Annotated in this window: 49 protein-coding genes (2 of these 49 only partly in view); 22 read left to right on the top strand and 27 right to left on the bottom strand. The window is 64.4% G+C overall.

The window, feature by feature from the left end; all coding sequences use genetic code 11:
- The 7 genes in view from CAP2UW1_RS01455 to tpx are tightly spaced (at most 52 nt apart) and all read right to left on the bottom strand, a layout consistent with a single transcriptional unit that may run on beyond the window.
- Positions 1-159 carry the 5' portion of an energy transducer TonB gene (locus CAP2UW1_RS01455; RefSeq protein ID WP_012807091.1) on the bottom strand. 726 nt of this gene lie to the left of the window's left edge, so the window shows 159 of its 885 coding nt (coding positions 1-159); its start codon is at positions 157-159; the stop codon falls past the left edge of the window.
- A 1-nt stretch (position 160) separates the two neighbouring features.
- Positions 161-2,077, bottom strand: a complete 1,917-nt coding sequence (locus tag CAP2UW1_RS01450; RefSeq protein WP_012807090.1) for a ribonuclease catalytic domain-containing protein — start codon at positions 2,075-2,077, stop codon at positions 161-163.
- A gap of 8 nt (positions 2,078-2,085) precedes the next feature.
- Positions 2,086-2,658, bottom strand: a complete 573-nt coding sequence (locus tag CAP2UW1_RS01445; RefSeq protein WP_012807089.1) for a YqiA/YcfP family alpha/beta fold hydrolase — start codon at positions 2,656-2,658, stop codon at positions 2,086-2,088.
- 1 nt (position 2,659) lies between these two features.
- Positions 2,660-3,484 (bottom strand): undecaprenyl-diphosphate phosphatase, encoded by an 825-nt coding sequence (locus tag CAP2UW1_RS01440; protein WP_012807088.1) that lies wholly within the window; start codon positions 3,482-3,484, stop codon positions 2,660-2,662.
- 33 nt (positions 3,485-3,517) lie between these two features.
- Complete coding sequence (locus CAP2UW1_RS25915) at positions 3,518-3,715, bottom strand: YkgJ family cysteine cluster protein (protein WP_291911131.1); 198 nt, start codon at positions 3,713-3,715, stop codon at positions 3,518-3,520.
- Positions 3,716-3,767: 52 nt separating this feature from the next.
- Positions 3,768-4,646: an IclR family transcriptional regulator gene (locus CAP2UW1_RS01430; protein WP_012807086.1), complete on the bottom strand. Its 879-nt coding sequence runs from the start codon at positions 4,644-4,646 to the stop codon at positions 3,768-3,770.
- Positions 4,647-4,698: 52 nt separating this feature from the next.
- Entirely contained in the window at positions 4,699-5,202 is a 504-nt protein-coding gene (tpx, locus tag CAP2UW1_RS01425; protein ID WP_012807085.1) for a thiol peroxidase, read from the bottom strand.
- 486 nt (positions 5,203-5,688) lie between these two features.
- On the opposite strand from tpx, the gene CAP2UW1_RS01420 reads away from it, so the two are divergent.
- From CAP2UW1_RS01420 to ilvN, 3 genes are all read left to right on the top strand, one after another.
- The gene (locus CAP2UW1_RS01420; RefSeq protein WP_012807084.1) at positions 5,689-6,408 is read left to right on the top strand and encodes a PEP-CTERM sorting domain-containing protein; all 720 of its coding nucleotides are present in this window, start codon (positions 5,689-5,691) and stop codon (positions 6,406-6,408) included.
- A 414-nt stretch (positions 6,409-6,822) separates the two neighbouring features.
- A complete protein-coding gene (ilvB, locus tag CAP2UW1_RS01415; protein ID WP_012807083.1) occupies positions 6,823-8,502 on the top strand; it encodes an acetolactate synthase large subunit in 1,680 nt (559 codons plus the stop codon).
- Between the two features lie 3 nt (positions 8,503-8,505).
- Positions 8,506-8,814 (top strand): acetolactate synthase small subunit, encoded by a 309-nt coding sequence (gene ilvN, locus CAP2UW1_RS01410; RefSeq protein WP_012807082.1) that lies wholly within the window; start codon positions 8,506-8,508, stop codon positions 8,812-8,814.
- A 19-nt stretch (positions 8,815-8,833) separates the two neighbouring features.
- On the opposite strand, the gene bioC is transcribed toward ilvN, so the two are convergent.
- Together bioC and bioB are read right to left on the bottom strand one after the other, a co-directional pair.
- Entirely contained in the window at positions 8,834-9,721 is an 888-nt protein-coding gene (gene bioC / locus CAP2UW1_RS01405; RefSeq protein WP_012807081.1) for a malonyl-ACP O-methyltransferase BioC, read from the bottom strand.
- Positions 9,722-9,727: 6 nt separating this feature from the next.
- Complete coding sequence (gene bioB / locus CAP2UW1_RS01400; RefSeq protein ID WP_012807080.1) at positions 9,728-10,717, bottom strand: biotin synthase BioB; 990 nt, start codon at positions 10,715-10,717, stop codon at positions 9,728-9,730.
- A gap of 66 nt (positions 10,718-10,783) precedes the next feature.
- Between bioB and CAP2UW1_RS01395 the strand changes: the two genes are divergently transcribed.
- Positions 10,784-11,491 carry a ComF family protein gene (locus CAP2UW1_RS01395; protein ID WP_012807079.1) on the top strand — a complete coding sequence of 236 codons (708 nt, stop codon included), beginning with the start codon at positions 10,784-10,786 and terminating at the stop codon, positions 11,489-11,491.
- A gap of 97 nt (positions 11,492-11,588) precedes the next feature.
- On the opposite strand, the gene CAP2UW1_RS01390 is transcribed toward CAP2UW1_RS01395, so the two are convergent.
- From CAP2UW1_RS01390 to CAP2UW1_RS01380, 3 genes are all read right to left on the bottom strand, one after another.
- The gene (locus CAP2UW1_RS01390; protein ID WP_012807078.1) at positions 11,589-12,479 is read right to left on the bottom strand and encodes an adenylate/guanylate cyclase domain-containing protein; all 891 of its coding nucleotides are present in this window, start codon (positions 12,477-12,479) and stop codon (positions 11,589-11,591) included.
- 70 nt (positions 12,480-12,549) lie between these two features.
- A complete protein-coding gene (ttcA, locus tag CAP2UW1_RS01385; protein WP_012807077.1) occupies positions 12,550-13,434 on the bottom strand; it encodes a tRNA 2-thiocytidine(32) synthetase TtcA in 885 nt (294 codons plus the stop codon).
- 26 nt (positions 13,435-13,460) lie between these two features.
- On the bottom strand, positions 13,461-14,198 hold the full coding sequence (locus tag CAP2UW1_RS01380; protein WP_012807076.1) for a pteridine reductase: 738 nt from the start codon (positions 14,196-14,198) through the stop codon (positions 13,461-13,463).
- 134 nt (positions 14,199-14,332) lie between these two features.
- On the opposite strand from CAP2UW1_RS01380, the gene CAP2UW1_RS01375 reads away from it, so the two are divergent.
- Positions 14,333-15,181, top strand: coding sequence for a hypothetical protein (locus CAP2UW1_RS01375; RefSeq protein WP_012807075.1), 849 nt, complete (start codon positions 14,333-14,335; stop codon positions 15,179-15,181).
- A gap of 60 nt (positions 15,182-15,241) precedes the next feature.
- Positions 15,242-16,426 (top strand): class I SAM-dependent methyltransferase, encoded by a 1,185-nt coding sequence (locus tag CAP2UW1_RS01370; RefSeq protein WP_012807074.1) that lies wholly within the window; start codon positions 15,242-15,244, stop codon positions 16,424-16,426.
- On the opposite strand, the gene CAP2UW1_RS01365 is transcribed toward CAP2UW1_RS01370, so the two are convergent.
- The 3 genes from CAP2UW1_RS01365 to CAP2UW1_RS01355 are packed head-to-tail and all read right to left on the bottom strand — an operon-like array spanning position 16,423 to position 20,658.
- Positions 16,423-17,670, bottom strand: a complete 1,248-nt coding sequence (locus CAP2UW1_RS01365) for a multifunctional CCA addition/repair protein (protein WP_012807073.1) — start codon at positions 17,668-17,670, stop codon at positions 16,423-16,425. The two genes, CAP2UW1_RS01370 and CAP2UW1_RS01365, sit on opposite strands and share 4 nt — an antisense overlap.
- A 38-nt stretch (positions 17,671-17,708) precedes the next feature.
- Positions 17,709-18,674 carry a complex I NDUFA9 subunit family protein gene (locus CAP2UW1_RS01360; protein ID WP_012807072.1) on the bottom strand — a complete coding sequence of 322 codons (966 nt, stop codon included), beginning with the start codon at positions 18,672-18,674 and terminating at the stop codon, positions 17,709-17,711.
- Between the two features lie 40 nt (positions 18,675-18,714).
- Positions 18,715-20,658 (bottom strand): lytic transglycosylase domain-containing protein, encoded by a 1,944-nt coding sequence (locus tag CAP2UW1_RS01355; RefSeq protein WP_012807071.1) that lies wholly within the window; start codon positions 20,656-20,658, stop codon positions 18,715-18,717.
- Between the two features lie 43 nt (positions 20,659-20,701).
- Here CAP2UW1_RS01355 and CAP2UW1_RS01350 point away from each other — a divergent pair, with 43 nt between their 5' ends.
- Positions 20,702-21,334, top strand: a complete 633-nt coding sequence (locus tag CAP2UW1_RS01350) for a 5-formyltetrahydrofolate cyclo-ligase (RefSeq protein WP_012807070.1) — start codon at positions 20,702-20,704, stop codon at positions 21,332-21,334.
- Between the two features lie 88 nt (positions 21,335-21,422).
- Here CAP2UW1_RS01350 and ilvA read toward each other — a convergent pair whose 3' ends face one another.
- From ilvA to mltA, 3 genes are all read right to left on the bottom strand, one after another.
- Positions 21,423-22,934, bottom strand: a complete 1,512-nt coding sequence (gene ilvA, locus CAP2UW1_RS01345) for a threonine ammonia-lyase, biosynthetic (RefSeq protein WP_012807069.1) — start codon at positions 22,932-22,934, stop codon at positions 21,423-21,425.
- Between the two features lie 105 nt (positions 22,935-23,039).
- Positions 23,040-24,242: an ammonium transporter gene (locus CAP2UW1_RS01340; RefSeq protein ID WP_012807068.1), complete on the bottom strand. Its 1,203-nt coding sequence runs from the start codon at positions 24,240-24,242 to the stop codon at positions 23,040-23,042.
- Between the two features lie 175 nt (positions 24,243-24,417).
- Entirely contained in the window at positions 24,418-25,668 is a 1,251-nt protein-coding gene (mltA, locus tag CAP2UW1_RS01335) for a murein transglycosylase A (protein ID WP_012807067.1), read from the bottom strand.
- A 49-nt stretch (positions 25,669-25,717) separates the two neighbouring features.
- On the opposite strand from mltA, the gene CAP2UW1_RS01330 reads away from it, so the two are divergent.
- Both CAP2UW1_RS01330 and CAP2UW1_RS01325 read left to right on the top strand, forming a co-directional pair.
- Positions 25,718-26,683: an ATP-binding protein gene (locus CAP2UW1_RS01330; protein ID WP_012807066.1), complete on the top strand. Its 966-nt coding sequence runs from the start codon at positions 25,718-25,720 to the stop codon at positions 26,681-26,683.
- 37 nt (positions 26,684-26,720) lie between these two features.
- Positions 26,721-27,689: a Nudix family hydrolase gene (locus CAP2UW1_RS01325; protein WP_012807065.1), complete on the top strand. Its 969-nt coding sequence runs from the start codon at positions 26,721-26,723 to the stop codon at positions 27,687-27,689.
- A 41-nt stretch (positions 27,690-27,730) separates the two neighbouring features.
- Here the strand turns inward: CAP2UW1_RS01325 and glgX are convergent, their stop codons facing one another.
- Genes glgX through glk form a run of 4 tightly spaced genes read right to left on the bottom strand, consistent with a single transcriptional unit; the run spans position 27,731 to position 35,370 of the window.
- Positions 27,731-29,746 (bottom strand): glycogen debranching protein GlgX, encoded by a 2,016-nt coding sequence (gene glgX / locus CAP2UW1_RS01320; RefSeq protein ID WP_012807064.1) that lies wholly within the window; start codon positions 29,744-29,746, stop codon positions 27,731-27,733.
- A complete protein-coding gene (glgB, locus tag CAP2UW1_RS01315) occupies positions 29,734-31,917 on the bottom strand; it encodes a 1,4-alpha-glucan branching protein GlgB (protein ID WP_012807063.1) in 2,184 nt (727 codons plus the stop codon). The genes glgX and glgB overlap by 13 nt, the downstream gene beginning before the upstream one ends.
- 11 nt (positions 31,918-31,928) lie before the next feature.
- The gene (locus CAP2UW1_RS01310; RefSeq protein WP_012807062.1) at positions 31,929-34,382 is read right to left on the bottom strand and encodes a glycogen/starch/alpha-glucan phosphorylase; all 2,454 of its coding nucleotides are present in this window, start codon (positions 34,380-34,382) and stop codon (positions 31,929-31,931) included.
- Positions 34,383-34,404: 22 nt separating this feature from the next.
- Positions 34,405-35,370 (bottom strand): glucokinase, encoded by a 966-nt coding sequence (gene glk, locus CAP2UW1_RS01305; RefSeq protein WP_012807061.1) that lies wholly within the window; start codon positions 35,368-35,370, stop codon positions 34,405-34,407.
- Between the two features lie 578 nt (positions 35,371-35,948).
- On the opposite strand from glk, the gene CAP2UW1_RS01300 reads away from it, so the two are divergent.
- On the top strand, positions 35,949-37,283 hold the full coding sequence (locus CAP2UW1_RS01300) for an FAD-binding oxidoreductase (protein WP_081444262.1): 1,335 nt from the start codon (positions 35,949-35,951) through the stop codon (positions 37,281-37,283).
- Positions 37,284-37,360: 77 nt separating this feature from the next.
- On the opposite strand, the gene hslO is transcribed toward CAP2UW1_RS01300, so the two are convergent.
- The 4 genes from hslO to CAP2UW1_RS01280 are packed head-to-tail and all read right to left on the bottom strand — an operon-like array spanning position 37,361 to position 40,844.
- Positions 37,361-38,230, bottom strand: a complete 870-nt coding sequence (hslO, locus tag CAP2UW1_RS01295; RefSeq protein WP_012807059.1) for an Hsp33 family molecular chaperone HslO — start codon at positions 38,228-38,230, stop codon at positions 37,361-37,363.
- A gap of 16 nt (positions 38,231-38,246) precedes the next feature.
- Complete coding sequence (locus CAP2UW1_RS01290) at positions 38,247-39,185, bottom strand: glycosyltransferase family 2 protein (RefSeq protein WP_012807058.1); 939 nt, start codon at positions 39,183-39,185, stop codon at positions 38,247-38,249.
- A 57-nt stretch (positions 39,186-39,242) separates the two neighbouring features.
- Positions 39,243-40,340 (bottom strand): quinolinate synthase NadA, encoded by a 1,098-nt coding sequence (gene nadA, locus CAP2UW1_RS01285; protein WP_012807057.1) that lies wholly within the window; start codon positions 40,338-40,340, stop codon positions 39,243-39,245.
- 54 nt (positions 40,341-40,394) lie between these two features.
- Positions 40,395-40,844 carry a rhodanese-like domain-containing protein gene (locus tag CAP2UW1_RS01280; RefSeq protein WP_012807056.1) on the bottom strand — a complete coding sequence of 150 codons (450 nt, stop codon included), beginning with the start codon at positions 40,842-40,844 and terminating at the stop codon, positions 40,395-40,397.
- A gap of 304 nt (positions 40,845-41,148) precedes the next feature.
- Between CAP2UW1_RS01280 and glnA the strand changes: the two genes are divergently transcribed.
- From glnA to CAP2UW1_RS01225, 12 genes are all read left to right on the top strand, one after another.
- Positions 41,149-42,564: a type I glutamate--ammonia ligase gene (gene glnA, locus CAP2UW1_RS01275; protein ID WP_012807055.1), complete on the top strand. Its 1,416-nt coding sequence runs from the start codon at positions 41,149-41,151 to the stop codon at positions 42,562-42,564.
- A 184-nt stretch (positions 42,565-42,748) separates the two neighbouring features.
- Positions 42,749-43,240 (top strand): DUF4124 domain-containing protein, encoded by a 492-nt coding sequence (locus tag CAP2UW1_RS01270; protein WP_012807054.1) that lies wholly within the window; start codon positions 42,749-42,751, stop codon positions 43,238-43,240.
- Entirely contained in the window at positions 43,240-44,346 is a 1,107-nt protein-coding gene (gene glnL, locus CAP2UW1_RS01265; RefSeq protein WP_012807053.1) for a nitrogen regulation protein NR(II), read from the top strand. The genes CAP2UW1_RS01270 and glnL overlap by 1 nt, the downstream gene beginning before the upstream one ends.
- A gap of 60 nt (positions 44,347-44,406) precedes the next feature.
- Positions 44,407-45,837, top strand: a complete 1,431-nt coding sequence (gene ntrC, locus CAP2UW1_RS01260) for a nitrogen regulation protein NR(I) (RefSeq protein ID WP_012807052.1) — start codon at positions 44,407-44,409, stop codon at positions 45,835-45,837.
- A gap of 38 nt (positions 45,838-45,875) precedes the next feature.
- The gene (locus CAP2UW1_RS01255; RefSeq protein WP_012807051.1) at positions 45,876-46,682 is read left to right on the top strand and encodes a biotin--[acetyl-CoA-carboxylase] ligase; all 807 of its coding nucleotides are present in this window, start codon (positions 45,876-45,878) and stop codon (positions 46,680-46,682) included.
- Positions 46,679-47,398 carry a type III pantothenate kinase gene (locus tag CAP2UW1_RS01250; protein ID WP_012807050.1) on the top strand — a complete coding sequence of 240 codons (720 nt, stop codon included), beginning with the start codon at positions 46,679-46,681 and terminating at the stop codon, positions 47,396-47,398. The genes CAP2UW1_RS01255 and CAP2UW1_RS01250 overlap by 4 nt, the downstream gene beginning before the upstream one ends.
- 34 nt (positions 47,399-47,432) lie before the next feature.
- Positions 47,433-47,837, top strand: a complete 405-nt coding sequence (locus tag CAP2UW1_RS01245; RefSeq protein WP_012807049.1) for a DUF350 domain-containing protein — start codon at positions 47,433-47,435, stop codon at positions 47,835-47,837.
- 70 nt (positions 47,838-47,907) lie between these two features.
- Positions 47,908-48,951 carry an SPFH domain-containing protein gene (locus CAP2UW1_RS01240; RefSeq protein ID WP_012807048.1) on the top strand — a complete coding sequence of 348 codons (1,044 nt, stop codon included), beginning with the start codon at positions 47,908-47,910 and terminating at the stop codon, positions 48,949-48,951.
- Positions 48,952-49,019: 68 nt separating this feature from the next.
- Positions 49,020-50,921 carry a DUF4178 domain-containing protein gene (locus CAP2UW1_RS01235; protein WP_012807047.1) on the top strand — a complete coding sequence of 634 codons (1,902 nt, stop codon included), beginning with the start codon at positions 49,020-49,022 and terminating at the stop codon, positions 50,919-50,921.
- 1 nt (position 50,922) lies between these two features.
- On the top strand, positions 50,923-51,069 hold the full coding sequence (locus CAP2UW1_RS25185; protein WP_012807046.1) for a hypothetical protein: 147 nt from the start codon (positions 50,923-50,925) through the stop codon (positions 51,067-51,069).
- A 377-nt stretch (positions 51,070-51,446) separates the two neighbouring features.
- Positions 51,447-53,654, top strand: coding sequence for a 3'-5' exonuclease (locus CAP2UW1_RS01230; RefSeq protein WP_012807045.1), 2,208 nt, complete (start codon positions 51,447-51,449; stop codon positions 53,652-53,654).
- A 180-nt stretch (positions 53,655-53,834) separates the two neighbouring features.
- Entirely contained in the window at positions 53,835-56,072 is a 2,238-nt protein-coding gene (locus CAP2UW1_RS01225; RefSeq protein WP_012807044.1) for a 6-phosphofructokinase, read from the top strand.
- A gap of 263 nt (positions 56,073-56,335) precedes the next feature.
- Here the strand turns inward: CAP2UW1_RS01225 and CAP2UW1_RS01220 are convergent, their stop codons facing one another.
- On the bottom strand, positions 56,336-56,939 hold the 3' portion of the coding sequence (locus CAP2UW1_RS01220; protein WP_012807043.1) for a nucleotidyl transferase AbiEii/AbiGii toxin family protein. Its footprint extends 320 nt past the window's final position; the window shows 604 of its 924 coding nt (coding positions 321-924); its start codon lies beyond the right edge, outside the window; it ends in the stop codon at positions 56,336-56,338.

The following is a 56,939-nucleotide window of genomic DNA, read 5'->3' as shown; positions in this document are numbered from 1 at the left end:
GATGTCGAGCGCACGATCCTGGAAAGCGCGCGCGGCATCCGGGAACGTGAAGTGCAGCGACAGCACGACGACGTGCAGCAGCAGCGAAACGCCGAGCGCCAGCCACAGGCGGCGACCGTCGGGAACGTGTGGCGACCCTTTGCGCGCGCCGGCATTCACTTCAATCGACTGCCTCCAGAACTTCGTCGTCAGCCGCTATTGCCGGGCTTCCCGCCACGGCGAGGGTCTCCACATAACGGCAAGCGAGTTCGAGTGTCAGGTAGTCGATCGACTCGATGCGCAGGCAGATTCTTTGGCCGGGTTTGAGCTCTGGCGCCGACGGTACACGCTGCACGAGAGGCAGATGATCGAGCCTCGCCAGGTTCTCGCGGCCGACGATCGTCGCCTCGATGGTCTCCAGCCCTTGCTGGCGCAGCCAGCGCAGACTCCAGTAACGTTCGATGCTGCGCTGGAAGTCGGCGTAGGCGCTGTAGGTGAGATCGAAATCGCGCATGGCGGCAAACAGCGCATCCGAGCGGGCCGCAAACGGCGGCGTATCACCGTTGAGACAGGCGACCAGTTGCCACTGATTGAGCAGATCGACGTAGCGGCGCAGCGGCGATGACGACCAGGCGTACTGCTTGACGCCAAGGCCTTCATGCGCCTGCGGTGCGGTGCTCATGCGCACCTTGCCGCCGGTCTGGACGCGATAGATCGCGGCCACGCCCTGCGCGGCGAGGAGCCCGCCCCAGGTGCTGTTGGCGACGATCATCAACTCGGCGACCAGCTTGTCGAGCGGACTGCCGCGCCGGCGCGCGGAAATCTCGACCCGGCACGCCTCGGCATCGGCAAGGTCACCGTCGATGCGGAAGTTGTAGTCGTGATTGCCCTGCATCGCTGACGGCTTGCCGCGCCTGCCTTCGCAGGCATTGGCCAGTTGCCAGAGGGTCAGCAACTCATCGCGAAAAGCGAAGTCAGTCAGCCCGGCGGCGATGGTCTGCTCGTTGAACAAGGGCTCGATGTCGTGATGGCGCAGGTTGGCGACGACCGGAACGATTTCGACGCGCGACTCGTGGGCCGTGACCTCGAAATCGGGTGTGACGGTCAGGTACAGTGAAACGGCTGGCGCCGCACGGCCACTGGAAAGGGTGAAGCGATCGACCGCCGCATCCGGCAGCATGGTGATCTTGGCGCCGGGCATATAGACCGTCGATAGCCGTTCGCGAGCGATGGCGTCGAGCGGCGATCCCGGCGCGATACCCAGCGACGGCGCCGCGATATGGATGCCGACCCGCCAGCCGAGACCGGGCAGCGTCTGCAGCGAGAAGGCATCGTCGATCTCGGTGGTGGCGGCGTCGTCGATCGAAAAGGCGCGAACGTCGGCGCGCGGGAGGTCTGACGGCAGCAGTGGCGTGGCCACGTCGGGAAAGTCGGTGCCACGCGGGAATTGCTCGAGGAGGAAGCGTTGCAGGTGGTAGTCGTACGCCGAGCGTATGGCCCCGCACCTGGCCAGCAGATGCGCCGCCGACAGACCGGTGTCGAGGCAAGCCGCCTCCAGCGCCTTGGTCTCGCCGCGGTTGCGGTCAGGTTTGTAGAGCAACTGGCCAAGCAGCGGTGAAAACTCGGCGGGCAGCGAGAACGCCTTCAGCTCGCCAATCATCCGCTCGATGCTCAGGGCCTGCTGGCGCTTTTTCTCGAGCCCGGCGAGAGCGGCCTGGAGGATGTCGGGCGGTGCCTTGCGGAAGCGCCCTTTGCCTTTGCGATGGAAGTAGATCGGCGCCGAATGCAGGGCCAGCAGGAGCGCAGAGGCCTCGACCGGCGTGGCGACGTGGCCGAAGTAATCATTGGCAAAATCAGAAAAAGAAAATTCGCCGTCACCCAGACACTCCCAGAGAAAGTCATGCTCGATGCTCCCGGCCAGCGCTTCGGCCTGCTCGAGCAGGGCCGCCGGCGCCGGTTCGCCGTAGCGCAACAGGACGCTCGTCGACTTGATCTTGCTGCGCTTGCCCGAGGCTGTCTCGACCTGCAACGAAGAGTCGTTGTCGGCAACAATGGTGGCCGTTCTGAAAGCCCCGTCTTCTTCGAATAGAACATGCATCGCGACGATTATAACCCACAGAATTCAATGATTTGCGGCATCAGTTCGGGGAAGTGCGTGAAGCTGTGATCGCCCCCCTCGATGACGATCTGGCGGCTCCCGGCATAGCGCTCGACGGCTCGGCGATAGTCGAGCACCGCATCCCCGGTCTCGACCAGCAACAGGTAGCGCGCCGGCGTGACGCTTGCGGCTTCCAGCGAGCGCAACTGCTCGACGTGCTCGGTCGTAAACTCGAATTTCTCGCCACTGTGGAAATTGGTCTGCGTTCCGACGAGTCCGCCGAGCAGGACCGGCGCCATCACGGCAGGGTTGATCAAGACCGCGCGCAGGTCGTGCTTCTCGGCCAGCCACGCCGCGTAATACCCGCCGAGCGAGCTGCCGACCAGCGTCGTCGGCCCATCGCCGCCGGCCAGCAGCGCTTCGGCGTCGGCGATCGCGGCAAAAGGTGCCGGTGGCAGCGTCGGGCAGACGAAACGATCGGCGAGACCAGCGGCCGCCAGATGATCGCCAAGCAGGCGCGCCTTCCACGATGCCGGCGACGAGCAGAATCCGTGCAGATAGAGGATGCGGGGGCCAGCCACCTCAGCCACTCGTCCACGCAACGATGTCGTAGTGCCAGGTCACCAGCACGACGACGCCAAAAGCGATGCGATACCAGGCAAAAGCCGAGAAGTCGTGCGTGCTGATGTAGCGTAACAGCCCGCGTACCGCCCAGAATGCGGAAACAAAGGCGGCGACGAAGCCGACGACCCACATCCCGAGGTCGTCAAACGAGAGCAGTGCGCGTTCCTTGTAGAGTTGGTAGATCGTCGCCCCGATCAAGGTGGGGATCGCCAGGAAGAAGGAAAACTCGGTTGCGGCGCGGCGTGACAGGCCGAAGAACAAGCCACCAATGATCGTCGCTCCCGAACGCGACGTGCCCGGGATCAGCGCCAGCGCCTGTGCCAGACCGAGCTTGAGAGCGTCGAGCAGCGTCAAGTCATCGATCGACTCGATGCGGATGCGGTGCTCGCGCCGCTCTGCCCAGAGGATGACCAAGCCACCGACGATGAACGCCGTGGCCACCACCGGCGCGTTGAAGAGCGATGCCTTGATCGCCTTGCCGAACAGCAGGCCGATGATCGCCAGCGGCAGGAAAGCAACCAGCACGTTGAGAGCAAAACGCTGCGCCGCCCGGTCGCTCGGCAGGCCCAGCAGGACCTGGACGATCTTCGCCCGAAACTCCCAGCAGACGGCGAGTATGGCACCCGACTGGATGACGATCTCGAACAGTTTGCCGCGGTCGTCATTGAAATTGAGGAGGTCGCCGGCGAGAATCAGGTGGCCGGTCGAGGATACCGGCAGAAACTCGGTGACGCCTTCGACGATTCCGAGAATCAGAGCTTTCAGCAGGAGCAGGAGGTCCACAGCGGGCTTTCGACAAAACCCGCATTCTACCACTCAGGGTCGACTTGCCAGTTCCAGCGCCGACAGCCAGGCGATCGCCTGATGGCGGTTGTCACCGCACATCTCAGCCGAAGGCTGCAGGCCGGCGCAAAAAGCCGGCCGCTCGGGGCGACCCCACAGAGCACAGCGCCAGTCAGCCGTCAGACTGAGGCAGGGTTCACCGGCTGGCTTGCCGCAGGGGTGGCCGGGCATCGGCGTGGTGATCGACGGCGCGATGCAACAGGCACCACAATCCGGGCGGCAGTCACGCACAGGCGCCGTCAGCCGTTCCCGGTCGCCCGGCCTGCTCCGCCGAACGCCTGTCGGCCACACCGTCATCGACGGTGCCATAGCCGAGTCGGCGCGAGAGCGTCGCCGCGGCGTCGCGCGTCGCCTGCGCCATGGGACTGTCCCAGTCCAGGTCGAAGTTGCCGATGATGCCCAAACAGGTGATCGCGGCGACCATGCGACCGCCATGACCGAAAACCGGAGCACTGAAGCCGTTGATTCCCGGTGTCACGCTGCCCGAAGCGCGCGCGATACCATGGCGGCGGATTTCGTCGAGTTGCACCGTCAATGCCGACAGCACAGCGGCCGGCGCTGCATGCCGAAGCTCGGCGGTGGCCTGCACCTCGGCGTCGAGCATCTTCCGGAGATACGGCGAGCGATAGAAAGCGGCGAAAGCCAGACCCGTGGCCGATGACGTCAGGGGCATGACGACGCCGGTGCGCAGCGTGACGGTTACCGGGCCACCGGCCTCGACCCAGCGCACGCACGTCGCACCATGGTTGCCCCACATGGCGAGAGCAACCGTTTCGCCAATGTGTTCGCAGAGGTCGTCGAGCACCGGCCCGGCAAGCCGCACCGGGTCGAGGCGCGCCAGACTGGCGAGCCCCAGTTCCAGGGCAAACTCGCCAAGATCGTAGCGCCCGGTATTCGCATCCTGTTCGACGAGCCCCATGCGCATGAAGCTGACCAGGTAGCGATGCGCCTTGGCCGGCGGCATGCCGGCGTGGCGTGCCACGTCGCGCAGCATCATTGCGCGCCCGTGGGCGGCGAGCGCACGCAACAGCCGCGTGCCCACCTCGATCGACTGGATGCCTTGCCGCTGCTTGACGGGCGGCGTGCTGCTGGTGTCGGACATGGGACTGTCTCTATCGAGCGCCGCGATGGCGGCCTGGCTGCTTCGCTTCGCCTCAGGCCAGAGACTTCAGCGCCGCGTCGTAATCGGGCTCATTCTTGATCTCGGCAACCAATTCGCTGTGCAGCACTTTGTCATCGCCATCGAGAACGACCACCGCGCGAGCGGCGAGGCCGGCCAGTGGGCCGTCACTCAACGCCACGCCGTAGGCTTCGAGGAACTCGCGGCCGCGCATCGTGGACAGCGTGACGACTCGCTCGAGTCCCTCGGCACCGCAGAAGCGCGCCTGCGCAAAGGGCAGATCGGCGGAAACGCAGAGCACCACCGTATTGCTCAGCCCACTCGCTTTCTCGTTGAACTTGCGCACCGACGTTGCGCAGGTCGGCGTGTCAATGCTCGGAAAGATGTTCAGAACCTTGCGCTGGCCTGCAAAACTGCTCAACGAGACGTTGGCGAGATCCTTGCCGACCAGTGTGAAGGCAGGTGCCGTCTGGCCTTTTTCCGGAAGAATGCCGCCAACCTGAAACGGCTTGCCGCCGAGAGTCACTGTACTTGCCATGTTGATTCCTTATGGAGATTGAGAGATGGAGAGAGAATATCTGAAGGACCGAAGGCGCGGGTAGGCCGAGCTTGGGCATCGTTTTTCGGCCAAAGTTCGCCGAATCGGCGGATCTCGATCGATGGGCAGAGTGGCGGGGGCGGCGATGCCATGCGGACGGGCCATCCTCGTGCTGGCCCAGTCCGTGACCCGCCCCTTGGTTCCCCTTTTCTCGTCCACGAGCCGCAAACGCCTGCCGAAGGTGTCGGGAAACTTTACAGATCATGGCTGATGACTGAGGTCAGGTGCTCGCCGCACCGGCCAAGTGTCGTAAATGCGCTGATTTAACGACTTGAAAACCTCGACTTGGATCTTGGCACGAATATCGCTTGGCATCTTGCATGGTGCCATCTGCGGGCGGTGGCGACGGTGAAGTCGTGCCTCGGCGCGACGCGGACGGGCGAGGAGCCCTTGTTGCAGGTCACGGAATCAGAGGGAGGCACGAGAATGAAGGCATTGAGAGGTGTTCTGGCGGGAATGTTACTGGCCATTGGCGGCGCAGCGCACGCCGTGCCTTACCACTTTGTGGACTGGACCGCCGCCAATCCAGGTGCGGGGACGGCGTCCGGCACCATTACGCTACCGGACCTTTCGACGGTGACGGTCAGCTTCTCGGTTACCCAGGTCACCGGGGCTGCAGGCAGTTTCAAGTTCGCACAAACCTTCGGTGGGACCAACTACTGGAGCCCCAGCGCACCCTACATCAGTAGCCAGGTCGACAATGCGCCACCCGATTCGGACATCATTTCGTTGATCGGTGGCAGCTCGACGACGACCTACAAGCTCACCCTGTCCGAAGCGATCAAGGATCCGATCATGGACATCGTCAGCCTGGGACAACCCGGCTTTAACGTGACCTACGACTTCGACCGTCCTTTCGACATCGTCAGCCAGGGTGTCGGCTTCTGGGGGGGAGGTCCCACGGCACTCCAGGAGTTGCCCGGAGACGTGCTGCAGGGCGCGGAGGGGCATGGCACGATTCAGTTCATTGGTACGTTTGACTCGTTCTCCTGGACCGCACCGACATCCGAGGATTGGCACGGGTTCCAGTTTGGCATACGGACCACCGAGAAACTGGATCCCAGCGTTCCGGAGCCGGCCTCCCTTGCCCTGCTGGCGATCGGCTTTGCCGGACTGGCTGCCGCTCGTCGCCGCCGGACACGCTAAAGCGGACCATGCCGTCCCGGGGAAGCCTGGCGTTCTCGGCGTCCATGTCGACGATCCAGACTCCTCCGACCATTGCACGATCCTTGCATTTTTATCTGCGCTCGGTTCTAATCCAGTCTTCGCTTTCGTGACTTCGATCTGACGACGATGCTCTGCTTCGACCACATCCACGCTGCCTCATTTGCTGCGGCTGATGCTTCAGCCAGCCGTGCGGCAGGCCTTTCGGTAGTCGGTGTAGTACGCGTCGTACGCGTACTGACGCGTGCGCCGTCGAGGGCAGGAAGCTAGATCGCAACGCAGAAAGCGACAGAAGATTCCAGAAACCCCCGCCGGCACACGCCGAGCGGGGGTTTTGCTTTTCCGGACCACCGCCTGGCGACGCCGAAATCGGCAGTTCTTTTGAAGGAGAAACCCTTGCCCAAGCAAACACCCGAAACACTCACCGGAGCACAGATTGTCGTCCGCCTGCTTGAACGCCAGGGCGTTCGCACCGTTGCCGGCATTCCCGGCGGCGCGATTCTGCCGATTTATGACGCGCTCTCGAAGTCGGAGATCCACCATGTGCTGGCTCGGCACGAACAAGGCGGCGGCTTCATGGCGCAGGGGATGGCGCGCGCCACCGGCGTGCCAGCGGTATGCATGGCATCTTCTGGGCCTGGCGCCACCAACCTGCTGACGGCCATCGCCGATGCCAAACTCGATTCGATTCCGCTGGTGGCAATCACCGGCCAGGTACCGAAGCCGATGATCGGCACCGACGCTTTTCAGGAAGTCGACACCTATGGTCTGAGTATTCCGATCACCAAGCACAACTTCCTGGTCGGGTCGGCCGACGATCTGCTGACGGTCATTCCGCGTGCCTTCCGCATCGCCGCGTCGGGCCGCCCCGGACCGGTCCTGGTCGATATTCCCAAGGACGTTCAGAATCAGCTTGTCGACGTCGACGAATGGCCCGCCCCCGGTTGTGCGGATGTGGTGCCGCCGCCGGACGGCGAACTGATCGAACGTGCGGCAGCGATGATCAATGCCGCCGCGAAACCGGTTCTCTACCTCGGCGGCGGCGTCGTGCATTCGGGTGCTGCCGAAGCCGCCGTGGCACTCGCCCAGAAGGCCCGGCTGCCGACCGTAATGACCCTGATGGCGCTCGGCGCGATGCCGGTCGATCACGTCCTGTCGCTCGGTATGCTCGGCATGCATGGTGCGCGCTGCACCAATCTGGCGCTCGACGAGTGCGATCTGCTGATCGCCGTCGGCGCGCGCTTCGACGACCGGGCGACGGGCAAGGTCGCCGGTTTCTGTCCGCAGGCGAAGATCATACACATCGACATCGATCCGTCGGAACTCGACAAGATCAAGACGGCGCATGTCGGCATCGCCGGCGACGTGCGTACGGTCCTTGAACTGCTGCAGCCGGTCATCGAGTCGCCACAGCGCCACGCCTGGCTAGCGCGCGTCGCCAGCCTGAAGGCCGACCACCCGCTGCGCATGCCGGGGATCGACGACCCGCGCACCCCGTACGGGCTGATCCGTGCCGTTGCCAACTGTCTCGACGATGAGGCGACGATTACCACCGACGTCGGTCAACACCAGATGTGGGTCGCCCAGGCCTATCCCTTGCGCCGCCCCAGGCAGTGGCTGACGTCGGGAGGGCTTGGCACGATGGGCTTCGGCATGCCGGCGGCAATCGGCGCGTCGCTTGCCGAGCCGGAACGGACGGTGGTCTGTTTCACGGGCGACGGCAGCATCCTGATGAACATCCAGGAACTCGTCACCGCGGCCGAAGAGGACGTCAACGTGAAGATCGTGCTGATGAACAACTCCTCGCTGGGCCTCGTCTTCCAGCAGCAGACGATGTTCTACGGCGAACGCATCTACGCCTCGAAGTTCAAGGGCATGCCGGACTTCATTCGCGTCGCCGAGGGTTTCGGCGTGCCGGCCGTCGATCTCGACAAGGCGAGCGATCCTCTTGCCGCGCTGGCAGCCGCCTTGGCAACACGCGGCCCGATGCTGATCCATGCCAGCATCGCCATGCACGAGCAGGTATTGCCGATGGTGCCACCGGGTGCCGCCAACAAGGAAATGATCGGAGGCTGAACGATGAACTCGCTTACACGCACGGAAAACCAGGCACTCGCACGCACGGTACTCGAACTCGACGTGAACAACCACGCCGGCGTCATGTCGCACGTCGTCGGCCTGTTTTCGCGGCGCGCCTACAACGTCGAAGGCATTCTGGTGATGCCGGTGGGCAGCGGCGCCACCAGCCGTATCTGGCTGCTGGTCAATGAGGACGAACGCCTCGACCAGATGGTCAAGCAGGTGGAGAAGCTCGAGGATGTGCTGGCAGTGCGCCGGCATGGCGCCGAACACGAGGTTTTCGTACGGCTCGAGGAATTCTTCGTCTAGCTGCCGAGTGGCTACCGCATCAGCGAAGTCGCTGGTGCGGATCGAAACGGACAATGGTTCGCCCGTCGGCCATCTTGCGTGGCTGGGATTTCCACGCGTGCCCGTAGATCACCTCGTAGGTCGCCGGCAGGCGACCCTCGCGAGCGCACTGCGCGTACGCAGCGCGCGTCGCGGCCCACGTCGAGCGCCCGGTCAGGCCGCGGCGGCGCGCCTGCATCGCGCACGCCGAACCACTCCGGCGCAGATCGGCGAGCAGGTCGTCAAGACGCGCGTAGGTCATCGTCAGCACCTCCGCATCCATCACCGGATCCGTGAATCCACATTCAACCAGCATGTCGCCATAATCATGCATGTCGGTGAAGCGCTGCGTATGAACATAGCCATCGCCGAAGCTCGCACGCAGTTCCTTGAGCGTATCGGGTCCGAATGTCGAGAACATCAGCAGGCCGCCAACTTCGAGCAGGCGATTTGCCTCGCGAAATGCCGGCAGCGGGTCGTCGAGCCAGTGCAGCATCAGGTTCGACCACAGCAGACCGATCGACTGCGCTGGCAGCGGCAGTGCGCTCGCTTCGGCAGCCAGTAGCGGCGACCGATGGCTCCTCAGGAAGGGCAGCAACCAGCGCAAGCGCGAGTGCTGGCGCTGGCCCACACGCAGCATCGGCAGGCAGGGGTCGGCGCCGATGACGAGGGCGCCGGGGTAGCGTTCGTGCAGGGCCGTGAGGCTGGCACCCGTTCCGCAACCGAGATCGAGCACCCGTTGCGGCTCGATGCGTACGTAATCGAGCCGCTCCAGCATGCGCTTGCCGATCTCGCGCTGCAGCACCGCTGCTTCGTCGTAGCTCGCTGCCGCGCGCGCAAAGTTGCGCCGCACCTGGCGCCGATCAACGAACTGCGCCGGTGCGTTCATCAGCAACTAGATCGGCCGCAGCCCAAGCTTCTCGAACAGCGCTTCATCGCGATCGGCTTCCGGATTACCGGTAGTCAACAGTTTGTCGCCGTAGAAGATCGAATTCGCACCGGCCAGAAAACAAAGCGCCTGCAGTTCTTCGGCCATCGCCTGACGACCGGCGGACAGGCGCACGAAGCTCGCCGGCATGGTGATGCGGGCGGCGGCAATGGTGCGCACGAACTCGAAGTTGTCGATCGGCGCGAGTGCAGCCATCGGCGTGCCCGGAATCGGCACCAGGTTGTTGATCGGGACCGATTCCGGTGGCGGATTGAGGTTGGCCAACTGGACGATCAGGGCCGCCCGGTTGCGCCGCGACTCGCCCATGCCGATGATTCCCCCCGAGCAGACCTTGAGGCCGGCCTCGCGTACCTGGCCGAGCGTGTCGATGCGGTCCGCATGCTTGTGGGTGGTGATCACCTGCCCGTAGAACGAGGCATCGGTATCGAGGTTGTGGTTGTAGTAGTCGAGCCCGGCCTCCTTGAGTTCGTCGGCCTGACCCTCCTTGAGCATGCCCAGGGTCACGCAGGTCTGCAGACCGAGCCCCTTGACTGCCCGGATCATCTCGGTGACCTTGGCGAGGTCCTTGTCCTTCGGACCACGCCAGGCGGCGCCCATGCAGAAGCGCGAGGCGCCCTTGTCCTTGGCTGCCTGAGCGGCAGCGATGACTTCGTCGAGCGGCAGCAGTGCCTCGCGCTCGGTCCCGGTGGTGTAACGTGCGGCTTGCGAGCAATAGCCGCAATCCTCGGAACAACCACCGGTCTTGACCGAAAGAAGCGTCGAACGCTGAATCGCGTTGGCGTCGAAGTTTTCACGATGAACCTGCTGGGCGCGGTAGATCAGATCCATCAGTGGAAGTTGGTACAGCGCCTCGACTTCCGCGACGGTCCAGCGGGCGCTGTGCGTTGTCGGGGAACAGTCTTGGGCGAGGGTGGCGGCTTGCGGAATGGCGTTCATGAACTAGACCTATGGGTGGGATAATGTAGAGCCCGTCGGCAGGGATGGTTTGCGAGCACTTCAAGGATGACAATCTTAACTCAAAGCGCTGAGCTGGTCCGCAGATCGTGCAAGCGACTTCTGCCGCAGGACTGCCTGTTGTGTGGTGCGGCCAGCGGCACGACCCTGCTCTGCCCGGCCTGTGCGACGGATCTGCCGCGGCTTCCGGCGACGCGCTGTCCGCTCTGTGCCTTGCCGACTCCGGGTGGCAGTGTCTGCGGCCGATGCCTGACGGCACCGCCGCACTACGATGCCACCCTCGCCGTCTACCGCTACGCTTTCCCGATCGACAAGCTGGTGCAGGCTTTCAAGTACGGCCATCGCCTGGCGCTCGGCGCCTGGTTCGGCAGTCGGCTTGCCGAGCTGGCAAAGGACTTCCACGCCGACCTGATCGTCCCCATGCCGCTGCATCGGCTGCGACTTCGCGAAAGGGGCTTCAATCAGGCGCTCGAACTGGCACGCGCAGTCAGCCGATGCAGCCGGATTCCGATCGACGCCCGAACCTGCACCCGCATCCGGCAAACGGCCACGCAAGCCGACCTGCCTTGGCGCGAACGCGCCGGGAACGTCCGCGGCGCCTTCCACTGTGCGACGGACCTGACCGGCAAGCGGCTGGTGCTTGTCGATGACGTGATGACCACCGGCGCCTCGCTGAACGAACTGGCGCGAACCGTGAAACTGCATGGTGCCGTGGAGGTCACTCTGCTGACACTCGCGCGCGCCCTGCCTTCATGAGGAGACCCCTGCGGGCACACGAACGTCCCTTGCCGGCGATTCGGACGCCACCTCCGACGCGATAGACCACGCTGGCCGAATTCGCCGCTGCGGCGGCTCAGAGATACTCGAACTCGGCGATGTCGGCCCCGGGACTGCTCGCCGAGGCGGCGAAGGAAATGATGCCGCTACCGCGAAGAACGAACTCCTCGCGCCGAACCAGCAACTCGGGCCCGCCGCTGATGGTCACGAAGGTGCCATTGGTGCTCAGATCACTGAGGACGAAGAAGTCGCCTCGTCGCTCGATTCTTGCGTGATGACGGGAAGCGCGCCGATCGCGGACGGTGACGTCGCAGCCGGAGTCGCGACCCATGAGCAACTTCGGCCGGATCCGGTCGAGCAGCTTGACCTGCCCCGCGTAGCGTAGACAAAGCCGCGGATCCCTCTCGCTCGGCGCCTCCGCTGCGGACTCGACGATCGCCCGATAGCCCGGGTTCCGGGGCTCCAGCCAGAGCACTTCAAAGACCCGCTGGTCGGTAAACTGCCCCTTGACCGACAAGGAGTCCAAACAGCGCGTCGACGACTGCAGCGGCACAGACAACAGGGCCTGCGTTTCCGCGGTGGCCAGGACCTGCCCTGGCTTGGCCAGTCCCGCCAGACACTCTGCCGTATTGACGCAACCGCCGACGCCCTCGCCGATCACCTCGCCGTGGTGAAAGCCGGCACGGATAGCCAGCTTGACGCCGGAAACCGGCGGCAAGTCGGCTATCCGTCTCTGCATGGCAATCGCCGCCTGGCAGGCATCGTCGGCATGCTCGAAGAGTGCCGTGATGTCATCGCGGGTAGTTCGCACGATTCGCCCGCGAAAGCCATCGACACCCCGCAAGACTCGCTTCATGCAACGGTCGACGGCGTGCAAGGCCTCGGCGCCGCCAAGTTTGTCGAACAGACGGGCACTCCCCGACACGCTGACGAACAGTGCCGACAGCATCCCTTCCTCACTGCTCATGAAGCCGACTCCCCGTGTTGCGTTTGCCGGTCGTGCCACCACCCATGACGCGTAGGCCCGAGCATTCTGCTCATGCTTTCGCCACCTGCAGCGGAAAAACGTGCGACGTGTGCGGCGGCGTGCCGAACCATGGCGCGTCGAAGAGTGCATCGGCGGCAGCCGGCACCGTTTCACCGCCGACGCGCAGGCCCTTGAAGTCGAACAGGGTCTGGTCGGCAAGGTGTGAGGGGACAACCTTCTGCAGCGCCGAAAACACGACATCCGTGCGTCCCGGATAACGCTGGTCCCAGTCGGCCATCATCTCGCGGATCTTCTGGCGCTGCAGATTGTCCTGCGAGCCGCAGAGGTTGCAGGGAATGATCGGATACTCCATGCCGCGCGCGAAGCGGGCGATGTCGCTCTCACGACAATAGGCGAGCGGCCGGATGACGACATGACAGCCGTCGTCGGTGCGCAGCTTGGGCGGCATCGCCTTGAGTTGCCCGCCGAAGAACAGATTCAGGAACAGGGTATGGACAATGTCATCGCGATGATGACCGAGTGCTATCTTGTTGGCGCCAAGCTCTTTCGCGGTACGGTAAATGACGCCGCGACGCAGCCGGGAACAGAGAGAGCACGTCGTCTTGCCCTCCGGAATCTTGTCCTTGACCACGGCGTACGTGTCCTGCTCGACGATGCGGTAGTCGACACCGATCTTCGCCAGATAGTCGGGCAACACCTCGGCCGGAAAACCTGGCTGCTTCTGGTCGAGATTCATCGCAATGACGCGAAAATTCACTGGGGCGCGCTCACGCAAGGCGATCAGCAGCGACAGCAGGGTGTGCGAATCTTTGCCGCCGGACACGCACACGAGGACGGTATCGCCGTCCTCGATCATCCCGTAGTCGGCGATCGCCTTGCCGACGTTGCTCTCAAGGCGCTTCTTCAGACGCAGCAGGGTGTTCGACAGTTGCACCGGGTTCCTCTCAAACGAATGACGGGTCAGAGATGCGCGGTGCGACCGCCATCGACGTTGATCACCTGGCCAGTCACGTAGACGGCATCGACAAGCAGGTAGCGGACCGCTCGGGCAATGTCCTGAGGGGAACCGGGACGCTGCAACAAGGTGTGCGCGACGATCTCCGCGCGCGCCGCACTATCGAAAGCGCCCGTCTCGGGCCACAGGATCGGCCCCGGGGCAACGGCGTTTACCCGCACTCGCGGCGCCAGTTCGATTGCCAGCGCACGCGTCAGTCCCAGCAGGGCGGCCTTGGCTGCGCAATACAGGGAATAGCCCGCGAGCGGTCGTTCCGCATGAATGTCGGTAATGTTGACCACGGCGCCGTGGGCGGCCAACAGGTGCGGAGCTGCCGCCTGGGTCAGAAACAACGGTGCCTTGAAGTTGGTACCCACGAGGTCATCCCAGGCTGCCGGATCAATGCTGCCGAAGCGCGTCGAAAAAAAACTCGAGGCATTGTTGACCAACGCATCGAGGCTACCGAAACGCGCGACGGTATCGGCCACCAGTTGCGGCAAGGTGTCGATGGCCAGCAGATCCGCTTGCACGCAAGCCGCCGAATCGGGCCTGAGCGCATTCAGTTCGGCCACCAGCGCCTCGGCTTCTCCGGAAGCCTTCCGGTAGTGCAGCATGACCCGCGCTCCGGCAGTGTGCATCTCGCGCGCGACCGCCGAGCCGAGCCGCCTGGCGGCGCCGGTCACCAATATCGTTTTCCCCTCCATCGCAAGTTCCAGGCCAGCACCAGCGCTGATTTTAACGGATTCCTGCCACCGACTCGGGGAAAAACAGTTCTTTCGGCCGCCAGCGCAGTAAACTGACAGGGGAATCGACAACAGCGACAACAGGGAGATCGTTCATGAGCAAGCCGGACCAGCCACTCGACGCCGACGAACTGATGGACCTGGCCGAACGCGCCGCGCAGCTTCCGGCAACCGAGGCCGAATGGGTAGGGCGCCTGTTTCAGGAAGTGTTGCGCGCACGCACGCACGAGACCGAATTGCAGGCGCAGCAAGTCAGCGCGCCGCGCGAGGCCCAGCCAAGCGGCGATGAACTCGACGACCGCCTGGTGCAGGTCGCCATCGACACCGCCGAGTGGCTGCGCACACTCTGGGATGTCGGCTACATGGGAGCCGGAAGCTTTCGCTCGCAGCCGCGCTCGGCCTTCCCGAGCATCGATCTGGAAGACATCCGAAAATCCTCACTGTTCGCCCGCATTCGCCAGGGCAAGCACGCCTTGCCTTTCCCACCGCCCACCCGCCAAGGCCTGCCGTGGCATGCGCTGCTCGACGACAACGGACAAACCCATGCGGTCACCGCCGAGGTAATTCGCGACGGGGTCGGCCCGCCACTCGGTGCGATCATCGAAGGCTGTGCCGAATGGGACGTCATCGAGGAGGTGGTGGACGGTCAGGAATACGTCGTCCAGCATCAAGGGAAGGGGCCGACCTACCGCCTCTGCGTAAGTGGTGCCGCGACTGCCGAGCTGTGTCGTGAGCCGCCGACGTCGACGCGCACGATCCACCTGGAGGGACGCAGCGGCTTCCACAGCTACACTCTCGAGTGGCCGGAGGCCGACGGCAGCCAGATCTTCGTGACCCTGCGCGCCGCGACCTGGGAGCGCGCGGAGTCCGAGGCCGAGCGTTGGCTGGCGAACACGCACCCCGAACTGTACGGACAGATCCGTTTTGAACGCTGCGAGGACTGACCGGCGATCGGCAACGCCGCCAAGCCGCCGCACCGGAAGTCAGGCTGCTTCGCCCGCGCCATGCTGAGCCACGCCAGCCAGGCCGCGCTATCGTTGCCCCTGCCGACAGCCGACGGACTCGCTTTCAGCCGCGCCCTCAGCCAGCACATCTCGACCGAGATCGCCGCTGGCGACGGCTGGATCGGTTTCGATCGGTTCATGAGTCTGGCTCTCTACGCACCAGGCATGGGCTACTATTCCGGCGGCGCGCACAAATTCGGCCCGGCGGGAGACTTCGTGACGGCCCCCGAGATCTGCCCGGCTTTTGCTCAGACGCTAGGGGCCCAGGCTGCACAGATCCTCGTACTCAGCGCGCCACGAATAATCGAGGTTGGAGCCGGAACCGGCGAGTTCGCGGCCGACCTTCTGCTCGAACTCGAACGGCGTGGCGCGCTACCCGACAGCTACGCCATTCTCGACCTGTCCGGCGAACTGCGGGCGAGACAACAGGCAACCCTCGCTCGCCGCACCCCGCACCTGCTGCCACGCGTGCGCTGGCTGGAGCGCCTGCCGGAACGCTTCGACGGCCTCGTGCTGGCCAATGAAGTCCTCGACGCCATGCCTGCGCACCTTGTGCTCTGGGGTCCGACGCACATCGCCGAACGTGGCGTCGGCGTTGACGAAGGGCGCTTCGTCTGGCGGGACCGCCCGGCAAGCGGCCCGCTGCTCGGGCGCGCCAAGGTACTGGCCGGCGAATGCGAGATTGCACCCGGCTACCTGAGTGAAATCTCGTTGACCGCGCCGGCCTGGATTACGGAGTGGGCAGGCATACTCGGACAAGGAGCGCTGCTCCTGATCGACTACGGTTTCCCACGGCACGAGTATTACCATCCGCAACGCAGCGCGGGAACCCTGATGTGCCATTACCGCCACCGTTCCCACACGGACCCGTTTTACCTACCCGGTCTGCAAGACATCACGACGCACGTCGACTTCACGGGAATCGTCGAGGCCGGCTGCCAGGCGGGCCTGGAGCTGCTCGGCTACACCACGCAGTCGAGCTTCCTCTTCAACTGCGGCTTGACCGAAATCCTGTCGCGCACGCCTGTTGGCGACGCGCTGCGCTACCTGCCTCTGGCCAACGCCGTACAGAAACTGGTCTCACCGGCCGAAATGGGAGAGATCTTCAAGGTAATCGCCCTCGGCAAGGGCATCAGCCAACCGCTGCTGGGCTTCGCTACCGGTGACCGCAGCGCCACGCTCTAGCGCAGACCCAACGCCCCAGCCGTTGCAAGGCCTGCCGACAAGCCCTGCCTGACGGCCGCCACTCGCGCCTCATGCAGGCGGGCAGGGATGCTCGCCGGATCGGTACAGCCGCGGACTATCGCCGCAGCATCGACGGCACCAGCCTGCGCCAGGGCCTGGCGCAGCAGTGCCGGCGCCGTATAGGCGATCTCCTGCCAACCGAGTCGACCATGGTAGTCGCAGGCACAGGCTTCGAGAAGCTGCTCGAAACGGCCCGGCCGGCGAACGGCGTCGGTCGCCTCGAGAAGCCTGACGATCGCGGCTGCACCCAGCTCCGCGGCCCGGTGGACCTTGCCGTGATGACGCGCGACGAGCACCGCCAGGTCGCGACATTCCACCGGCACCTTGAGGCGCACGCACACCTGGCCAACCAGTTCGACGCTGCGTTCTTCGTGGCCCGGATGACGCGGCAGATCGCCGTCGGGCGTTGTCCCCTTGCCAAGATCGTGTACCAGCACGGCAAAGCGCACCGGCAGCGCACAGCTCCTTTGTGCGGACTGATCGATTACCATCATCACATGGATGCCGGTATCCACTTCGGGATGGTAGTCGGCGCGCTGGGGGACGCCCCAGAGACGGTCGAGTTCCGGCAGCAGGCGCGCCAGGGCGCCGCATTCGCGCAGGATCTCGAACATGCGCGAAGGTCGGGTTTCCATCAGACCTCTCGCAACTTCCTGCCAGACGCGCTCGGCCACCAGATGATCGAGCTCGCCGCCGGCGACCATCAGGCGCATCAGCGCGACAGTCTCGGGCGCGACGACGAAGTCGCTGAAGCGGGCGGCGAAGCGGGCGATCCGGAGAACCCGCACGGGGTCCTCGACGAAAGCCGGGCCGACATGGCGGAGGACACGCCGAGACAGATCGTCGATGCCGTGGTAGGGGTCAAGCAGCGAACCATCGGCGGCGCGCGCTATGGCGTTGATGGTCAGGTCGCGACGCGCCAGGTCCTCGGCCAGGCTGACTTCGGGAGCAGCGCGAAAGGCAAATCCCCGGTAGCCAGGCCCGGTCTTGCGCTCGGTGCGCGCCAGCGCATACTCCTCGTGGGTGGACGGGTGCAGGAAGACCGGAAAGTCCTTGCCGACGGGCCGGAAGCCTCTGGCCAGCATCTCTTCGGGGGACGCCCCGACGACCACGTAGTCACGATCCTTGACCGGCAGGCCGAGCAGTTCGTCGCGAACCGCCCCACCGACGGTAAAGATCTGCATCGAGGAGCCTGGGAGCTTGCGGCGGCCCGAAACTTCGCTCAGCGACCGGCCCGATAACGATAACGGTCGAGGCGAAGCTGGATCATCTCGTCCGGCGACAGATAGCCTGGCGCCACCGCTTCGAGTGGCGTGGGCTGCCAGCCGGGATAGTCGTGCGAGCCATCGGTAACGCTATCAAGCTCCATCGAGCGCAGGTTGTCGGGCGACAGCGGCGGATTCGGCAGCAGCCACATCAGACCGGCCTGCAGGTAGGCCCAGCCGCCGGTACCGAGATCAATGACTCGACGCTGCTTGCCGACCAGATGCGCGGTGTAGTCGACCATCTCGCGCAGGGTATAGACCTTCGGCCCGCACAGCTCGTAGGTCTGACCGAAGGTGGCGCCATTGGTCAGCGAATCGGCAAAGGCTCGCGCCACGTCGCCGACATAGACCGGCTGGAAACGCGCCGAGCCGCCGCCGAGAGGCAGCACCGGAAAAAGGCGCAGCAGCTTGGCAAACATGTTGAGAAACGCGTCATCGGGTCCGAAAATCACCGATGGCCGGAACATGGTAACGTCCAATTCGTTCATGGCCGACCGGACGGCCGCTTCGCCGTCACCCTTCGAGCGCAGATACTCCGATGGCGCATTGATGCCTGCCCTGAGCGCGCTCATGTGCACCAGACGACGAACCCCGTTCTCGCGCATGGCGGCGATGATCTTTTTCGGCAGATCGACGTGCGCTGCCTGGAAACCCCTGCCATAGGGCAGGCGCGAATCCGTGTCATGGAGAACGCCGACCAGATTGATCACCGCGTCGTGGCCCTGCACCAGCTGCGCAAGGACTTGCGGATCATGAATGTTGGCCTCGACCATACTGACGGTCGGCAGCATGATCAGCTTCTTGGTGTTCTCGCGGCGGCGGGTCGGTATCGTCACCCGGACGCCGCGTTCGGAAAGGCAGCTGGCAATCCAGCCGCCGACAAAACCACTGCCGCCGATCAACAACACGTTCTCGAGTTCCATAGCGCCCTGCCGATTGAATGAGTGTCGGAAAACCGTCATTCTAAGGCAAATCCTCGCCCTTCGCCTCGCCGCCGGTGCGTGGTGCGATGACGCCGAGCCGGCTCTTGATGGTCTGCGGCTTGCCGTCGAACAAGGCGGCGTAGTAAACGGAGTTGCTCATCACTTTCTTCACGTAGTCGCGCGTTTCGTTGAAGGGAATGGTTTCGGCGTAGATCGCGCCCTCCATGGGCCGATCGGCCCGCCATCTGCGTGCGCGTCCCGGGCCGGCGTTGTACGCCGCCGACGCCAGCACCGGATGGTTGTCGAGACTCTCGAGAACCAGACGCATATAGGTGGTGCCGAGCAACACGTTGGTCTCCGTGTCATTGACCCGGCTCTGCTGGAAGTCCTTGAGCCCGATCTTGTTGGCCACCCACTTCGCGGTAGCCGGCATCAGCTGCATCAGACCGGAGGCGCCGACCGAGGAGCGCGCGCTGGTGACGAAGCGGCTTTCCTGACGCATCAGGCCATACACCCAGGCATCGTCGAGGACCTGATTGCGCGCTGCCGGGCGGACCTGATCGGCATACGGCGCCAGGTAGCGCAGCGAGTAGTCGTGTTCAGTGCGCGTGCGGTCGGCCGCGGCGATCGCACGGTCGTACATGCCGGCGCGCTGCGCGATATCGGATGCTGCCAGCAGTTCCCGATCGCTCATTCCGCGCAGGCTCCAGTTCCATTCCTTGACCCCTTCCGTACGCAGGTTGAGGCGAAAGAACGCCAGCGCTCGCTGCACGCCGGGATTGGCGGTGACCTGCAGCAGTTCTTCCCGGCTTGGCGGTGACGCCTTGGGCGGCGTCGTCGTCGTGCGGCCGAGTTCATCATTGGCCAGGTTACCGTAGAAATCGGGCTGTCCAGCGATCTTCGCGAACAGCGCATTGGCTTCGTCGAGCCTTCCGCCGGCGCGGTAGGCTCGACCCAGCCAATAGACCCACGCCGGCTGCGCGGCCAGGGCCGGCGGCATCTTCTCGATGGTGGCGCGGACGCTACCCCAGTCGTGCACACGCAGGGCAGCACGCACTTTCCACTGCGCCACTTCGTCGGAAAGCGGCGCCTCGCCGGCCTGACGGTACCATTCCATCGCCTCCGGCAGGTGCCGCTGCGCCGCCTGCCAACCGATCTGGCCCCACGCCCAAGCCTTTTCGCCGGCGTTCAGCGACGCTGAGATGCGGCTCAACTGATCCGCCGCCATGCGCGGATCGTTGCGCGCGACGCGCTGGATTGCCAGCACCGCCAGTTCGCGCTGCATACGACTGCCGGCAAGATCGCTCGGCAACCTGGTGAGCCAGGGCAGCGGCGCATCGGCCACCATCTGCGCCACTTTCTTGTCCGGTGTCTGGCTCGGCGGCAGGTAGTTCATGCTGTAGATGGCGGCGGCGATCTTGTTGGCCTCGAACTGACGCCGGATACGCGCCCAGACGGCATCGGCGAGCACGCGCTTCTCGACGATCAGCGCTTCGAGAAGCGGGTAGCAGGGCTCCGGTGGCTCGATGAGAGTGAGCCACAGCGGCAAGGCGTCGTCGAGCGCAGACGCGTCGCCCTGTGCCCGCCGGCTCTGCAGCGCATAGCAGGCGAGATCCTGGTCGGGCTGCGCCAGTCGCGGATACTCGACGTCAAACGCCGCCCACTGCTGCCTCTTGCCCTGTAGGCGCAGCCAGTCGACGCGCAGCCTTTCGCCGACGTAGGTGTTCTCGTGCCGGGCCAGGAAGGCGGCAACGCTCGTCGCATCGGTGTCCTTGAGATCGAGGAGTAGTCGCCAGTAGTCGACGTAGGCTTCGAGTTCGTAACCCGGCGGCGTCGATGCCAGGCGCTCGAGCCTGGCCTTGTCGCCAGCGCGGAACGCATCGCGCGCGGCCAGGAACTGCTCGTCGGCAGTCAGCGCAAGAGCAGCGAGGTGCACGCCAAGCAGGGAGATGAAGAGCCCAAAGACGGTGTAGCGATGCTTCATGGTAAGCTGGAATCTCCGAAAAAATCGATTTTGAGCATATCACATGGCCCCCGACTTGGCGCCTGGAATCCGTCCCGGAAGTTCCTCCGGCAGCGACCCTGGAGAGCGTCGCGCGCTGCGCCGGGCGCTGCTCGAGCGCCGACTGGCCCTGCCGACCGCCGACTGGGCGAGCTATTCGAGCCGCGTCTGCGCCCATCTGGAGGCTGGTTTTCCGCAACTCGCCACAATGGCAGTGGGTTTCTGCTGGCCGCAGAAGCAGGAGCCGGATCTCCGGCCGCTCATCGAAAGGTGGGCCGTCGCGGCCAGAAAGGGATTTCGCGCGCTGCTGCCGGTGGTGCTCGCGGAGAACCGGCCACTGGCCTTTCGCGCCTGGTCTCCAGACACCGTGATGCTCGCCGACCGCTATGGAATCCCGACGCCGGCTACCGGCGAGTTCCTGATCCCGGAGGCGCTTCTGCTGCCGGTGAATGGCTTCGACGCGGCCGGCTATCGCATCGGCTACGGCGGCGGCTACTTCGACCGCACGCTGGCTGCGCTCCACCCGCGCCCACTGGCCATCGGCGTCGGCTTCGAACTGGCGCGCCTCGATTCGATCGGCCCCGAGCCGCACGACCAGGTGCTCGACGCCATGGTCACCGAGGCGGGACTCTTTCGCCCCGCCCGCCCGACGACGTGAGGGTCGCCAGCGGCACAGCCTGCCGGCCTGGTGCGTCGGGCGGACACACGCATTTCGGGACGCTGATGCCCGCTGGCGAGTCGCGACGCTAGGCCAGGAACAGCCTGTAAGCGGGGTTGTCGGTTTCGTTCCAGTGCGCGTAGCCGAGAGTTTTCAGAAAGACCTCGAAGTCATCCAGTTCGTCCGGTGGCACCTGCATGCCGACGAGGACGCGGCCGTAGTCCGCTCCATGATTGCGATAGTGGAACAGGCTGATGTTCCAACCGGCGCTCATTCGGTTGAGGAAGTTCATCAATGCACCCGGGCGTTCGGGAAACTCGAAGCGGTAAACGATCTCGTTGGTGATCTGCGGCGAGCGTCCACCCACGAGGTGCCGAACGTGGCCCTTGGCCATTTCGTCGTCGGTCAGGTCGAGCGTCGGATAATCGTGCCGGCGCAGGTGATCGAGGAGTCTGACCGACTCGGCGCGCGAAGCCACCTGAACGCCGACGAAGATGTGTGCGGCACGCTGGTCGTTGTAGCGGTAATTGAACTCGGTGACGTTGCGCGCACCGATCAGCGACAGGAATTGCCGGTAGGCGCCAGGCTTCTCGGGCAAGGTAACGGCGAAAACCGCCTCCCGCTGCTCGCCGATCTCGGCGCGCTCGGCCACGAAGCGTAGACGATCGAAGTTGAGGTTGGCACCGGAAGCCGTGGCGACCAGTGTCCTGTCCTTGAGCCGGTGGCTGGCCGCGTAGGCCTTGGCGCCGGCGACGGCAAGCGCGCCGGCTGGTTCGAGCACTGCCCGCGTATCCTCGAAAACATCCTTGATCGCCGCGCAAATGGCGTCGGTGTCGACCAGAACCATTTCATCGACATACATCTGACAGAGGCGAAAGGTTTCCTCGCCGACGTACTTGACCGCCGCCCCATCGGCAAACAGCCCGACGTGCTCCAGTCTGACGCGCTTGCCGGCGTTCAACGAACGCGCCATGGCATCGGCGTCGGCAGCCTCGACACCGATGATCCTGGTTTCCGGCCGCAGACGCTTGATGTAGGCAGCGACGCCGGAAATCAGGCCGCCGCCGCCAACGCAACAGAAGACGGCATGAATCGGCTGCGCGTGCTGGCGCAGGATTTCCATGCCGATCGTACCCTGCCCGGCGATCACCTCCGGATCGTCGAAAGGATGCACGAAAGTCAGCTTCTCGGTTTTCTCGAGTTCGAGTGCGTGCGTGTAGGCGTCGTCGTAGGACTCGCCCGCCAGGATCACCTCGGCGCCTCGCGCCTGCACCGCCTGCACCTTGATCTGCGGCGTCGTCGTCGGCATCACGATCACCGCCCGGCAACCCACCTTGTTCGCGGCCAGGGCGACGCCCTGCGCATGATTCCCGGCGGACGCGCAGATTACCCCGCGCTTGAGCTTTTCTTTTGAGAGGTGAACGATCTTGTTGTAGGCGCCGCGCAGCTTGAACGAGAAGACCGGCTGCAGGTCCTCGCGTTTCAACAGGACGCGGTTACCGATCCGCGCGGAGAGGCCCGGCGCGAAGTCGAGAGGCGTTTCGATGGCGACGTCGTAAACCCGCGCGTTGAGTATTCTCTCGAGGTAATCCGTGTGCATGGTGGCGGACAGAGGGGGCTTCGGAGCCGGCGATTCTAGCAGCCTAGGCGACACCTGGCGTTCGTGAGTCGGGCCAGGCGACCCGCCTCACGACCATGCAGGAACCTACCAGTTGGTTTCCCGCTCGGGGGTAGCCGTGATCTTGTGGATCGACAGGTCAGCGCCGTTGTATTCCTGTTCCTGATCGAGCCGCAGTCCGACGGCACCTTTCAGCAGCCCGTAGACCAGGCAACTGCCGATCAGGGCAATGGCGATCGCCATGCCGGTCATCAACAGCTGCGGCATCAAGGCGACGCCACCGATGCCGCCAAGCGCCTTGCTGCCGAAGATCCCGGCGGCGATGCCGCCCCAGGCGCCACAGAGCCCATGCAGCGGCCAGACACCGAGCACATCGTCGATCTTCCAGCGGTTCTGAGTCAGCGTGAACATCATCACGAACATGCCGCCCGCGACACCCCCGACGATCAGCGCACCGATCGGGTGCATCACGTCGGAGCCGGCGCAGACCGCGACGAGACCGGCGAGCGGTCCGTTGTGCACGAAACCGGGGTCGTTCCTGCCGGCGACCATGGCGACCAGCGTGCCGCCGACCATGGCCATCAGCGAATTCATCGCCACCAGGCCGGAGATCTTGTCGATCGTCTGCGCACTCATGACGTTGAAACCGAACCAGCCGACGGTCAGAATCCAGGCGCCCAACGCCAGGAAGGGGATCGATGATGGCGGGTGTGCCGAAACCCGCCCTTCCTTCGTGTATCTCCCGTAGCGGGCGCCGAGTAGGACGACGGCGGGCAGGGCGATCCAGCCGCCCATCGCATGCACGACGACCGACCCGGCGAAGTCATGGAACTCCTCACCATAGTTGGCCTTTAGCCACGCCTGGACGCCAAACGCCTGATTCCAGGCAATTCCCTCGAAGAGCGGGTAGATGAAGCCGACGATCAGGAAGGTCGCCGCCAGTTGCGGGTAGAACCTGGCCCGCTCGGCGATGCCGCCCGAAACGATAGCCGGAATCGCCGCCGCGAAGGTCAGCAGAAAAAAGAACTTGGTCAGTTCGAAGCCATTCTTCTGCACCAGCGTCTCGGCACCGGCGAAGAAGTTGACACCGTAGGCGATGCTGTAGCCGACGAAGAAGTAGGCGATCGTCGATACCGAGAAGTCGGTGAGGATCTTCACCAGCGCATTGACCTGGCTCTTCTTGCGGACCGTGCCCAGTTCGAGGAAGGCAAAGCCCGAATGCATCGCCAGCACCATGATGCCACCGAGCAGGATGAAGAGAACGTCGCTACCAGACTTGAGTGCTTCCATGGCTCCCCCTGAAATTTTCGTCGAAGCCATCAAGCAATCTTCAGGCCAGCATTAGATGGTGCAGTGATTCAATGACTTGCGCTCCATCAAGGGGAATTTATGCACCACAACCGGGCATTTTCGCGCCGATTGCACCAGGACAGGGCCATACGCACCACTTTGTGCTGCGTTCAGGCTATTCTGGTGCAGCGCCGGGCGGCAGGAGCACCCACATCTGCCCTTGCTGTTTCATGCGCCCGGCCTGCATGCCGGCCTGCGCACCGAAGCCCCAGAACAGGTCGGCGCGTACGACGCCACGAATCGCGCCGCCGGTATCCTGGGCCAGAACCAGACGACGCAAGGGTGTCGTCGACGCCGGTAGGCTGGTCGACAGGAACACGGGGGCGCCCAGCGGCACGTGCCGAGGATCGACGGCGATGCTGCGCTCGGGAGTCAGCGGCACGCCGAGAGCTCCGCTCGGGCCTTCGGCAGCGCCATTCTGGCCGCTCTTGATCGCTTGTTCGCGGAAGAAGACGTAACTCGGGTTGGCGTTCAGCAGCTCACCGACGCGCGCCGGATTCGCCCGCGCCCACTGTTTGATCCCTTGCATCGACACCTGGTCGAGAGTCAGTTCGCCGCGGTCGACAAGCACGCGGCCGATCGACTGGTACGGGTGACCGTTCTGGTCGGCGTAGGCGAGGCGCGTCATGCTGCCGTCGGGGAGTTTGACTCGCCCCGAGCCCTGCACCTGCAGGAAGAAGAGTTCGACCGGATCATCGACCCATAGCAACGCGCGATCGGGGCTGTCCTTTTCCCGGCTGGTGATCTCGGCGCGCGAGTAGTAGGGGACGACCTTGTTGCCGTCGAGACGACCGCGCAGGCGCATGTTCTTGAGCTCGGGGAGGACCGCGCCCAGATCGATGGTCAGCAAGTCGGTGGGGACGCCGAGCACGGGCTGCAGGTAAGGCTTGCCGCGTGTCCGCGCGCCGCGCAGCAGCGGCTCGTAGTAGCCGGTGACCAGGCCACCCGTACTGCCATCCGAGTTGGTCAGCAACCAGGGCTGCAGACGCGCTTCCAGGAAGCGGCGGATGGTGGTGGTGGACGGACTCGTGAGACCCTTTGCCTCGTCGCAGGCGGTCTTCCATTGCGGCCACTGCGGTCGGCTGGCAAGCGCGCGGCACGATAGCAGGAAGGCAGGCCACGCGGCCGCCAGATCGTCGTCACCCCATCCCGGAAGTTCGCTCCAGCGGGCGGCCTGTAGCAGCCTCGCCGACGGCGGTGACGTTGTCGTCGCCGCCGGCTGCGCCTGTGTGCCGCATGGCGGGCAGGCCGGGCAGGCTGGACAGGCGGCGGGAACCTCGCGGGTGCCGTTGGTACCGCCGCAGGCGGTGAGCAGCGCGGTAAGCAGCGCGGTGGCGAGGAGGCGCCGTGATTGGCTTTTGGGCATGGTTTTGGCTAGAGTGTCGGGTTCGTCAACCCGCGAAGTATACTGTCCGATGAGCGACCCATTCCGGCAACTTGCGAGCTTTCTCGCCCGCGCCGAACAACTTCTCGAGCGTATCGAGCCCTTGCTGCCGCCCGCTTCGCCGCTTCCCGAGTGGCACCTGGCCAGCGCGTTCCGCTGGCGCACACGCCGCGGTGTGGGCTACCTGCAGCCGATCGCGAGATTGCCGGCGATCCGCCTCGCCGACCTGCAGGACATCGACGAGCAGAAGGCGCGGATCGACACCAACACGCGCCATTTTGTCGCCGGCCAGCCGGCGAACAACGTGCTGCTCACCGGCGCGCGTGGATCGGGCAAGTCGTCACTGATCAAGGCCCTGCTCAACGAATATGCGGCCAATGGCCTGCGCGTCATCGAGGTCGAGAAGGGCGACCTGACCGACCTGCCCGACATCGTCGAATTGACCGAAGGGCGCCCCGAGCGCTTCATCATTTTCTGCGACGACCTCTCGTTCGACGCCGGCGATGCGCGCTACAAGGCGCTGAAGGTCGTGCTCGACGGTTCGCTCGCGGCGCCGCCCGAGAATGTCCTGATCTACGCCACTTCCAACCGCCGACATCTGATGCCCGAGTACTTCGCCGAGAACCTGGAGAGCCGGCGCGTCGGCGAGGAGATCCATCCGGGAGAGGCGATCGAGGAGAAGATCTCGTTGTCGGAGCGCTTCGGGCTGTGGATTTCCTTCTATCCCTTCGACCAGGACGCGTATCTCAACATCGTCGCCCACTGGCTGAAAGCCTTCGGCTGTCGCCACGACGACATCGCGGCTGCCGAGCGCGACGCGCTCAACTGGGCGCTCGAACGTGGTTCGCGCAGCGGCCGTGTCGCCTGGCAGTTCGCCAGGGACTGGGCGGGTCGACACAGCGGCGTGCTGCCGGTACGTCCGCGACGGCAGCGCACGAAGGCGGCGCCTACCGACGCTGCCAGTGCTACGCGCAAGCGCCCGGGGAATGCACCTTGAGTCAGCGGCCGTGCGCAACGTCGAGAAGGAGCGGCAAATGAACGTGGTTGGCGAGGGTGCGACCCCGATCACGGAGGTCGCGGCCGCCGTCCTGCTCCGCGGCGATCCGGCGACGCCGGAGTTCCTGCTTGCCCAGCGCCCCGTCGGCAAGGTCTACGCGGGCTATTGGGAGTTTCCCGGCGGCAAGGTCGAGGCGGGCGAAACAACGCGCGCGGCGCTGGTGCGCGAACTGCAGGAAGAACTCGGCGTCACCGTCGACCAGGCCTGGCCATGGGTCTGCTGCGAGTTCACCTATCCACACGCAAGGGTTCGTCTGCGTTTCTTCCGCGTCACCTCGTGGCACGGCGAGATTGCACCGATCGAGCACAGCGGCTTCGTCTGGTCGAAGGTCGGCGCGGCGGCGAGTGTGGCACCGATCCTGCCGGCCAATGGCCCGATCCTGCGTGCGCTGGCACTGCCGCCGGTCTACGCGCTCAGCCATGCCGAGGAGCGGGGAGTGGAGGCGGAACTGACGCGGCTCGCGCACGCCCTGTCATCAGGGCTGCGCCTGATCCAGGTGCGCGACAAGACGCTGCCGCGAGCACAGCGCAGGCACTTCGCGCACATGGTCGTGACCTTGGCGCGGGGCTTTGCCGGTGCCTGCGTTCTGGTCAACGACGATCCTGAACTGGCACGCACCGTCAGCGCCGACGGGCTCCACCTGTCCTCGAGGCGGCTCTGGGAGATCGACCGGCGACCTGATTTCGATCGTGTCGCCGCCTCGTGCCACACGCCAGCCGACCTTGCCCGCGCTGTCGAACTGGGCCTCGATTTCGTCGTTCTCGGTCCGGTGCTGCCAACCGCCAGCCATCCTGAAGCAAGGGCAATGGGTTGGGAGCAGTTTTCGCGTCTGCTCGAACACTCGCCGCTACCGGTCTATGCCCTTGGCGGCCTGCAGCCGAATATGCTCGACACGGCCCGGCGCCACGGGGGGCATGGTATCGCGTTGATGCGCGGCTGGCGCTGACGCGGCGCTTCTCGCTTGCCGCTTCGCCAGCGCCGGCAGCCTCACCCCAGACAGAGAATCTGCACGCTGCGCGCCGGCAGCGTGCTCGTCCGCTCGCGCTGACAAGCCGCGAAAGGGGACTGGGCGCTGCTGTCGCAGACCTGCCACCAGACGCCGGCTGGTAGCAGGAAGGAAACCGGGATCTCATCACGGTTGATCAGGCAGAGCAGGATCCGGTGATCGTCGGCCTGGCCGTCCGTCGAGGTCTCGGGAGCAAGCTGCAGACCGAGTGCGCCAAGCTTGCCGGATTGCCAGTCGGCAACCCGCATCGGCCGTCCTGCGGGATGCCACCAGACCACATCGGGTTGTCCCTCAGCGTTCCCCTCGCCAGTCAGCCAGCGGCGGCGCCGCAGTTGCCGGAAACGCTGGCGCAAGCCGATCAACCCGGCGACAAAAGCGACCAGATCGGCGTCGGCACTCCGCCAGTCGAGCCAGGTCATGGCATTGTCCTGGCAATAGGCGTTATTGTTGCCCGCCTGCGTGCGACCGATCTCATCGCCACTCTGCAGCATCGGCACGCCTTGAGAAATCAGTAGCGTCGTCAGCAGCGCGCGCTGCAGGCGGCGCCGCCTTTCGAGGACGGCCGGATCGCGGCTCTCGCCCTCCTCCCCGCAGTTCCAGGAGAGGTTGTGGCTGTGCCCGTCGCGATTACCTTCGCCGTTGAGCTCGTTGTGCTTCTCCTGATAGCTGACCAGATCGCGCAAGGTGAAGCCATCGTGCGCGGTGATGAAGTTGACGCCCGCCTGCGGCGCCCGTCCAGCGAAACGAAACACTTCACTCGATCCGGCCAGCCGCTGAGCCAACGCCGCGACACCCACCCCGCCCGTCAGCCAGAAGGCGCGCACGTCGTCGCGGAAGCGGTCATTCCATTCGCTCCAGCCGGGCAGAAAGCGGCCCAGGTGATAACCATCGGGTCCGACGTCCCACGGCTCGGCGATCAGCTTGACTCGCTGGAGTACCGGATCCTGCCGCTTGGCGGCAAGAAAGGCGCTGTCGCGGGTCAGTGTGGCGGCGAGGTCGAAGCGGAAACCATCGACGTGCATGACCTCAACCCAGTAGCGCAGGGAGTCCATGACCATCTGCAGAACCCGCGCATTGGCGAGATTGAGCGTATTGCCGCAACCCGTGAAATTCTCGTAGCTGGCCAGATTGCCAGCCGGTAGCCGGTAGTAGCTCAGATTGTCGATGCCGCGAAACGACAGGGTCGGGCCCGCTTCGTCGGTCTCCGCCGTGTGATTGAAGACGACATCGAGAATGACCTCGATGCCGGCAGCGTGCAGCGCACACACCATCGTCTTGAACTCGGCAATCACCGATTGCCCACCAATCCGGGCGGCGTAACGTGGTTCCGGCGCGAAGAAGGCGAGCGAGTTATAGCCCCAATAATTGACGCGGCCCTCGTTCACAAGCCGTTGCTCGTCGAGGAAGTGGTGCACCGGCAGCAGGCTGAGAGCGGTAACCCCGAGCCGCCGGTAGTGCTCGATCATCGCCGGTGCGGCAAGACCGGCGTAGGTGCCGCGCAGGGCCTCGGGAACTCCGGGGTGCTGGCAACTGATTCCCTTGACATGAACTTCATAGAGTACCGTGTCAGCCCAGGGTACCGCCAACGGCGCATCACCGCCCCAGTCGAAGTGTTCGTCGACGACACAGGCTTTCAGGCGGTGCGCCGGATCGTCCTGCGCCGGCCACGAAAAGCGGCCGACGACTTCCCGCGCGTAGGGATCGAGCAGCAGGTGCCGGGCATCGAAGCGATGGCCGCGATCCGGGGCGGAGGGGCCGTGAACGCGATAGGCGTAACAGAGTCCGGGAGCGGCGCCGGCGAGGTAACCATGCCAGACCTGATCGGTACACTGCTCCAGATGCAGCGCGCGCATCTGGCCGCCCTCGAAGAGGCATAACTCGACCGCTTCGGCATGCGCCGAAAAGAGAGCGAAGTTGACCCCCCGCCCGTCCCAATGGGCGCCGAGCGGCCACGGCCGCCCGGCTTGCAAGCGCATGCCGTCGATCACGGGACCCATTCGAGATAAAGCCCGGCGAGCGGGGGCAGAGTCAAGCTGACCGACCATTCCCGTCCGTGCGCTGGCACGTACTCCGCATACACCGGCTCATAGCCGTTGCCGACGTTACTCCCCCCGTAGTACTGGGAATCGGTGTTGAGGCGCTCGCAGTAGCCACCCGGCACCGGCACGCCGATACGGTAGCCCTGGCGGACGACCGGCGTGAAGTTGCCGACATAGAGAACGGCGCGCGAGTGATCGCGCGACCAGCGGACGAAGGCGACGACCGAGCAGTCGGCATCGTCGGGCGCCATCCACTCGAAACCAGCCGGCTCGAAATCGACCTCGTGCAGTGCCGGATTACTGCGATAGATGCCGTTCAGATCGCGAATCAGGTCGTGCATGCCCGCATGCAGGGGGAAGTCGAGCAGACCCCAGTCGAGCGACGTGTCGTGATTCCACTCGTTCCATTGCCCGATTTCGCCGCCCATGAACAACAGCTTCTTGCCCGGATGCGCCCACATGAAGGCGTAAAGCGAACGCAGGTTGGCAAACTTCTGCCAGTAGTCGCCGGCCATCTTGCTGAGCAGCGAGCCCTTGCCGTGCACGACTTCGTCGTGCGAAAGCGGCAGGACGAAGTTCTCGGTGAACGCGTACATCATCCCGAAGCTGAGTTGATTGTGGTGATACCGGCGATGCACCGGATCCTTGGTCATGTAGTCGAGGACGTCGTGCATCCAGCCCATGTTCCACTTGTAGTGGAAGCCGAGACCGCCCATCGACGGCGGGCGACTGACCATCGGCCAGGCAGTAGACTCCTCGGCATGCGTATCGGCGGCCGGGTGCTCCTGGCCGAGAACCTCGTTCATCCGCCGCAGGAAGGCGACGGCTTCGAGGTTCTCGCGCCCGCCGTACTGATTCGGCAGCCATTGCCCCTCCTCGCGGCTATAGTCGCGGTAGAGCATCGACGCTACGGCATCGACGCGCAGGCCGTCGATGCCGTAGCGCTCGATCCAGAACAGCGCGTTGCCGATCAGATAGTTGCTGACTTCGCGGCGGCCGAAGTTGTAGATCAGCGTGCCCCAGTCCTGATGCATGCCTTCGCGGGGATCGGCGTGCTCATACAGCGCCGTGCCGTCGAAGCGGCCGAGACCGTGTTCGTCGGTCGGGAAATGCGCCGGTACCCAGTCAACCATGACGCGCAGTCCGGCGGCATGACAGGCACCGACGAAATTGCGAAAGCCGGTCGGGCTGCCATGGCGGGCAGTCGGCGAGTAGAGTCCCAGCGGCTGGTAGCCCCAGGAGCCGTCGAACGGATGCTCCGAAATCGGCAGCAGTTCGATATGGGTAAAGCCGAGGCCAACTACGTAAGGAATCAGCGTCTCGCTGATTCGCTGCCAGTCAGGGAAGCCGCCATCGTCGGCACGCCGCCACGACGCCAGATGGACCTCATAGATCGACATCGGCGCGCCCAGCAGATCGCCGGCCGGAATCGACGTCGGATCCACCGGGGGTGGCAGTTCACAGACGATCGACGCCGTCGACGGCCGCATTTCCGCCTGAAAGCCATAAGGGTCGGACTTGAGCGGCAGCAGAAAGCCGCCGTGGGAACGAATTTCGTACTTGTAGTGGGCGCCGGCACTGACCCCCGGGAGGAAGATCTCCCAGACGCCGCATTCGCGGCGCAGGCGCATCGGGTGGCGACGACCATCCCAGGTATTGAAGTCGCCAACGACGCTGACCCGTTGCGCATCGGGAGCCCAGACCGCGAATGCGGTGCCGGGAACGCCATCGATTTCGCAGAGATGCGCGCCGAGGCGCTCGAAGGGTCGCAGGTGCGAGCCCTCGGCAAGTAGCCAAACGTCCATCTCGCCCAATACCGTGGCAAAACGATACGGATCATCGGTTTCCTGCACGCCGTTTTCCCACTCGATGCGCAACCGGTAGGGAAAACTGATGCGGCGGCGGGGGATGAGTCCTTCGAAGTAACCTTCGACTCCCTCGACCTCGCGGTGCTCGAGTTCGGCAAGCTGCCTCCCGGTCTTGGCGTCGAGCACTGCAACCGAGCGCGCTCCCGGTTGCAGGCTGCGGACCCACAGGAAACCGTCGGCATCGACGTGCATTCCAAGGACGGCGTAGGGGTCGCCGTGTTCTGCCCGGCAAAGGGCAACAATTTCTGCAGTGTCAAGCATTTGAGACGTCCTTACGTAGTGTGTGTGCGTATGTTCCAGGTATCGTTGGCGTAGTCACTGATGGTCCGGTCGGCCGAGAAGGGACCCATTCCGGCGACGTTGAGAATGGCCTTGCGCTGCCACTCGTCGGAGTTCAGATAGAGGGCGTCGACACGCTTCTGGGTGGCCACGTAGTCGGCGTAGTCGGCGAGCAGCAGGTAGTGGTCGCCATAATGAAGCAGGCTGTTGAAGATATCGTGATAGCGCGGCCGTTCGCCGGGCGAAAAGAAGCCGCTGTCGATGCGGTCGAGGGCCTCCTTGAGGGCAGGATCGTCGCGGTAGATGTCCATCGGCCGATGCCCGGCCTGCCTGATTGCCGTGACCTGGGCGGTGTTGTTGCCGAAAATGAAGATGTTGTCGGCACCGACGTTGTCGCGAATCTCGATGTTGGCGCCATCCTCGGTGCCTATGGTCAGCGCCCCGTTGAGCGATAGTTTCATGTTGCCGGTACCCGACGCTTCGGTGCCGGCGGTCGAAATCTGTTCCGAGAGATTGGCGGCCGGCATGATCAGTTCGGCGACCGAAACACCGTAGTTCGGAATGAAGACGACCTGCAGCAGGTCACGCGTTCGCGGATCGTTGTTCACCACCGCCGCGACATCGTGGATCAGCCGGATCACCTGCTTGGCCATGTGATACGACGATGCCGCCTTGCCCGCGAAGATGACGCTGCGCGGCGCCAGATCGCTGGCCGAACCGTCGAGCAGGGCGTTGTAGCGCGTAATGACGTGCAGCACGTTCAGCAACTGCCTTTTGTACTCGTGGATCCGCTTGACCTGTACGTCGAAGAGGCTGTCCGGGTTCAGCGAGATGCCGACTTCACGCGCCACGTAGTTGGCGAGGCGAACCTTGTTGTGTCGCTTCGCCGCCGCGAAGGCGCTGCGGAAAGCCGCATCGTCGGCAGTCGCCCGCAAGTCCTGCAGACGATCCAGATCAAGGCGCCAGCCCTGACCGGCGAGGCGTTGGTCGAGCAGGGCCGAGAGGCCGGGATTGGCTTGCGCCAGCCAGCGTCGCGGCGTGACGCCATTGGTCTTGTTGTGGAAACGCTCGGGGTAGAGGCGGGCAAAGTCGGCAAAGATCGTCTGCACCATGAGATCCGAGTGCAGCTGCGAGACGCCGTTGACCCGGTGGCTGCCGACGATGCACAGATTGGCCATGCGCACGCGCTTGTCGCGGTCGTGCCCGCCGCCGTCGTCGATCAGGGAAACCCGGCGCATGAGGTCGATGTCCCCAGGGTAGAGACGGACGACCTCGTCAAGAAACTCCTGGTTGATGCGATAGATGATCAACAGATGCCGCGGCAGCACGCGCTGGATCAGCGTCACTTTCCAGGTTTCCAGAGCCTCCGGCATCAGCGTGTGGTTGGTGTAGGAGAAAATGCGCCGGCACTGGTCCCAAGCCGCGGCCCAGCTCATGCCGTGATCATCGATCAGGAGGCGCATCAACTCGGCGACACCGATCGCCGGATGCGTGTCGTTGAGGTGTATCGCCACCTTGTCGGCCAGATTGGCCAAGCTGCCATTTTCGTCCAGATGGCGTACCAGGATGTCCTGCAGCGACGCGCTGACGAAGAAATACTCCTGGCGCAGACGCAGTTCGCGACCGGCGGGCGTGCTGTCATTCGGGTAGAGAACCCAGGAGATGTTCTCGAAGTGGTTCTTGAACTCGGCGGCGCGCTGGTAATCGCCGGTATTGAAGGCACCGAGGTCGATCTCGGACGGCGCCGCCGCCTTCCAGAGGCGCAAGGTGCTCACACGGTCCGTGCCATGACCCGGGATGACGTAATCGAATGCCTTGGCCTCGACCGAGTCGGCGGCATGCCATTCTGCCCATTCTTCGTGGTGTTCGGCGGTGCCGCCGAAACGCACGGTGTAGTGCTTGTTGGCGCGCGGGAACTCCCAGGGCGAACGGTCCTGCAGCCAGGCTTCCGGCTTCTCGACCTGCTGGCCGTTGAGGATGGACTGGGCAAACATCCCGTACTCATAGCGGACACCGTAGCCCCAGGAGGGCAGTCCAAGGGTGGCCATCGAATCGAGAAAACACGCCGCCAGCCGGCCGAGACCGCCGTTGCCAAGGGCGGCATCGGGTTCGCATTCCATCACCTCGTCCAGCGACGGGCCTGGCCCGCTGAAGGCAGCCGCCGCCTGATCGCGCAGATCAAGGGCGGACAGGGCATTGTTCATGGCCCGGCCGATCAGGAACTCCATCGACAGATAGTAGACGCGCCGCGCCTTGTCGTCGCGGTCGGAGTTCTGGGTGTCAACCCAACGCTGGGCCAGCTTCTCACGCGCCACGAACGACAGCGCCTGGTAGAGGTCCGCCTTGCTGGCTCGCGTCGGCTCAGCAGCCACCGCGCACAGCAGTTTGCGGTCGATCTGGGAGCGCAGCGTTGGGCTTTCGGGCTGGGGTTGGGCGGAATCGGACATCAGACAAGTACTCCAGTAAGGTTCATGGGCAACCCTCGCTGTCGGCCAGAGCATGGGCAGAACCCAGCAGGGCCGGCGTAGGACACAGCATCACATACGTCGGGATGGCGACCAAGTAGGAAGCGAAGCGCCCCTTGGCCTCGAAGCGGGTGCGAAAGGCTGACCGATCAAACAGGTCGCCGAGCCGTGGAATGATACCACCACCGACATACACGCCACCCTGGGCACCCAGTGTCAAGGCAAGATTTCCTGCCATTGCCCCGAGCATCGCGCACAGGGTATCGATGACTGCCCGGCAGCGTGGATCGTCCCCAGACACGGCACGGGCGACGATCTCGGGCGTCGCCAGGGGTTCGCCGGACCAGCCATCGACTTCACCGACCAGACGATACAGCAGCGGCAGGCCACTACCGGAAAGCAGGCGCTCGGCCGAGACGTGCGCGAACTCGCGCCAGGCAAGAGCCAGAATCTCCGCCTCGCGCCGGTCGCCCGGCGCCAGCGAGCAGTGTCCGCCCTCTCCCGTCAAGGCCAGCCAGCGCCCGCGCGCGTAGAACACGCCGGAGACACCGAGACCGGTGCCGGGCCCAAGGACCGCCTTCGGTGCCAGCGCGACGGCGGTCCCACCGCCAACCTGACGCAGGTCGGCGGCAGCGAGATGCGGCAGCGACAGGGCGAGAGCCGCAAAGTCGTTGAGCAGCAGCAACTGCGCCAAGCCCAGTCGGGCCATGATGTCGGCGCGCACGAAGACCCAATCGGCATTGGTCATGCGGATCACGTCAGCATGGACCGGGGCGGCCAGGGCAAGCGCGGCGGCGCGCAAGGGCGGGCTGCCGAACTCGTGGAGATAGGCCTGAACGGCCTCCACCGGACCCGCGTAGTCGGCCACCGCAAGCACGCGCACCCGTTCCGGCAGGCCGCGCTCGTCGAGCAGTGCGAAGCGGGCGTGGGTGCCGCCGATGTCGGCTACCAGCCGCGCACCGGGGATCATGGCCACCTCCGTGTGCGCTTTACTCGCCCGGCGACGCCCTGCGCGCGCGGGCTCAGGGCGCGGAGCGATGAACGATGAACAGGAATTCCGCGCGACTGGCGAGGTGGCCGATCCTGGCCACTGTGATGGTAAGGCAGTTGCGGATTCACGATGAGATACCCGGCGGCAGGGAAGCAATGGCGACGCCCCGAATCTTCGCACCAATTGCCGGTTTTATCAAAGACCCTTCCAACATCCGGCAGTATTGCCCGGATAAATCTCCCACAGCAGCTCTCGCACGCGCCTCGGTCGACTCGCGTCTCGTCCAGGCGAGGCCCCTTGTCTCCTCGACACGGTGTGCGCCAGTTCCTCCTGTCGGCACTCCAGGCCCTTACAATCGCTGCTGACGTCGGTACGCGAGGTGCCCACGTGACGCCGGACTTCCCTCGGTCGGCAGCCTGTGCAGTCACCGGCAGTGCAGGTTCGCCCCCGGTCTCCCCCCGCTTCTTGCCCAGAGGTGATCCGTGAAAGATGCGCCGTTGATCAGAACCCTTGCCGACCTGCTCGGCGCGGACCAGGTGCTGACGTCCGCAGCCGACATGTCTGCCTACCTTGCCGACTGGCGTGGTCGCTACCGCGGGGCGGCAACTTGTGTCGTCCGCCCCGCCAGTACGGCTGCCGTGGCCGCGGTGGTGCGTGCCTGTGCCGAAGCGGCCATGCCGATCGTACCGCAGGGCGGCAATACCGGTCTGTGCGGTGCGGCGACCCCCGCTGGCGATGGCCACGCCGTGGTGGTCAGCCTGACCCGCTTGAATCGCGTGCGCCAGATCGACACGGCAAACAACACCATGACCGTCGAGGCGGGCTGCGTACTGGCGACCCTGCAGGCGGCCGCGGCCCAGGCGGGACGCCTCTTCCCGCTGTCACTGGCGGCCGAGGGAAGCTGCCAGATCGGCGGCAACCTGTCCACCAACGCCGGCGGAGTACAGGTCCTGCGCTACGGGAACGCGCGTGACCTGACGCTCGGTCTGGAAGTCGTCCTGGCGAGCGGCGAGATCTGGGACGGACTGCGCGGTCTGCGCAAGGACAACACCGGATACGACCTGAAACATCTGTTCATCGGCGCCGAGGGAACGCTCGGCATCATCACCGCGGCGGTACTGAAGCTGTTTCCGCTGCCGCGCGCGAATGCCACCGCCTGGCTGGCGATCGCCTCACCGGCAGCGGCAGTTCGCCTGCTCGCGGACCTTCAGGCGCGCTTTGCTTCGACGCTGACGGCCTGCGAACTGGTCTCCGACGTCGCCCTTGGCCTGGTGCGCCAGCATATCCCGGGGCCGCATCCGGCCTTGTCGGCAAGCCCCTGGCACCTGTTGATCGAACTGTCGGCGGGTGGCGACGAGGGCGAACTGCGCGAAGCACTGGGCGCGCTGCTCGCGGAGGCTCTGGCCAGTGGCACGATCAGCGACGCCGTACTGGCGCAGAGTGGCGAGCAGGCCAGGCGCCTGTGGGCCATGCGCGAGAACATCGGAGAGGCGCAGAGAATCGACGGACTGAGCATCAAGCACGATGTCTCGGTACCGATATCGCGCATTCCAGAGTTCGTGGAACGTGCCGACCAGGCGCTGACCGAGGCGTTTCCGGGACTTCGCATCGTCGCGTTTGGGCATATCGGCGACGGCAATCTGCATTACAACCAGTCGCAAGCGGCGGCCGGCCTGAACGCCGCCTTTCTGGCCGCGCAGCCGACAGTGAACCGCATCGTCCATGATCTGGTCGACGAACTGGGCGGCAGCATCAGCGCCGAACACGGCATCGGACAGTTGAAGCGCGACGAGCTTCTCCGCTACAAGAGCCCGGTGGAGATCGAGATGATGCGTGCCATCAAGCGCGTGCTGGATCCGCAGGGCCTGATGAATCCTGGCAAGGTGCTCTGAGACAGGCGCCCCAGGCGGCCGCTTGCCCGCCGGTCGAGGCACATCGGGGCCGGCGCGTCGGCGCGGGCAGGCACCGCTCAATGAATGGTCGGCGGCTCGCCCGGTGAAGACCCGCCAAAGAGCTCGTCGACTGCGGCTTCGTCGAAACGGTATTCGCGGTTGCAGATTTCATCCCGGATGACCACCTCGCCTTGCTCGTGCAGAGCGGCATAAACCTCGGCCGGACCGAGGACGCGCAGCATGGAACGTACCTTCTGCCAGTCCTCGGGGCAGTGGTAGGCAACCGTCCGGGCGGGAAACAGGCGAACGGCTTCGTCCGGAAAGAGCCGGAGCAGCAGTTGGTCGGCGGGTAGCGACAGTATTTCGGCGGGGCGCACCGTTGCGGCGAGCGCCTCGATGCGCGCCCAGCCGTCGGCATCGCAGGCGTCGGCGCCGGGCATTCTCTGCACCAGCAGTCCGGCGGCGGCATCTGGCGTCGTGACAAGAAGGAAGCGTGACGGTAACTGGTCCGACTGACCGAGGTAGTGCTCGAAAATCTCGGCGACGCTGGTGCCGGCAAGCGGCACGATGCTCTGGTAGGGTTCGCGCATCGACGGCATGTCGAGAGACAAGAGCAGTTGCCCGTCACCGAGCAGTTCCGGAGCCGACTCGCCGGCCAGTGGCGCGCTGAACCTGGCCATGCCGCGGATGTGCAGTTGCTCGTCACAGTCGATGACCAACAGGGAAATCGGTCCGTTGCCGCGCAACTGGACAGTCAGGCGCCCCGGCTGTTTCAGCTTGCCGCCGAGCAGCAGGGTGGTCGCCGTCAGTTCACCGAGGAGGCGGGCAACGGGCGCCGGATAGCCGCGTCCATCGAGCATGTTCCGCCACACCGGCCCCAGGCGAACAAACGCACCGCTGATGTCGAGATCGTCGAAGAGAAAGCGCCACAAGCAATCACTGACCATGAGCTGTCGACATCGGCTACCTGGACTTCCCGTAAAACGGCGTTGCTGCCAGATACAGGAGGCTCTTCCAGTACGTGGGATCGATCCGCCACGCCTTGAGAAAGGCCTTGGCAGCAATGAGGCGACTGGCGCCAGGCCCGCCCTGCAGATGCCCCAGGCCAAAGCTCGCAGAGTACTGTGCCAGTTGCCGCCTGAACACGCCTGGCGCCACGCAGCGCCCATCCTGGCTGGACAGTCCCCATTGCCGTGACGCCTGCTCGAGAAGCCGGGTCCGGTAATCGAGCGCCCGGGTCACGCGTGAGCCCTGGTGGGGGTGCTGGCGATAGAGTGTTGTCGCTTCGCGCAGCTTGAGAAACTGCGAAGTTCTTGCCACCCGCAGCCAGAAGTCCCAATCTTCACTGAAGGGAAGGGTTTCGTCGAATCCCCCACTCGCGCGCACTACAGCCGAACGCGCCAGGGCCGTACTGGTGAGCACCCAGCTATCAAGAAGCATTTGGTGATAGATCCAGCCGGAAAAGTCACTGTCGATTCCCTGTGGCGCCGCCTGCGCTGCGAAACTCGCAGGCTGCGGGAACCGTCCCCCCTCGCTCTCCTGTCGCCACCAGACGAACGCTGTAAACACCACGTCGACCTGCGGGTTGTCCGCAAAAGCGGCCAACTGGTTGGCCAGCTTGTTTGGCAACCAGTAATCGTCGTGGTCGACCAACGCAATGAACTCGCCTCGCGCTTCCCTGATCCCGTGGTTGCGTGCGGCGCAGACGCCGGAGTTGGGTTGGTCGATGACTCTGACGGGTTCGCCGAAGCTACGCGCGATCGCGCCCGTCTCATCCGTGGAACCATCGTTGATGACGATGATCTCGAGCTCGGCGGCCTCTTGCGCGAGGATGCTGGCCAGGGTCTCGCCAATGTAGAGCGCACAGTTGTAGGCGGGAATGACAACTGATACTACGGGCATGTTCGGAACTCCTGGCCGGACTGGCTTCGCATCGACGATGAGTTGGCGTGCCACAAACTAAGATACGCCGAGCATCCTGTCGAGCGCCAGCTTGGCAAGTTCCCGCTCATGCTCCGGCACCTGGATCTGATTGACGACCGTGCCTTCGGCCAGATTCTCGAGCGTCCACGCCAGATGCTGCGGGTCGATCCGCTGCATCGTCGAACACATGCAGACCGTGGGAGCCATGAACTGCACGATCTTGCCTTCACCCTTCACTTCTTCTGCCAACCGGTTCACCAGGTTGAGTTCGGTGCCGACCAGCCAGCGCGTGTTCGCCGGGGCTTCCTTGATGGTGCGGACGATATGCTCGGTTGATCCGACAAAGTCGGACTGCCTGCAGACTTCGAAGCTGCATTCCGGGTGAGCGATCACCAGACCGTCCGGATGCTGGTTACGGAAGCGCAGGATATGCGCGGGCTGGAACATCTGGTGCACCGAGCAATGGCCTTTCCAGAGCAGGAGTCTGGCGCGCCGGATCTGCTCTGCCGTCAGACCCCCCATCTCGAGATCGGGATCCCAGACCATCATCTCATCCAGTGGAATTCCCATCTGGTAGCCGGTCCACCGCCCGAGATGCTGGTCCGGAAAGAAGAGAATCTTCTCCCGACGCTCAAAGGCCCAGGCGGCAATCGTCCCGGCATTCGACGAGGTGCATACGATGCCGCCGCGCGCACCACAGAACGCCTTGAGATCGGCCGCCGAGTTGATGTAGGTCACCGGAGTGACCTGCTGCTCGACGTCGAGCACCTCGCCCAGTTCGCGCCAGCAGCGTTCGACCTTGGCGAGATTGGCCATGTCTGCCATCGAGCAGCCGGCCGCCAGGTCAGGGAGAATGGCTATCTGGTCCGGCTTCGACATGATGTCCGCAACTTCGGCCATGAAATGGACGCCGCAGAAGACGATGAACTCCGACTCGGTCTGCGAGGCCAGACGCGACAGCTTCAAGGAGTCGCCGGTCAGATCGGCATACTGATAGACGTCGGCACGCTGATAGTGATGACACAGGAGAACGGCTCGGTCACCGAGGCGCTCGCGCGCCGCACGGATGCGCTGATGGCTTTCCTCGTCGCGCAACTGGTTGAAAGTGTCGAAGCTGATGGTCGCGGTTTGCATGTACAGGTACTCGAATCGATGTCAGAAGGCAATTCGTGGGCGGCGCGCGGACGATCAGCTGCGCCATGGCAGGCCGGCACGCCGCCAGCCGCCAACCTTGCCGCGCTGGCCGTTCGCATCCTTGTCGCCCTCGAAGCCTTCGAGCACGTTATAACACTCGAGATGCGCCGCTTCGCTGGCCAGGGCGGCAGCGTTGTGCGAGCGCATGCCGCTGCGGCAGATGAACATCAGCAAGGCCTCACGATCGACCTGTTGCTTGAGTTGCGCCAGAAAATGAGTGTTGGGCCGGTTGTCCGGGTAGCTCAGCCACTCGATCTCGATGGCGCCCGGAATGCGTCCGACCCAATCCCACTCGGCTCGCGTGCGCACGTCAATCAGTTTGGCACCCGGTGCCAGCTGCCAGACCTCGTGTGCCTCCTGCGGTGTCAGTGCGCCCGCGTAGGGCAGAGCAAGTTCGCTGGCGCGGGCTTGGGCGAGCTTGAGCAGATCGGTGAGTTTTCCCATGGTGGCTGGTAAATCGCCTGTCGATTGAGGTCTTGTCGAGATTAAGAGTATAAGACACTTGCTTGGTTCATAGCGGGGCGAAACGGCTCCCCGACCAGCCAGCACCACAACGGTGCGCGAAGAGCCTGTAGCGCCCCGCCGTAGTGCATCAAAAAAACCTCGACGACGGCCGGAACGTCCAGAATGCTTGTGGCACAATGAAAACCCAGCAGGGCATGGCTTGGCACGTTTTCTGCTAGTTGCCCCGCGCACCTATTTTCTATTTGTCGCCGGCCGAGCCGGCACCTGTTCTGGAGACTCTGCAATGGCAAGCCCGCAAGACGTGATCAAGATGGTCAAGGAAAACGAGGCGAAGTTCGTCGACTTCCGCTTCACGGACACCCGTGGCAAGGAGCAGCACGTCACCGTGCCGGTCAGCGCTTTTGGCGAAGACAAGTTCGAGAATGGCCACGCCTTCGACGGCTCGTCGATCGCCGGCTGGAAGGGAATCCAGGCGTCCGACATGCAGTTGATGCCCGACCCGAGTACCGCCTACGTTGATCCTTTCTTCGACGAAACCACTGTGGTCATCACCTGTGACGTCGTCGATCCGGCAGACGGTCGCGGTTACGACCGCGATCCGCGGTCGATCGCCAACCGCGCCGAAGCCTACCTGAAGTCCTGTGGTATCGGCGACACCGCCTACTTCGGCCCGGAACCGGAATTCTTCATTTTCGACTCCGTGGCGTGGAGTGTCGACATGTCGGGTTGCAACCTGAAGATCTACTCGCAGGAGGCTGCCTGGACGAGTGGCGAGAAGTCGGACAGCGAGGGTGGCACGGGCCACCGGCCGGGCGTCAAGGGCGGCTATTTCCCGGTGCCGCCGGTCGACAGCCTGCACGACATCCGCTCGGCTATGGTCCTGACGCTCGAATCGGTCGGCGTGCCGGTCGAAGTGCACCACCACGAAGTCGCCACCGCTGGCCAGTGCGAGATCGGAACCGTCTTCAGCACGCTGGTCAAGCGTGCCGACTGGACGCAGATTCTCAAGTACGTCGTGCACAACGTCGCGCACCAGTACGGCAAGACGGCGACCTTCATGCCGAAGCCCATCGTCGGCGACAACGGCTCGGGAATGCACGTCCATCAGTCGATCTGGAAGGACGGCAAGAACCTGTTTGCCGGTAACGGCTACGCCGGTCTTTCCGAACTGGCGCTCTTCTATATCGGCGGCATCATCAAGCACGCCAAGGCCCTGAACGCCATAACCAACCCTGGCACGAACTCCTACAAGCGCCTCGTACCGCACTATGAAGCGCCGGTCAAGCTCGCCTACTCGGCCAAGAACCGCTCGGCGTCGATCCGCGTTCCGCATGTCGCCTCCGACAAGGCGCGGCGTATCGAGACCCGCTTCCCGGATCCGATCGCCAACCCCTATCTGTGCTTCTCGGCGCTGCTGATGGCTGGCCTCGACGGCATCCAGAACAAGATCCACCCCGGCGATCCGGCCGACAAGAACCTCTACGACCTGCCGCCGGAAGAGGATGCAAAGATCCCGACCGTCTGCGCCAGCCTCGAAGAGGCCCTCGCCGCGCTCGACAAGGATCGCGAGTTCCTGACCCGCGGTGGCGTCTTCTCCGAAGACTGGATCGACGCCTTCATCGAGCTGAAGATGGAAGAGGTCAACAAGGTCCGCATGACCACCCACCCGGTCGAGTTTGACCTGTACTACAGCTGCTGATCGGGCGGCGGCGCGAAGAGGACGGGCTTGCCCGTCCTTTTTTTTGTCTGCCGATCGCCCCGCTCCCGCGTTTGTATTCACTTCGGTCATCCAATACACTGCGGTCTGATCACGGTTTCAAGGTTCAGGATGATGTCGGCCGGTTCATGGCCGGGGTGAATTGCCACGAGGAAATGGGACGACGATGAAACGGCAAGACCTGTGTATAGCGTTCGCCCTGCTGTCGCTGCTGGCTGTTCCGGCGCAAGCGCAGGATATCTACAAGTGCGACCTGGATGGCCGTATCACCTATTCGAACGTACCGAGCAAGAACTGCCGGAAGATCATGCTCGACCCCGTCAACCTGGCGCCTGCCAACAAGGCGGCGCCCAAGGCATCGACGTCGACACCGACACCGGGCAGTTTTCCGAAAGTGGACGACCAGACGCAGAAGTCGCGCGACACCGACCGCCGGCGGATCCTCGAAAGCGAGCTCACTGCCGAGCAGGCGAATGCCGACCAGGCGAAGAAGGAACTCGCCGAGCAAGAGGCGACCGTCTTGCCGAACGAGCGCATGCAGGGTGGAGCAATCAGTGGCGGCAAGGTGCAGGAACGACTGCAGCCGTACAAGGACAAGGTGGCTTTGCACCAGCGCAACGTCGAGGCCATCCGCAAGGAGATCAGCAATCTGCGTTGATGCCGGGCACCCGCTGCGATCTGGACACGCCTGTGACTGAGCCCTCGGCTAACCCATTTGGTGGGCTTGACCTGCTGTCGTCGGCGGTGCTCCTGCTCGACGAGACGCTGGCCATTCGCTACATGAACGCGGCAGCCGAAAACCTGCTCGAGATCAGCGGCAAGGTCTTCGCGGGCTGTCGGCTGGACAGCGTGGCCGAGTGCCCGCCGAAGCTTCTGGCGGCGCTCGACAGCGCATTGCATCACGGCTGGGCCTACACCGGACAGAGTATCGAGCTACGCGTCGCCGGCGGCGAGATCCTCAAGCTGAATTGCACGGTCAATCCCGCGGAAGCCCCACAGGCACGGCTGCTCGTCGAACTGTGGCCCATCGACCAGCAGCTCAAGGCCACCCGGGAGGAGCGCCTGGTCGAGCAGCAACACGCCAACCGCGAGTTGATACGGAACCTGGTGCACGAAATCAAGAACCCCCTGGGTGGCATCCGTGGTGCCGCCCAGTTGCTCGAACACGAACTGAACAACCCCGGCCTGCGCGAGTACACCCAGGTCATCATCAAGGAAGCCGACCGTCTGCAGGATCTGATGCGCCGCCTCCTGTCGCCGCATCGGCCGATGCAGCCGGGTCCGGTGAACATCCACGAGATACTCGAGCGCGTACGCAGCCTGCTGACCGCCGAGTTCCCAACCATCCTCGCCGTCTGTCGCGACTACGATACGAGCCTGCCGGAACTGATTGGTGACCGCGAGCAACTGATTCAGGTGTTTCTGAATGTCGCCCGCAACGCGGCGCAGGCGATCCGCTGGCAACCCGACGGCAGCGTCGTCGGCCAGGGACAGATCACGCTGCGTACACGCGTTGCCCGCCAGATGACGCTGTGCAAGCGGCGCTACCCGCTGGCTCTCGAGGTGCAGGTGATCGACGACGGACCGGGGATTCCCGAGGACATCCGGGAGCGTATGTTCTATCCACTGGTGTCCGGTCGCGAAGGCGGCAGTGGCCTCGGTCTGACTCTCGCACAGAGCTTCGTTCAGCAGCACCAGGGGACGATCGACTGCGAGAGCCGGCCGGGCCACACCTGCTTCACGATTCGCTTACCGCTCGCCTGAAATGGCTGGCCGATTTCTTGCTTGCAGTCGATGACACTTGCCAAGCTCCCCGAGGAATCGATGAAACCGGTCTGGATCGTTGACGACGATAAATCAATCCGTTGGGTCCTCGAGAAGACCCTGTCCCGTGAAAAAATCCCGTTTCAGAGTTTTGCTTCGGCAACAGAGGCGCTGGCGCGGCTCGATGCCGGCGGGGATCCTCCGCAGGTACTGGTTTCGGACATCCGGATGCCGGGTCAGTCGGGGCTGGAACTGCTGCAACTCTTCAAGGAACGCTTCCCGGCAATACCGGTCATCATCATGACCGCCTATTCCGACCTCGAGAGCGCCGTATCGGCGTTTCAGGGCGGCGCCTTCGAGTATCTGCCGAAGCCCTTCGATGTCGATCAGGCACTGGAACTGATTAGGCGAGCGATCGGCGAAAGTCTGCACCAGAGTGGTGCGCCGAACGAGGTCGGACTGATGCCGGAAATCCTCGGCCAGGCGCCCGCGATGCAGGAAGTCTTTCGTGCGATCGGTCGCCTGAGTCAATCGAGCGCCACCGTGCTGATCACCGGCGAATCGGGCTCCGGCAAGGAGCTGGTGGCGCGCGCCGTGCACCGACACAGTCCGCGCGCCGACAAGCCCTTCATCGCCATCAACACCGCGGCGATTCCCCGCGACCTGCTCGAATCCGAACTCTTCGGCCACGAGCGCGGCGCCTTCACCGGCGCGGCGGCGCAACGACAGGGTCGTTTCGAGCAGGCCGAGGGCGGCACCCTCTTTCTCGACGAAATCGGCGACATGCCCGCCGAGTTGCAGACGCGGTTGCTGCGCGTGCTCTCGGATGGCCACTACTACCGCGTCGGCGGCCACTCGCCGCTAAAGACCAAGGTGCGCATCATTGCCGCAACGCACCAGAACCTCGAAGAGCGCGTCCGTCAGGGGCTCTTCCGCGAGGATCTCTTCCATCGCCTGAACGTGATCCGCGTGCGCCTGCCGAGCCTCGGCGAGCGGCGCGAGGACATTCCCATCCTGGCGCGCCACTTCCTGCAGAAAAGCGCGCACGAACTCGGTGTCGAAGGCAAACGCTTCTCCGATGCTGCCTTGAAGCACCTGTGCTCGGTCGACTTTCCGGGCAACGTAAGGCAGCTCGAAAACCTCTGTCACTGGTTGACCGTCATGGCGCCCGGCCAACTGGTCGAACTCGCCGACCTGCCGCCCGAACTGCGCGATGCGCAGGTGTCGGCGCAGTCGGGCGACTGGGAAGACGCGCTCGCCCAGGAAGTCGACCGACTGCTGATCAGCGAGCCGGGCCACGTCCATGAGACCCTGACGCACGCCTTCGAGCGAGTCCTGATCAACCGCGCCCTGTCGCATACCGGCGGTCGGCGAATCGAGGCAGCGCATTCTCTCGGCATCGGCCGCAACACCATCACGCGCAAGATCCAGGAACTCGGGCTCGACAGCGCCGGCGCGAGCGAAGATCGGGAAGCCTCTCTGCAGCGATAATCGGCGATAATGGCGGCGTTAACCTGAATGACGAAGCCATGGACGATTCCTCCGTTACCTGCCGGATCGACCCTGCCCGACTGAAGCTCCGGCTCGCTGCGGCGAGCGACCGCTTCGCGGTCGAAGCGCTGCCCGAGTGCGTGTCGACCAGCACGCTGTTGCTGGAACGTGCCCGACAGGGCGCGCCGAGCGGAGCGCTGCTGGTCGCCGACCGGCAGACGGCCGGACGCGGTCGGCGCGGCCGCAGCTGGTTGTCCTCGCCAGCGGGCAGCCTGACCTTCTCCCTGCTCTGGCGCTTCGCGTGTCCCGTCGCACGACTGGCCGGCCTGTCGCTGGCCGTCGGCGTAGCCGTCGCGCGCGCTCTCGAGGCCAGCGGCGTGGCCGGCATTGAACTGAAGTGGCCGAACGACATCCTGCTCGATGGCGGCAAGGTCGGTGGGATTCTGATCGAGCTGGAGGCGGCGCCAGGCAGCATGCTGGCGGTGATCGGCATCGGTCTCAACCTGCAGTTGCCGGCGACTGGTGACGAGGAAATGCTGCATCCCCCGGCAGCCCTGGCGCAGGCGCTGTCGCCGGTGCCCGACCGCCATCAGCTGCTGGCGCAATTGCTGATCGACCTGGCGACCGTGCTCGATGGCTTTGCTGAAAGCGGGTTCGCCGCGGTACGCGACGATTGGCAGGCACGCCATGCCTGGCAGGGTCGTTACGTGCGTCTGCTCAACGGTGGGCTGGTCGATCGCGAGGGAAAGTGCCTGGGCGCCGATACCGACGGGGCGCTGCTCCTGAAAACGGCGGCCGGGGTTGAGCGTTGTCTCTCCGGCGACCTGTCGCTGAGGGCGGCATGATCGTCGCCATCGACGCCGGCAATAGCCGCATCAAGTGGGGGGTGAACGACGGCAACGCATGGCTCGACAGCGGCGTGCTGGCGACGGCGGACGTCGCGTGGTTGAGCGAGGCCGCTGACGAATGGCCGGCGAATGCCCGTGTGGCGATCTGCAACGTCGCCGGCCCCGAGGTTGCCGAAAGCATCAGCTCACTCCTGGCACCGCGCCATGCAACGATTTCGTTCTTGCGCGCACGCGTCGCCGCCTGCGGTGTTCGCAACACCTACGAGCGCCCGGAGCAACTGGGGGCCGATCGCTGGGCAGCGCTGATCGGCGCGCGCGGCATGCTCGCCGGCGCCTGTCTGGTGGTCTGCGCCGGCACGGCAACGACCATCGACCTGCTCGACGCCACCGGCGTTTTTCGTGGCGGGCTGATCCTTCCCGGTTTCGACCTGATGCGCACGGCGCTGGCGCACAATACGGCGCAGTTGCCGCTCGCGGAAGGCGTCTTCCGTGCCGAGCCGCGCAACACTCTGGACGCCATTTTCAGCGGCTGCCTGCAAGCCCAGCTCGGTGCCGTCGAGCGCATGTTTGCCGGCATCGCCGCCGAACCGGACGCTCGCTGTCTGTTGACGGGCGGCGGCGCCGGGAGCCTGGCAGCGCACTTGAAGGTCCCTTGCCAACTGGTGGACAATCTCATCCTCAACGGGCTGGCGCGCTTCGCCGCCTCGCCGTGAAACCTTGCCAGCGCCTGCAGACAGGAGAACCCCGATGCCTACGCACCTGTTGACCATGCTGCCCGCTTTTCTCGCCTATTTTGCGGTGGCGATCGCCCTGCTCGCGTTGTTCCTGCTGGTTTACCTGAATGTCACCCCGTATCACGAGGTGGCGCTGATTCGTGGCGGCAACAACGCGGCAGCGGTCAGCCTGTCGGGCGCGCTGCTCGGTTTCGCCATGCCGGTGGCCAACGTCATCGCGCACAGCGATACGCTGCTCGACCTGGCGTCCTGGGGAGCGATCGCCGGCGTCATCCAGATTCTGGCCTACCTGGTGGCCAGGCTGGCGCTGCCGCAGCTCGACCAGGACATTCCCGCCGGCAAGACGGCGCCAGCCATCTTTCTGGCTGTCCTGTCGCTCAGTGTCGGCCTGATCAACGCCGCCTGCATGACCTACTGACCTTTCCCTTGTCGCTTTCGCCGTTCCTCGCCGGCGCCTGAACCCCCACCCTCGACCTCAGGAGACAGCCATGGCCTTCATGGACTTCATCAAGAAACAGTTCATCGACGTCATTCAATGGACCGAGCAGGGCGACGGCGTGCTCGCCATGCGCTATCCGATGCAGGACTTCGAAATTCAGTATGGTGCGCAGCTGACAGTGCGCGAATCGCAGATGGCCATCTTCGTCAACGAGGGCAAGATCGCCGACGTTTTCGGCCCCGGCCTGTACAAGCTGACCACCCGCACGCTGCCCGTGCTCACCTATCTCAAGAACTGGGACAAGCTTTTCGAGTCGCCCTTCAAGTCGGACGTCTATTTCTTCTCGACCCGCCTGCAACTCGACCGCAAGTGGGGAACGCCAAATCCGATCACGATCCGCGACAAGGATTTCGGAATGGTCCGGATGCGCGCCTTCGGCATCTACTCGTACAAGCTGACGGATCCGCGCAAGCTGCACACCGAGGTCTCCGGAACCCGCGAACAGTACATGGTCGACGATCTCGACGGCCAGTTGCGCAATCTGGTGATCGGCTCGATGACCGACCTGTTCGGGGAATCGGGGGTACCTTTCATCGACATGGCCGCCAACCAGGACGAACTCGGCCGGACCCTGAAGGGCAAGCTCGAACCCGTCTTCGAGCGCTACGGGCTGGCGCTCGACAGTTTCGTCGTGCAGAACGTCTCTCTGCCCGAGGAACTGCAGAAGGTTCTCGATTCACGCATCGGCATGAACATGATCGGTGACCTGGGGCGCTACACGCAGTACCAGGTGGCCAACAGCATTCCGCTGGCCGCGCAGAACGAGGGCGGCATCGCCGGGATCGGCGCCGGCCTGGGCGCGGGGCTGGGCATCGGCCAGGCAATGAGCGCTGCCATGGGCCAGGCCGTCCAGGCCGGAAGCGCGCCGCAACAGCCCATGTCGCCGGCGACCCCAACCGCTGCGGCGGCCGCCAGCAGCGCCGACGAGGTCGTCGCCACGCTCGAGAAGCTGCATGGCCTCGTCGCCAAAGGCATCCTTTCGCAGGCCGAGTTCGACGTCAAGAAGGCCGAATTGCTGGGCAAGCTGGTTTGACCCGGCACGCCGGCTGACCTAGCGACGCCGCCGCCCCTTTCGTCAGCCAGTCCGCCGCGAGTTCTCTCGTGAAACGAGCCATCTGCCCCTCCTGCGGTGCGCCGGTTCTCTTCCACTCAGCCGCGTCGATTTACGCCGTCTGCGAGTTCTGCCGCAGCACCCTGCTGCGCACTGGCGAAGACCTGCAGAATCTCGGGCGGATGGCGGATCTGCTCGACGACACGTCGCGCATCCAGATTGGCAGCGAGGGGACTTTCCGCAGCCGTCACTTCCTGGTCGTCGGCCGCATCCAGCTGAAGTACGAAGCCGGACTCTGGAACGAGTGGCACATCCTGTTCGACGACGGCCGTAGCGCCTGGCTTGCCGAAGCCGCCGGCGAATACATCGTCAGCGCGCAGGTGAGCGTGCGCGAACCGATTCCGGCTTTCACCGTGCTCGTCCCCGAGATGGCGGTTACCCTCGATGGACGCCAGTTTACGGTCACCGACCTCGAGACCGCCCGCTGCATCTCCGGACAGGGCGAGCTACCGTTCCGCGTCGCCGCCGGTTACGACGTGAACACCGCCGACCTGCGCAGCAACGATCGTTTCCTGACCATCGACTACAGCGAGACACCACCGTTGGTCTTCGTCGGACAGAGCACGACCTTTGTCGATCTCAAGCTCGTCAACCTCAGAGAAGCATCCGAACCATCCGCCGGCGGCGCGCCGCAGGTCGGCGCGCGCGCCTTCAACTGTCCGCACTGTGCCGCGCCGCTGCAGATTCACTCGCCGGCGATCGAAAGCGTTGCCTGCGACGCCTGCGGCTCGATCATCGGCATCGACAACGAGAACGTCCGCTTGCTCGCGCGCGCGGCGCAGGCGCTGCGCGAGGTTCCCTGGCTACCGCTGGGCAGCCGCGGCAGCCTGCACGGCGTCGACTGGGAAGTGATCGGTTTCATGCGCCGCAGCACGACCTCGGAGGGCACCGAGTACCCGTGGTCGGAGTACCTGCTGTTCAACGCGACGGACGGGTTTGCCTGGCTGATCGAATATCAGGGCCACTGGAATTTCGCGCGCACGCTCGCCAAGCCGCCGTCGGTCAGCCGTAAGCAGCCCAAGTTCAAGCTTGACGGCAAGGAGTTCAAGCTTTTCAATCGCGGCAAGGCACAGGTGACCTACGTCGTCGGCGAGTTCTACTGGCGGGTTACCGTCGGCGAAACCTGCGCGGTCGACGACTACGTCTGCCCACCGCTGATGCTGTCGCGCGAGGTGACGGCGAAAGAAGCAAGCTGGTCGCAGGCCGAGTACCTCGAAGCGGCCGATCTCTGCGCCGCTTTCCGGATGAAGACACCGCTGCCGCGCAGCGGCGTCTATGCCAACCAGCCCAACCCGCTGGCGGAGACCCACCGCACTACCTGCAGCCTGTTCTGGAAGCTCGCCCTGGCGGCAACTGCCGTGCAACTGGCTTTCACATTTCTGTTCGCTTCGCAGCTCGTTCTGAAACAACAGCTGGTGCTCTCGCCGCAAAACGAAGAGGCGACGTTGACCAGTCAGGAGTTTGTCCTCAAGAGCCGTGCGCGCGCCCTGCTGGTGCGGCACGCCACCGACGTCACCAACAACTGGCTGTCGCTGAGCACGACGCTGGTCGAAAAGAACACCGGCGAGTCCTACCAGGGCGAACAGGAAGTCAGCCACTACAAGGGCGTAGACGATGGCGAGAGCTGGTCCGAGGGGTCGCCGTCCGAGGAAATGGTCTTCAAGGCCGTACCCGCGGGGACTTACTACCTCGTGCTCGAGTACGAACTCGGCACCGACGACGCGGCGGCGGTGGTCGACACGCTGGAAGTCGTCCGCAATCCGACCGTCTGGTCCAACTTCGTCCTGCTGCTGATCTTCCTGGCGATTTTTCCGCTGATCTCGCGTTGGCGGCGCAATGCCTTCGAAGCGCGCCGCTGGAGCGAAAGCGACCTCGGCGGCAAGGACGACTGAGATGATCAAGGCCAACTGGCTCGCCGGTCTGCTCGCCCTGGCTCTTTTCAGCCACGCCCAGTACCAGGGCTGGAGTCTCTTCGACCGCGAGGCCGGCGCGCAGACCGCACGCGTTGCCGGCACGGCTGGTCGTGGCTATCACAAGTAGGGCCGGCGCGGGCATGTGAGGCCCCCGGCAGGTCTGGTCGCGTCCTTGCGCCTCCTGCCGGGGCCGGCTGCTCATCGCACCGAGGAGCGGCCTGCGCGTAGAAATGACGGATGTCATCCCGCCGCGCGGTGAGAGAACGCGCGCCATAGCGCCGTGTGCCACCGCTTTCGGGGCGAATGGCCGGACACGTCCATTGACTCGTCGCTGTGCGGGTTACCTTTGGTCTGGTGCTGCTCCCGGCGGCGATCAGACGAGCGCCCGGGGCTGCGTACTGGCCTGCGGCAGTCGGGATCCCGTTGGCGAGTACTGCCCGCGGCAGCGGAGACGCCCCAGAGGGAGAGAGCCGGTAGAATACGCGGCGAATTGAAAGGGACGTCATGAATGCCAGAAACCCCTCGCTTGTCGACCAGCTATCGGCGATGGACGCGCGTATCCGCTTCATCATTTCGGTCATCGTCCTCGGTCTGCTGATGACCGGGCCGTTCGTGATCACGGCAATCCTGATCTGGGCGAGCGCGCAACCGGCGGAGCAGGAACTTCTCGTTCAGTTGATTGCGCCGCACCTGTCCCTCGGCGCGCTGATGACGACCTTCGGCTTCATTCTGGGTTTGCTGGTGATTCGCTATCTGTTCCGCCAGTACGTACAGGGCTTGCTCAAGATGGTCGAGAACCTGCGCCTGATGCTGTCGGCCAATCGCGATTTCCGGGTCACGCCGGAAGGCCCGCCGGAGGTGCGGCTGTTGGCCGAGGCGACGAACGATCTGGCGCAACAGCGCGACGGCCTGATGGACGACGTCGAGGCCCAGATCGCCACCGCCAAGGCCTCGGTGGAGGCCGAAAAGAATCGCCTGGCGGCACTCATGTCGGAGTTGGCACAAGCGGTGGTGGTCTGCAATCTGGACGGACGCATCCTGCTCTACAACAGCCGCGCCCGACTGCAGTTCAAGGCCCTTGCGCAAGGTGGGACGGCAATCGCCGGCGGCGCGCTGATCGGCCTGGGCCGCTCGATCTTCTCCATCCTGGAGCGGAACCAGATCGACCATGCGCTGGAAGTGGTTCGCCAGCGTTTGGACAAGGGTGCCGCCGCAGCGATCGCCAACTTCATCACGACGGCACGCGGTGGACAACTCCTGCGTGTTCAATTGGTCCCGGTGCTGGCGGCCGGCGAAGACCTGCGGCAGCGCGACATGACGGGCTACGTGCTCACCGTGGAGAACATCACCCGTAGTCTCGAGCAGGAGTCACGCCGGGATCAGGTGCTGCAATCGCTGACCGACGGAAGTCGGGGTTGCCTGGCGAACATCCGGGTAGCCGTTGGCAACCTGATGGACTACCCCGACATGGAACTCGAAATTCGTGAGCGCTTCGTCGGCATCATCAGCGATGAAGTGGTTCGCATGAGTCAACGCCTCGATCAGACAATGAGCGAGTTTGCCGATTCGCTGAAAACGCGCTGGCCGCTCGAGGACGTGCTGGGTCTGGACATCGTTGCCGCCGCACAACGGCGTATCGAACAGCAGTTGGGCCTGCCGACGAAGAGCGAGGAGATCGACGAGGCCCTGTGGCTGCGGGTGGAAAGCTTCTCGCTGGTCTTCTCGATCTGCTTTCTCGCCTCCCGTCTGATCGACAACTATCAGATCAAGGAGCTTCGCTTCCGCCTGCTGCCTTTCGGCAAGCTCGCCTACCTGGATCTCATCTGGGCCGGTCACGCGATGTCCACCGAGACGTCCTACACCTGGGAGACGGAAACCATGCAGGTCGGCAAGGAAATCTCGCCGCTGTCCCTGCGCGACGTCATCGATCGTCATGGAGGCGAAATCTGGTACGAGCGCGAAAAGGCTGCACAGCGTGCGTTCTTCCGTTTCGTCTTGCCGGTAGCCGCGCCGGACGAACTGGGGGCGAGCGAGATGATCGACGACAGCGGCGTACGCCCGGAGTACTACGACTTCGACCTGTTCCATTTTCAGGATCAGAGCATCGACCTCGACCGTCCCTTGTCGGACCTGACGTACACAGTTTTCGACACCGAGACCACCGGGATGGAACCGGCTGCCGGCGACGAGATCATCCAGATCGGCGCCGTGCGCATCGTCAATGGCCGCCTGCTGCGCAACGAGAACTTCGACCAGTTGGTCGACCCCGAACGCTTCATCCGACCCGAAGGGATCCGCATCCACGGGATCAGCGATGACATGGTGCGCGGGCAGCCGAACATCGAAGTGGTGCTGCCGGCTTTGCACGATTTCTGCAACGATACCGTGCTGGTCGCGCACAACGCCGCCTTCGACATGCGCTTCCTGCAATTGAAGGAGGAGCGCACCGGCGTGGCTTTCAGTCAGCCCGTCCTCGATACCCTGCTGCTCTCGGGTGTGCTGCATCCCAATCAGGAGTCTCACCAACTGGACAGCATCGCCGAACGGCTGGGGATCGGCATCGAAGATCGCCACAATGCGCTGGGTGACGCCTGTGCCACCGCCGAGGTGTTCCTGAAGATGCTGCCGCTGCTGGCTCAGATGGGAATCACGACCCTCCGGCAAGCACTGGAGGCTTCCGAGAAAACCTACTTTGCGCGAGTCAAGTACTAAGGCTGGGTGGCTGGGCCAGGATCCTCGGCTGCACTTGGCTGGGACACGCCGTACAGCGTCAGGAAACCCGTCGTCAGCCGACGCGAGCGAGGCAGCGACCCCGAATTGACCCCGTTTGGCAGCGCCACCTATACTCCCCCCGTTGCCACTGATCATCCACCTCTCATCGAGATTGCCAACATGAACATGAACAACAAGAGTCCCCCAAAGAGTATCGGCGTCCTCACCAGCGGCGGCGACGCCCAGGGCATGAACGCGGCCGTGCGGGCCGTCGTCCGCACCGCGCTGCATCAGGGCGCCGCCGTTTACGCCATCTACGAAGGCTATCAGGGAATGGTAGATGGTGGCGAACGCATCCGGCTACAGTCCTGGGATGATGTCGGCAGCATCCTGCATCGCGGCGGCACAATCATCGGCACCGCTCGCTGCGCCGCCTTCCGCGAACGCGCAGGGCGGCTGCGCGCCGCCCACAACCTGCTTCGCCACGGCATTGACCGACTGGTCATCATCGGCGGTGACGGCAGTCTGACCGGCGCCGACACTTTTCGCCGAGAGTGGCCCGGCCTGCTGGCCGAATTGCTGGAGAGCGGACAGATTGACGAACAGACGGCGCGCGCGCACCCAGCGCTGATGATCGCCGGCCTGGTCGGATCGATCGACAACGACATGGTCGGGACCGACATGACGATCGGTGCCGATTCCGCCCTGCACCGCATCGTCGAGGCGATCGACGCCATTGCCAGCACCGCCGCCAGTCATCAACGCAGTTTCGTGGTTGAGGTCATGGGTCGCCACTGCGGCTATCTGGCTTTGATGAGCGCCATTGCCGGCGGCACCGACTACGTACTCATTCCCGAAAGCCCGCCACCCGAGGGCTGGGAAGAACAGATGTGCGGCTTGTTGCGCCAGGGCCGCATTGCCGGCCGCCGCGACAGCATCGTCGTCGTCGCCGAGGGCGCCCAGGACCGCGCTGGCAACCCGATCAGTTGTGACTATGTGCGGCAGGTGCTCCAGGAGCGACTCGACGAGGACACCCGCGTGACCATTCTCGGTCATGTGCAGCGCGGCGGCACGCCCAGCAGCTTCGATCGCTGGATGAGCACTTTGCTCGGCTTTGCCGCTGTTCAGGAGGTGCTTTCGGCGACGCCCGACAGTGAACCGCAACTGATCGGGATCCGCCAAAACCGTATTCAGCGGGTACCCTTGATGCAGTGCGTCGAGCAGACTCGCGCCGTTGCCCAAATGATCGGCGAGCAGAACTACGCCCGGGCAATGGAGCTTCGTGGCGGCAGCTTTACCGAGATGTTCGACGTTTTCAAGGCAATCGCCGAGGCCTCACCGAGCGTGACTGCGACGACCCGCCCGCGCCGCCTGGCGATCATTCATGCGGGAGGACTGGCGCCGGGGATGAATTCTGCCGTGCGTGCCGCGGTACGCTTCGGTCGGGATCGGGGCCTGACCCTGCTCGGCGTGCGCGGCAGTTTCGAGGGCCTGCTCGCCGGCCGAATCGAGGAACTCACCTGGGGCGACGTTGAAGGCTGGACCGGCCTGGGCGGCTGTGAACTGGGCACCAATCGCCACATCCCCAGCGTCGAGGAGCTCTACGCCGTCGCGCGCGCGATTGAAACGCACCAGATCGAAGGCCTGCTGGTCATCGGCGGCTGGATGGCCTACAAGGCAGCGTACCAGTTGCACTGCGAGCGCGACCGCTATCCCGCCTTCAAGATCCCGATCATCTGCCTGCCGGCGACGATCGACAACAACCTGCCCGGCTCGGAACTCAGCGTTGGCGCCGATAGCGCGCTCAACGCCATTGTCGGCGCCCTCGATCGGGTCAAGCAGTCGGCGATGGCCGCCAAGCGCTGTTTTGTGGTCGAAACCATGGGCCGCTACTGTGGCTACCTGGCACTGATGAGTGGTCTGGCCGGTGGCGCCGAACGCGTCTATCTGCACGAGGAAGGCGTCACCCTGAAGGACCTGCAAGCCGAAGTCGAGCATATGGTGGACGCGTTCCACACTGGCCGACGACTCTACCTGACCATACGCAACGAGCGAGCCAACGCGCAGTACACGACCGACTTCATGTGTGCGCTGTTCGAGGAGGAGGGTCGCGGTCTCTTTGACGTGCGCCGTTCCGTGCTGGGCCATTTCCAGCAGGGCGGCAATCCCTCGCCGTACGATCGCATTCTGGCAACGCGACTGGCGGCGCACTGCATCAGCTTCCTGAGTGAGCAACTGGCAAGCGGCTCGGCGGATGGCGCCTTCATTGGTCTGGTCGAGGGCAAGGTCACGCTCGTTCCGCTCGGCAGGATGTCGGAGATGGTCGATTGGACCCATTTTCGGCCCAAGGAACAGTGGTGGCTGGAGCTGCGACCGGTGGTTCAAACGATGGCGCAGTCGATCGCGACGGAGGCCTGATCCAGCCGGTACCCGTGTCAGAACGCTGAAACCCGGGTCGGCAAATGAAAAAATACGGCAAGCTGAGGTTGCCGTATTTTTTTGGAGGGTGCTGGTGGTGCAATCGGATCCTGGAGCACGACTGGCTATCGGGGCATGTGAGTACTGGTGAGGAAGTGTGAGGGTGTGTGTCTGGGTAATGCGGGTGTTGGCCGGAATGCGGCGGAGCCGCAGCGAACTTCAACGCAGATCGTACCGCACGTCTCGACTGCCACCCTGCTGACTCAGGTGCCGTGCTCGGTCAGTTGCCGCCATCCTTCTCGGCACCACCAGGCCATATCGTGGCTGCCACTCGCCTCGACTGACGCCAACACCGGCAGTAGAAACTCCCGCAGATCGGCAATCACCTTCGCCAGCGGCATTGGATCTAGCGCGTTCTTGCGCAGGAAGGCCTGCCACTGCTTGTTCTTCTGGGCGTCATTGATGAACTCGTCGCTCAAGCCGATCGGCGCCCCATGGGGGATAGGAGTGCGCCGACGCTCGAACGTGGCCGCAACCGCCCGCGACAAGATCGGGCCATCGAAGTCAGAATGCCTGGCCAGTACCCACAGATCGAAGAAATCCTTCATCCGGCTATTGAGCATTCCAAGTGAGGTCAGCGCCTCCAGCTTTTCCGCCACTACGGTGTAGCGGGGATAGGCCCGGAGTTGTGGCCCGGCCATCTCGCTGAGGATGACCGGATAGTGGACCTCATCTGGGCCGGGCACGACGGCATCACCAAAACCGATATCGATCTGCACCGGGCAGCGGGCGCTGTCCAACATCCCCACCAGCGTGACCCGGAGGCCAGAGTAGCTGGCCTCCTTGCGGATCTCTGTGGCCTTCACC

It is taken from the genome of Candidatus Accumulibacter phosphatis (assembly GCF_000024165.1).
GTDB lineage: Bacteria > Pseudomonadota > Gammaproteobacteria > Burkholderiales > Rhodocyclaceae > Accumulibacter > Accumulibacter phosphatis.
Note: the sequence above shows the minus strand (reverse complement) of the source record. Positions and strands in the feature narration are given on the sequence as shown.

What these genes read in the sequence shown, in the direction of transcription:
- CAP2UW1_RS01450 (WP_012807090.1), bottom strand. Translation starts at nt 2,077, where the DNA reads ATGCATGTTCTATTCGAAGAAGACGGGGCTTTCAGAACGGCCACCATT.
- CAP2UW1_RS25915 (WP_291911131.1), bottom strand. Translation starts at nt 3,715, where the DNA reads ATGCCCGGCCACCCCTGCGGCAAGCCAGCCGGTGAACCCTGCCTCAGT.
- CAP2UW1_RS01430 (WP_012807086.1), bottom strand. Translation starts at nt 4,646, where the DNA reads ATGTCCGACACCAGCAGCACGCCGCCCGTCAAGCAGCGGCAAGGCATC.
- tpx (WP_012807085.1), bottom strand. Translation starts at nt 5,202, where the DNA reads ATGGCAAGTACAGTGACTCTCGGCGGCAAGCCGTTTCAGGTTGGCGGC.
- CAP2UW1_RS01420 (WP_012807084.1), top strand. Translation starts at nt 5,689, where the DNA reads ATGAAGGCATTGAGAGGTGTTCTGGCGGGAATGTTACTGGCCATTGGC.
- ilvN (WP_012807082.1), top strand. Translation starts at nt 8,506, where the DNA reads ATGAACTCGCTTACACGCACGGAAAACCAGGCACTCGCACGCACGGTA.
- bioC (WP_012807081.1), bottom strand. Translation starts at nt 9,721, where the DNA reads ATGAACGCACCGGCGCAGTTCGTTGATCGGCGCCAGGTGCGGCGCAAC.
- bioB (WP_012807080.1), bottom strand. Translation starts at nt 10,717, where the DNA reads ATGAACGCCATTCCGCAAGCCGCCACCCTCGCCCAAGACTGTTCCCCG.
- CAP2UW1_RS01395 (WP_012807079.1), top strand. Translation starts at nt 10,784, where the DNA reads ATGACAATCTTAACTCAAAGCGCTGAGCTGGTCCGCAGATCGTGCAAG.
- CAP2UW1_RS01390 (WP_012807078.1), bottom strand. Translation starts at nt 12,479, where the DNA reads ATGAGCAGTGAGGAAGGGATGCTGTCGGCACTGTTCGTCAGCGTGTCG.
- CAP2UW1_RS01380 (WP_012807076.1), bottom strand. Translation starts at nt 14,198, where the DNA reads ATGGAGGGGAAAACGATATTGGTGACCGGCGCCGCCAGGCGGCTCGGC.
- CAP2UW1_RS01375 (WP_012807075.1), top strand. Translation starts at nt 14,333, where the DNA reads ATGAGCAAGCCGGACCAGCCACTCGACGCCGACGAACTGATGGACCTG.
- CAP2UW1_RS01370 (WP_012807074.1), top strand. Translation starts at nt 15,242, where the DNA reads ATGCTGAGCCACGCCAGCCAGGCCGCGCTATCGTTGCCCCTGCCGACA.
- CAP2UW1_RS01365 (WP_012807073.1), bottom strand. Translation starts at nt 17,670, where the DNA reads ATGCAGATCTTTACCGTCGGTGGGGCGGTTCGCGACGAACTGCTCGGC.
- CAP2UW1_RS01360 (WP_012807072.1), bottom strand. Translation starts at nt 18,674, where the DNA reads ATGGAACTCGAGAACGTGTTGTTGATCGGCGGCAGTGGTTTTGTCGGC.
- CAP2UW1_RS01355 (WP_012807071.1), bottom strand. Translation starts at nt 20,658, where the DNA reads ATGAAGCATCGCTACACCGTCTTTGGGCTCTTCATCTCCCTGCTTGGC.
- CAP2UW1_RS01350 (WP_012807070.1), top strand. Translation starts at nt 20,702, where the DNA reads ATGGCCCCCGACTTGGCGCCTGGAATCCGTCCCGGAAGTTCCTCCGGC.
- ilvA (WP_012807069.1), bottom strand. Translation starts at nt 22,934, where the DNA reads ATGCACACGGATTACCTCGAGAGAATACTCAACGCGCGGGTTTACGAC.
- CAP2UW1_RS01340 (WP_012807068.1), bottom strand. Translation starts at nt 24,242, where the DNA reads ATGGAAGCACTCAAGTCTGGTAGCGACGTTCTCTTCATCCTGCTCGGT.
- mltA (WP_012807067.1), bottom strand. Translation starts at nt 25,668, where the DNA reads ATGCCCAAAAGCCAATCACGGCGCCTCCTCGCCACCGCGCTGCTTACC.
- CAP2UW1_RS01330 (WP_012807066.1), top strand. Translation starts at nt 25,718, where the DNA reads ATGAGCGACCCATTCCGGCAACTTGCGAGCTTTCTCGCCCGCGCCGAA.
- CAP2UW1_RS01325 (WP_012807065.1), top strand. Translation starts at nt 26,721, where the DNA reads ATGAACGTGGTTGGCGAGGGTGCGACCCCGATCACGGAGGTCGCGGCC.
- glgX (WP_012807064.1), bottom strand. Translation starts at nt 29,746, where the DNA reads ATGGGTCCCGTGATCGACGGCATGCGCTTGCAAGCCGGGCGGCCGTGG.
- glgB (WP_012807063.1), bottom strand. Translation starts at nt 31,917, where the DNA reads ATGCTTGACACTGCAGAAATTGTTGCCCTTTGCCGGGCAGAACACGGC.
- CAP2UW1_RS01310 (WP_012807062.1), bottom strand. Translation starts at nt 34,382, where the DNA reads ATGTCCGATTCCGCCCAACCCCAGCCCGAAAGCCCAACGCTGCGCTCC.
- glk (WP_012807061.1), bottom strand. Translation starts at nt 35,370, where the DNA reads ATGATCCCCGGTGCGCGGCTGGTAGCCGACATCGGCGGCACCCACGCC.
- CAP2UW1_RS01300 (WP_081444262.1), top strand. Translation starts at nt 35,949, where the DNA reads ATGTCTGCCTACCTTGCCGACTGGCGTGGTCGCTACCGCGGGGCGGCA.
- hslO (WP_012807059.1), bottom strand. Translation starts at nt 38,230, where the DNA reads ATGGTCAGTGATTGCTTGTGGCGCTTTCTCTTCGACGATCTCGACATC.
- CAP2UW1_RS01290 (WP_012807058.1), bottom strand. Translation starts at nt 39,185, where the DNA reads ATGCCCGTAGTATCAGTTGTCATTCCCGCCTACAACTGTGCGCTCTAC.
- nadA (WP_012807057.1), bottom strand. Translation starts at nt 40,340, where the DNA reads ATGCAAACCGCGACCATCAGCTTCGACACTTTCAACCAGTTGCGCGAC.
- CAP2UW1_RS01280 (WP_012807056.1), bottom strand. Translation starts at nt 40,844, where the DNA reads ATGGGAAAACTCACCGATCTGCTCAAGCTCGCCCAAGCCCGCGCCAGC.
- glnA (WP_012807055.1), top strand. Translation starts at nt 41,149, where the DNA reads ATGGCAAGCCCGCAAGACGTGATCAAGATGGTCAAGGAAAACGAGGCG.
- CAP2UW1_RS01270 (WP_012807054.1), top strand. Translation starts at nt 42,749, where the DNA reads ATGAAACGGCAAGACCTGTGTATAGCGTTCGCCCTGCTGTCGCTGCTG.
- glnL (WP_012807053.1), top strand. Translation starts at nt 43,240, where the DNA reads ATGCCGGGCACCCGCTGCGATCTGGACACGCCTGTGACTGAGCCCTCG.
- ntrC (WP_012807052.1), top strand. Translation starts at nt 44,407, where the DNA reads ATGAAACCGGTCTGGATCGTTGACGACGATAAATCAATCCGTTGGGTC.
- CAP2UW1_RS01255 (WP_012807051.1), top strand. Translation starts at nt 45,876, where the DNA reads ATGGACGATTCCTCCGTTACCTGCCGGATCGACCCTGCCCGACTGAAG.
- CAP2UW1_RS01250 (WP_012807050.1), top strand. Translation starts at nt 46,679, where the DNA reads ATGATCGTCGCCATCGACGCCGGCAATAGCCGCATCAAGTGGGGGGTG.
- CAP2UW1_RS01245 (WP_012807049.1), top strand. Translation starts at nt 47,433, where the DNA reads ATGCCTACGCACCTGTTGACCATGCTGCCCGCTTTTCTCGCCTATTTT.
- CAP2UW1_RS01240 (WP_012807048.1), top strand. Translation starts at nt 47,908, where the DNA reads ATGGCCTTCATGGACTTCATCAAGAAACAGTTCATCGACGTCATTCAA.
- CAP2UW1_RS25185 (WP_012807046.1), top strand. Translation starts at nt 50,923, where the DNA reads ATGATCAAGGCCAACTGGCTCGCCGGTCTGCTCGCCCTGGCTCTTTTC.
- CAP2UW1_RS01230 (WP_012807045.1), top strand. Translation starts at nt 51,447, where the DNA reads ATGAATGCCAGAAACCCCTCGCTTGTCGACCAGCTATCGGCGATGGAC.
- CAP2UW1_RS01225 (WP_012807044.1), top strand. Translation starts at nt 53,835, where the DNA reads ATGAACATGAACAACAAGAGTCCCCCAAAGAGTATCGGCGTCCTCACC.